Annotated in this window: 45 protein-coding genes (1 of these 45 running past the window's edge); 28 read left to right on the top strand and 17 right to left on the bottom strand. The window is 61.6% G+C overall.

Annotated elements, in window-relative coordinates; translation table 11 throughout:
• Positions 1–468, top strand: the 3' portion of a protein-coding gene (locus HWX91_RS00220; protein ID WP_025495826.1) for a hypothetical protein. The gene continues 36 nt to the left of window position 1, outside the view; 468 of the gene's 504 nt are visible here — the last part of the coding sequence; its start codon lies beyond the left edge, outside the window; its stop codon occupies positions 466–468.
• 205 nt (positions 469–673) lie between these two features.
• Entirely contained in the window at positions 674–1,336 is a 663-nt protein-coding gene (locus HWX91_RS00215; RefSeq protein ID WP_028196205.1) for a dihydrofolate reductase family protein, read from the top strand.
• Between the two features lie 52 nt (positions 1,337–1,388).
• Here the strand turns inward: HWX91_RS00215 and HWX91_RS00210 are convergent, their stop codons facing one another.
• The 5 genes from HWX91_RS00210 to HWX91_RS00190 form a co-directional block, all read right to left on the bottom strand.
• Positions 1,389–1,742 (bottom strand): cupin domain-containing protein, encoded by a 354-nt coding sequence (locus HWX91_RS00210; RefSeq protein ID WP_042274788.1) that lies wholly within the window; start codon positions 1,740–1,742, stop codon positions 1,389–1,391.
• 139 nt (positions 1,743–1,881) lie between these two features.
• Entirely contained in the window at positions 1,882–3,000 is a 1,119-nt protein-coding gene (locus HWX91_RS00205) for a polyamine ABC transporter substrate-binding protein (protein ID WP_025495823.1), read from the bottom strand.
• A 753-nt stretch (positions 3,001–3,753) separates the two neighbouring features.
• The gene (locus HWX91_RS00200) at positions 3,754–4,065 is read right to left on the bottom strand and encodes a DUF4148 domain-containing protein (protein WP_025495822.1); all 312 of its coding nucleotides are present in this window, start codon (positions 4,063–4,065) and stop codon (positions 3,754–3,756) included.
• 173 nt (positions 4,066–4,238) lie between these two features.
• Positions 4,239–5,324 carry an aldose epimerase family protein gene (locus tag HWX91_RS00195; RefSeq protein WP_025495821.1) on the bottom strand — a complete coding sequence of 362 codons (1,086 nt, stop codon included), beginning with the start codon at positions 5,322–5,324 and terminating at the stop codon, positions 4,239–4,241.
• A 33-nt stretch (positions 5,325–5,357) separates the two neighbouring features.
• Positions 5,358–6,575: a XylR family transcriptional regulator gene (locus tag HWX91_RS00190; RefSeq protein ID WP_025495820.1), complete on the bottom strand. Its 1,218-nt coding sequence runs from the start codon at positions 6,573–6,575 to the stop codon at positions 5,358–5,360.
• Positions 6,576–6,859: 284 nt separating this feature from the next.
• Here HWX91_RS00190 and xylA point away from each other — a divergent pair, with 284 nt between their 5' ends.
• From xylA to HWX91_RS00165, 5 genes are all read left to right on the top strand, one after another.
• A complete protein-coding gene (gene xylA, locus HWX91_RS00185) occupies positions 6,860–8,182 on the top strand; it encodes a xylose isomerase (RefSeq protein WP_028196207.1) in 1,323 nt (440 codons plus the stop codon).
• A gap of 170 nt (positions 8,183–8,352) precedes the next feature.
• The gene (gene xylF, locus HWX91_RS00180) at positions 8,353–9,381 is read left to right on the top strand and encodes a D-xylose ABC transporter substrate-binding protein (RefSeq protein ID WP_028196208.1); all 1,029 of its coding nucleotides are present in this window, start codon (positions 8,353–8,355) and stop codon (positions 9,379–9,381) included.
• Positions 9,382–9,469: 88 nt separating this feature from the next.
• On the top strand, positions 9,470–11,029 hold the full coding sequence (gene xylG, locus HWX91_RS00175) for a D-xylose ABC transporter ATP-binding protein (protein ID WP_028196209.1): 1,560 nt from the start codon (positions 9,470–9,472) through the stop codon (positions 11,027–11,029).
• Complete coding sequence (locus HWX91_RS00170) at positions 11,026–12,225, top strand: sugar ABC transporter permease (RefSeq protein ID WP_028196210.1); 1,200 nt, start codon at positions 11,026–11,028, stop codon at positions 12,223–12,225. Before xylG ends, HWX91_RS00170 begins: the two co-directional genes overlap by 4 nt.
• Positions 12,226–12,563: 338 nt before the next feature.
• Positions 12,564–14,336, top strand: coding sequence for a tetratricopeptide repeat protein (locus tag HWX91_RS00165; protein ID WP_081833040.1), 1,773 nt, complete (start codon positions 12,564–12,566; stop codon positions 14,334–14,336).
• A gap of 197 nt (positions 14,337–14,533) precedes the next feature.
• Here HWX91_RS00165 and HWX91_RS00160 read toward each other — a convergent pair whose 3' ends face one another.
• The 8 genes from HWX91_RS00160 to HWX91_RS00125 all read right to left on the bottom strand — a co-directional run bounded on the left by HWX91_RS00160 (position 14,534) and on the right by HWX91_RS00125 (position 24,255).
• Positions 14,534–16,066, bottom strand: coding sequence for an efflux transporter outer membrane subunit (locus HWX91_RS00160; RefSeq protein WP_028196211.1), 1,533 nt, complete (start codon positions 16,064–16,066; stop codon positions 14,534–14,536).
• Positions 16,063–17,067 carry an efflux RND transporter periplasmic adaptor subunit gene (locus HWX91_RS00155; RefSeq protein WP_028196212.1) on the bottom strand — a complete coding sequence of 335 codons (1,005 nt, stop codon included), beginning with the start codon at positions 17,065–17,067 and terminating at the stop codon, positions 16,063–16,065. Before HWX91_RS00155 ends, HWX91_RS00160 begins: the two co-directional genes overlap by 4 nt.
• Positions 17,064–17,273, bottom strand: a complete 210-nt coding sequence (locus HWX91_RS00150) for a DUF1656 domain-containing protein (RefSeq protein WP_028196213.1) — start codon at positions 17,271–17,273, stop codon at positions 17,064–17,066. Before HWX91_RS00150 ends, HWX91_RS00155 begins: the two co-directional genes overlap by 4 nt.
• A 43-nt stretch (positions 17,274–17,316) precedes the next feature.
• Positions 17,317–19,419 carry an FUSC family protein gene (locus tag HWX91_RS00145; RefSeq protein ID WP_028196214.1) on the bottom strand — a complete coding sequence of 701 codons (2,103 nt, stop codon included), beginning with the start codon at positions 19,417–19,419 and terminating at the stop codon, positions 17,317–17,319.
• A gap of 6 nt (positions 19,420–19,425) precedes the next feature.
• On the bottom strand, positions 19,426–19,887 hold the full coding sequence (locus HWX91_RS00140) for a MarR family winged helix-turn-helix transcriptional regulator (RefSeq protein ID WP_030102131.1): 462 nt from the start codon (positions 19,885–19,887) through the stop codon (positions 19,426–19,428).
• 127 nt (positions 19,888–20,014) lie between these two features.
• Positions 20,015–21,673 (bottom strand): ATP-binding protein, encoded by a 1,659-nt coding sequence (locus HWX91_RS00135; protein WP_028196215.1) that lies wholly within the window; start codon positions 21,671–21,673, stop codon positions 20,015–20,017.
• Between the two features lie 4 nt (positions 21,674–21,677).
• The gene (locus HWX91_RS00130) at positions 21,678–23,195 is read right to left on the bottom strand and encodes an ATPase domain-containing protein (protein WP_028196216.1); all 1,518 of its coding nucleotides are present in this window, start codon (positions 23,193–23,195) and stop codon (positions 21,678–21,680) included.
• Positions 23,196–23,346: 151 nt separating this feature from the next.
• On the bottom strand, positions 23,347–24,255 hold the full coding sequence (locus tag HWX91_RS00125) for a LysR family transcriptional regulator (RefSeq protein WP_028196217.1): 909 nt from the start codon (positions 24,253–24,255) through the stop codon (positions 23,347–23,349).
• 201 nt (positions 24,256–24,456) lie between these two features.
• Here HWX91_RS00125 and HWX91_RS00120 point away from each other — a divergent pair, with 201 nt between their 5' ends.
• From HWX91_RS00120 to HWX91_RS00100, 5 genes are all read left to right on the top strand, one after another.
• Positions 24,457–25,512, top strand: a complete 1,056-nt coding sequence (locus tag HWX91_RS00120) for a porin (protein WP_028196218.1) — start codon at positions 24,457–24,459, stop codon at positions 25,510–25,512.
• A gap of 84 nt (positions 25,513–25,596) precedes the next feature.
• Positions 25,597–26,673, top strand: a complete 1,077-nt coding sequence (locus HWX91_RS00115; RefSeq protein ID WP_081833041.1) for a hypothetical protein — start codon at positions 25,597–25,599, stop codon at positions 26,671–26,673.
• The gene (locus HWX91_RS00110; RefSeq protein ID WP_028196220.1) at positions 26,670–28,031 is read left to right on the top strand and encodes an MFS transporter; all 1,362 of its coding nucleotides are present in this window, start codon (positions 26,670–26,672) and stop codon (positions 28,029–28,031) included. Before HWX91_RS00115 ends, HWX91_RS00110 begins: the two co-directional genes overlap by 4 nt.
• 42 nt (positions 28,032–28,073) lie before the next feature.
• Complete coding sequence (locus HWX91_RS00105; RefSeq protein WP_028196221.1) at positions 28,074–29,090, top strand: hypothetical protein; 1,017 nt, start codon at positions 28,074–28,076, stop codon at positions 29,088–29,090.
• 104 nt (positions 29,091–29,194) lie between these two features.
• Positions 29,195–29,635, top strand: coding sequence for a hypothetical protein (locus HWX91_RS00100; protein WP_028196222.1), 441 nt, complete (start codon positions 29,195–29,197; stop codon positions 29,633–29,635).
• 61 nt (positions 29,636–29,696) lie between these two features.
• On the opposite strand, the gene HWX91_RS00095 is transcribed toward HWX91_RS00100, so the two are convergent.
• Positions 29,697–30,362, bottom strand: coding sequence for a histidine phosphatase family protein (locus HWX91_RS00095; RefSeq protein WP_028196223.1), 666 nt, complete (start codon positions 30,360–30,362; stop codon positions 29,697–29,699).
• Positions 30,363–30,599: 237 nt separating this feature from the next.
• Here HWX91_RS00095 and HWX91_RS00090 point away from each other — a divergent pair, with 237 nt between their 5' ends.
• The 6 genes from HWX91_RS00090 (at position 30,600) to HWX91_RS00065 (ending at position 37,154) form a co-directional block, all read left to right on the top strand.
• On the top strand, positions 30,600–30,821 hold the full coding sequence (locus HWX91_RS00090) for a CbtB domain-containing protein (protein ID WP_028196224.1): 222 nt from the start codon (positions 30,600–30,602) through the stop codon (positions 30,819–30,821).
• Between the two features lie 11 nt (positions 30,822–30,832).
• Positions 30,833–31,579: a CbtA family protein gene (locus tag HWX91_RS00085; RefSeq protein ID WP_028196225.1), complete on the top strand. Its 747-nt coding sequence runs from the start codon at positions 30,833–30,835 to the stop codon at positions 31,577–31,579.
• A gap of 224 nt (positions 31,580–31,803) precedes the next feature.
• A complete protein-coding gene (locus tag HWX91_RS00080) occupies positions 31,804–32,991 on the top strand; it encodes an ABC transporter substrate-binding protein (RefSeq protein WP_028196226.1) in 1,188 nt (395 codons plus the stop codon).
• A gap of 49 nt (positions 32,992–33,040) precedes the next feature.
• A complete protein-coding gene (locus HWX91_RS00075; RefSeq protein ID WP_028196227.1) occupies positions 33,041–33,856 on the top strand; it encodes a VOC family protein in 816 nt (271 codons plus the stop codon).
• A gap of 326 nt (positions 33,857–34,182) precedes the next feature.
• Positions 34,183–36,642: a DUF6531 domain-containing protein gene (locus HWX91_RS00070; RefSeq protein WP_028196228.1), complete on the top strand. Its 2,460-nt coding sequence runs from the start codon at positions 34,183–34,185 to the stop codon at positions 36,640–36,642.
• Complete coding sequence (locus tag HWX91_RS00065; protein WP_028196229.1) at positions 36,639–37,154, top strand: hypothetical protein; 516 nt, start codon at positions 36,639–36,641, stop codon at positions 37,152–37,154. Before HWX91_RS00070 ends, HWX91_RS00065 begins: the two co-directional genes overlap by 4 nt.
• Before the next feature lie 330 nt (positions 37,155–37,484).
• Here the strand turns inward: HWX91_RS00065 and HWX91_RS00060 are convergent, their stop codons facing one another.
• Positions 37,485–38,297 carry a 2OG-Fe(II) oxygenase gene (locus HWX91_RS00060; protein ID WP_028196230.1) on the bottom strand — a complete coding sequence of 271 codons (813 nt, stop codon included), beginning with the start codon at positions 38,295–38,297 and terminating at the stop codon, positions 37,485–37,487.
• Positions 38,298–38,476: 179 nt separating this feature from the next.
• On the opposite strand from HWX91_RS00060, the gene HWX91_RS00055 reads away from it, so the two are divergent.
• The 10 genes from HWX91_RS00055 to HWX91_RS00010 all read left to right on the top strand — a co-directional run bounded on the left by HWX91_RS00055 (position 38,477) and on the right by HWX91_RS00010 (position 54,968).
• Positions 38,477–39,322, top strand: coding sequence for an HTD2 family dehydratase (locus HWX91_RS00055; RefSeq protein ID WP_028196231.1), 846 nt, complete (start codon positions 38,477–38,479; stop codon positions 39,320–39,322).
• A 234-nt stretch (positions 39,323–39,556) separates the two neighbouring features.
• Positions 39,557–41,056 (top strand): L-piperidine-6-carboxylate dehydrogenase, encoded by a 1,500-nt coding sequence (gene amaB / locus HWX91_RS00050; protein WP_028196232.1) that lies wholly within the window; start codon positions 39,557–39,559, stop codon positions 41,054–41,056.
• Positions 41,057–41,087: 31 nt separating this feature from the next.
• Positions 41,088–42,260 carry an NAD(P)/FAD-dependent oxidoreductase gene (locus HWX91_RS00045; protein ID WP_028196233.1) on the top strand — a complete coding sequence of 391 codons (1,173 nt, stop codon included), beginning with the start codon at positions 41,088–41,090 and terminating at the stop codon, positions 42,258–42,260.
• A 134-nt stretch (positions 42,261–42,394) separates the two neighbouring features.
• Positions 42,395–43,591: an aminotransferase-like domain-containing protein gene (locus HWX91_RS00040; protein WP_028196234.1), complete on the top strand. Its 1,197-nt coding sequence runs from the start codon at positions 42,395–42,397 to the stop codon at positions 43,589–43,591.
• Positions 43,592–44,080: 489 nt separating this feature from the next.
• Positions 44,081–45,871 (top strand): DUF2138 domain-containing protein, encoded by a 1,791-nt coding sequence (locus HWX91_RS00035; RefSeq protein ID WP_028196235.1) that lies wholly within the window; start codon positions 44,081–44,083, stop codon positions 45,869–45,871.
• A complete protein-coding gene (locus HWX91_RS00030; RefSeq protein ID WP_221306735.1) occupies positions 45,872–46,666 on the top strand; it encodes a DUF1175 domain-containing protein in 795 nt (264 codons plus the stop codon).
• Entirely contained in the window at positions 46,663–51,447 is a 4,785-nt protein-coding gene (locus HWX91_RS00025; protein WP_028196237.1) for an alpha-2-macroglobulin family protein, read from the top strand. Before HWX91_RS00030 ends, HWX91_RS00025 begins: the two co-directional genes overlap by 4 nt.
• Before the next feature lie 11 nt (positions 51,448–51,458).
• Positions 51,459–53,261 carry a DUF2300 domain-containing protein gene (locus HWX91_RS00020; RefSeq protein ID WP_028196238.1) on the top strand — a complete coding sequence of 601 codons (1,803 nt, stop codon included), beginning with the start codon at positions 51,459–51,461 and terminating at the stop codon, positions 53,259–53,261.
• Positions 53,262–53,368: 107 nt separating this feature from the next.
• Positions 53,369–54,148, top strand: a complete 780-nt coding sequence (locus tag HWX91_RS00015; protein WP_042274795.1) for a YfaP family protein — start codon at positions 53,369–53,371, stop codon at positions 54,146–54,148.
• Between the two features lie 22 nt (positions 54,149–54,170).
• Positions 54,171–54,968 carry a YfaP family protein gene (locus tag HWX91_RS00010; RefSeq protein WP_028196240.1) on the top strand — a complete coding sequence of 266 codons (798 nt, stop codon included), beginning with the start codon at positions 54,171–54,173 and terminating at the stop codon, positions 54,966–54,968.
• Between the two features lie 68 nt (positions 54,969–55,036).
• On the opposite strand, the gene rpoD is transcribed toward HWX91_RS00010, so the two are convergent.
• Together rpoD and HWX91_RS40475 are read right to left on the bottom strand one after the other, a co-directional pair.
• Positions 55,037–57,034: an RNA polymerase sigma factor RpoD gene (gene rpoD / locus HWX91_RS00005; RefSeq protein WP_028196241.1), complete on the bottom strand. Its 1,998-nt coding sequence runs from the start codon at positions 57,032–57,034 to the stop codon at positions 55,037–55,039.
• Positions 57,035–57,371: 337 nt separating this feature from the next.
• Positions 57,372–57,671 (bottom strand): hypothetical protein (locus HWX91_RS40475; RefSeq protein WP_208459026.1); only part of this gene is annotated, 300 nt, incomplete at its 5' end.

Below are 57,671 nucleotides of genomic sequence, written 5' to 3'. Positions count from 1 at the left end.
CTGGGGTACGTCGCCTGGCTGCTTTGTTTTCGCGTATATGTCTGGCCGAAGCTCAAGTCGATGGACCCGTTCGATGCGCAACGCGCGATCGCCACTTTGCACAGCTTCCGCTTCTTCGGGCTGGTGTTCATTCTGCCGGGCGTCGTCAGTCCCGACCTGCCCGCCAGCTTTGCCGTGTTCGCCGCATACGGCGATTTCGCCACGGGCGTTCTGGCCATGCTGGCGCTACTCACGACACGAGTGCGCTCGCTTTTCTGGTTGTTCGTCGTAGCGTTCAATCTCATGGGCGTGACCGACCTCATTGTCGACTACTACAACGCCATCCAGGCAGACCTTCCGGCACATGCGGGTGAGTTCGGCGCTACGTACGCGATTCCAATCATCTATGTGCCACTGCTGATGATTACGCATCTTTCCGCGTTTTATCTGCTGCTGCGCCCGCAGCCCAAGGTGGTCCACGGCTATTGATCCGCGAGAGCAGGCGTATTGCGCATCGTCTAGCGCAGGTGTCACGGTGTTTTACCCGACCGATTTTTCAATGAACGCTGAAAAATAAGCTGGTAAAACACTGCTTCAGGATTCCTATAGCCGATGTGTACCGCAATGGCCGATACAAGCTGTGAGCCGTGCGGTTGACATTACGTCAAGCGTCAATCGAAAGGAAGGCATGAAAATGACACGCGTCCGGGTTCAGAGCTTTACCATCTCGCTTGACGGATATGGAGCGGGTCCGAATCAGGACATCAACAATCCGCTCGGCGTGGGCGGGACAGATTTGCACCAGTGGTTAGTCCCGACCCGTACGTTCCAACGGACCGTGCTTGGTGCCGACGGCGGCACGACGGGGACCGACGACGACTTCGCGGCGCGGGGCTTCAAGAATGTTGGCGCCTGGATTCTCGGAAGAAACATGTTCGGACCGATTCGCGGTTCCTGGCCCGACATGAACTGGAAAGGCTGGTGGGGCGACAACCCGCCCTATCACGTTCCAACTTTCATCCTGACTCATCACGCACGCGCGCCGATCCAGATGGAAGGCGGAACTACATTTCACTTCGTCACGGGCGGTATTCACGAGGCACTTGAGCGGGCGCGCGAAGCAGCCAACGGAATGGATGTGCGCATTGGCGGCGGCGCTAGCACTATCCAGCAATATCTTCGTGCGGGCCTGATCGATGAATTGCACTTCGCTATCTCACCGGTCCTGCTGGGCGCAGGAGAGCGACTGTTCGAGGGGGTTGACGCGCGCGCTCTGGGATACGAATGCGTTGAGTTCGTTGCGACAGAGAAAGCCACGCATGTCGTACTCCGGCGCCAAGGGCACAACGACGCCTGACAACTGCGTGCAGCGGACGGCGCTGCCGCGCCGCCGCATCCGTCAGGGCAACCTAGCGCTTAAATTCCACCGAAACGAAAATCTTCTTACACGGCTCAACAACTTCCCAAGTCCCTTTGAACCCCGCGGGAATCAGGAATCGGTCCCCGGCGCGCACGGTCTTCGCCGTGCCGTCCGCATCCCGAATCACGGACACACCCTCAAGAATCTCGCAGTATTCACTCTCGGTGAAGTTCACCGTCCATTGACCGCAAGCCCCTTCCCAAACACCCGCCGCAAGCTGCCCGCACGGACTGGCAAAATGCGTGTGAACCGATTGCGCGGGATTGCCGGCGAGTACAGCTTCCGCCTTCGGTATGTACTCAACGCTTTCCTTGGCGGGCTGTGAAAAATCTACGATGCTCATAATGTCTCTAATGCAAACAGAGTTAAAGATCGAAGCGTCAAAAAGGACGTGACGCACACACCCACTGCATGCGCCACGCTCAAAAGGCGTCACCTGAGCTCGCCCAGGATCGCTACAGCACAAGAACAGCAACCAAGCTTCAACTTCCCGACTTCAATTGCGCCCACAGCCGGTTTTCAAGCCGCATGATCGGCGCAGGCTGCGGCCGCATCAACGTCATCTTGTTCAGCACGGCCTCAGGCGGATACACGTTCGCGTCCTGCTCGATCGCCGGCGTCACAAACTGTCTTGCCGCCCGATTCGCAGTCGGATAGAAAACTTCGTTGGTAATCGCGGCACTCACTTTCGGGTCTTCGATGTAGTTCATCCACTTCATTGCCGCTTCCGGATGCGGCGCATCTTTCGGAATCACCATCACGTCCATCCATAGCAGACCCGCGTCCTTGATGTTCGAGAACCGTACCTCATACGAACGCTTCGCTTCCGACGAGCGCCGCCGCGCAATGCCCACATCGCCGGAATAGCCGAACGCGACACAGATATCGTTGTTCGCCAGATCGTTGATATAGCCGGACGAATTGAACTGCGTGATATACGGCCGCACTTTCTTCAGCACTTCGTAGGCGGCCTGGTAGTCACCGGGATTGGTGCTGTTCGGGTCCTTATGCATGTACTGAAGCACGGCCGGGAACACGTCCGCTGCCGCGTCGAGGAAAGACACCCCGCAGCTTTTGAGCTTCGAAAGATTCGCCGGGTCGAACAACAGCGACCAGTTATCAACCGGCGCGTCGGCGCCGAGTGCTTTTTTTACGGCCTGAACGTTATAGCCGATGCCGTCGGTGCCCCACGCCCACGGCACCCCATATTGATTGCCGGGGTCGGCATCCGCGATCAGCTTCATCAAACCGGGATCGAGGTTCGCCAGATTCGGCATCTTCGATTTGTCGATCTTCTGATACACGCCTGCTTCGATCTGGCGCGCCATATAACTCGATGTAGGCACAACGATGTCATACCCGGAACTGCCTGCCAGCAGCTTCGCCTGTAACGTGTCGTCGCTATCGTAACTGTCGTATTTCACGGTGATGCCCGATTCTTTTTCGAAGCCGGAGATCGTGTCTTTGGCAATGTAGTCCGACCAGTTGTAGACATTGATCGTCGTGTCCGCTGCGCGTGCAGCGTTCATGGGGGATAAAGCGGCCATCGAGCACAGCATCGTGCCGGTGAGCGAGACAAGCTTGGCATGACGGATCTTCATTCGACTATCTCCTTGATTGCGATCTTCAGTTTTCGCTGCAGCGCAGGCGCGGATGCGCGAGCGTGACAACCCGCACGTCCGTCTACGCCGCACGAATGCGGGCGAGAACGGGACGTGGCGCCGCCTGCCGCGGCGCAAGCGCACAGCAGAGCTAAGTGGGACGTAGACGGACGAGCGCTATGAACCGGCCAACGCTAGCAAGGCAACTTGCAAAGCGCGGACGGACAAACGCATTGCAGGCGTTCAACCGCTAAATAGACGGCTTGATCGCATGCAACACTTGCTCGCGAAAAGAGAAGGGGACTAAGGCAGAAGCGACGCGATTTCGTCAGTTCGCACCCCGATGGCTGCGGGGGCGGCAATGACGTTGTGCCGACGCACGGAGCGCCGCGACAACACGGTATCGATGGACAGGGGGCGGGATGGCGAAGCGCAGTTGCTCCCCTGATGAGCGATCGAGCAGCCGGACAGGAAGGTTCTTTCCCGACCAGGCTGGTATCTCACCAATGGACCACGGACTTTCACGATGGAACCCGAAGCGACGTTGAATAGAAGTCCTCGCTGATGCAGATCGACCCGTTCTGCGAGAACCACCAGACTGCCGCTCTAGGATATATGAGCCATTATTTTCGTCAAAGGATTTTCTGACACTGCGCCGTCACAGTGATGCGCAGTGGAATGCGTTCATGCGAGCGCATGCTTGAACAGGCATGGCTCGCGTCGCACGACATGGCGGCAGATAACGTTGGCGTTTTATTGACCGTCCATTGGCGCGGGCTGAGCCGCCGGCGCAGCAGGTGCGGTCGTGCCGGTTTGCGACGATCCGTTTGCCGAAGAACCATAGCCGGTCGTGTCATGTTGTGCGGCTACACGTGCTTCGGCTGCCTGAATGTCCCCGGGGTAGGTTGAATCACCCGAGGCGGCCGGATTGTAGCCGGCCTGTTCAATCTGGATCAATTGCGCTTTGACTTCCGCACGGGTCAGCGGCTGTTCCGTCTGTGCGAACGAAGCCACCGGGGCGGCGATAACAACGACCAGTGCGATTGCCTTGATCAGCGATTTCATGATGCTTCCCTCCGAGAATTGTTTTATCCGGCGCCGCAACGCGGGTTGGGCGGCCTGTGAACGATTCTAGGAAGCGGGGGTTCCAGGGCAAACCCCTAAACGGGTAATTCAGTCTTGCTGCAAATGATAAGTCGGGGTTATGTAATGCTCTTCCTAAGATACGGGGAATTACTTCAGAGTCCAGAACGTACGCCCACTCGATATGCGGTGGTCTGGCGATAGGTGTTGCCGGGCCGCACGATAACCTGCTCCTGTTCAGTCATATTGACTTCGTTCGGAAAGCCGCCGGCTTCGAGACACAGCCCGGCGTGCGGCTGGTAGGCGATGCCGCCGCGTCCTATGTCGCCGTTTAACGAATTGCCGGTATAGAACTGTAAACCGCGCTGATCGGTTGAAACGGTCAGCTCGCGTCCGCTGCCGGGGTCGTATGCGCAGGCTACCTGGCGCACTTGCGGCTCGCGCCCGGCCGTGGCGGCGTCAGATGTGCGGTGCAGGACGTAGCAGTGGTCGAACCCGCCGGCTCTGGCAAGCTGCGCATGCGGCCAATCGAGCCGTGCGCCGATCGGCGCGCTCTGCCGGAAGTCGAACGCATTGCCCGCGACTTCTGCCAGGTCGCAAGGGATCATCGATGTATCCACTTCGAAGAACCGCTCGGCGTCGATCGACAGCACGTGGCCGCGTATATCGGCCCCGCGCCGGCCCGTCAGATTGAAGTATGGATGACTCGTCAGATTGAGTGGCGTCGCCGCGTCCGTCATGGCTTCGTAGGCGATCGTCAAGGTGCCGTCGTCGTCGAGTGTGTAACGCACCTGCACCGTCACGTTGCCCGGAAAGCCGGCGTCGCCTTCGGGCGATTCAAGCCGCATGAGCAGCGCGCCGTTATCTTCGCTCACGTCCCATAGTGCGCGATGAAAACCTTGTGTGCCGCCATGCAGCAGATTCGCGCCTTCATTGCGATCGAGCGTGTACTCGATACCGTCGAGCGTGAAGCGCGCATCGGCAATGCGATTTGCCCAGCGGCCGATCAATCCGCCCATGTAGGTCGTGGCCGCAAGGTACTCAGCGGGCGTGTCGTGGCCTAGCAGAATGTCGCCGAGCCGGCCTGCGCGGTCCGGTGCATGCCACGAAACCAGGGTCGCGCCCAGGTCGCTAATCGCGACTTTCATGCCGTGCGCGTTGCGCAGCGTGAAGAGCCGCACGGGATCGCCGCCGGGCAGCGCGCCCCATGGCTCGGAAGAAAGAGGTGCAATGCTGATCATGTGGTCGGTGGAGATAAAGGATGAAAGGCATGCTCAGCCAGGCGCTGCGGTCGAATTCGCACGTTCCTGATATTCGCGCGGCGTACAGCCGAGTTCGCGGCGAAACACCGCGTACATGTATTGCAGCGACGTGAACCCGCAACGGATCGCCACCTCCGCGCTCGAGGCATCGCGCGCGGCAAGCAGCGCTTTGGCGACATCGAGCTTGTGGCGCAGGATTTCCTGATGCACGGTGCACTGCCGCTCGCGCCGGAAGTACTCTTCGAGCGACGATCGCGACACGCCCACGTAATCAGCAACCTGTTCGGTGCGAATGCCCTGGCACGCGTACTGGCGGATGAAGTGCCGCGCGCGCATCACATAGGGACTCGCGAGCGGCTGGTGCCTGGTCGACTCGAGCACGTTGATGCCGACCGGCGGTACGAGAATGCGCCGCCCCGGGAAACGCGCGCCGTGCAGCATCTGATGCAGCAAGTGAGCGGCGGTGCGGCCCATTTCCTCGGTGCCCTGAATCACGGAGGAAAGCGGAATGCGGGTCAAGGTACGCGTGAGCGGATCGTTGTCGATGCCGATAATCGCCACCTGTTCCGGCACGGGAATGCCCGCGATCAAACAGGCCTGCAGCAGATGCCGCGCGCGGGCGTCGGTGACGGCGACGATGCCGACCGGTTTCGGCAACTGATTCAGCCACGCAGTGAGCTGCTCGGTGGCCTGATTCCATGACGGCGCGCTGGTGGACAGGCCGCGATAAATTTCGGTGCCTATCTGCGCGGCGCTGTGGCCGTCCGCGCTGCGCAGGTGAGCGAACGCCAACTCGCGTTGCTGCGCCCAGCGATTTTCCTGCGCTTGCGGAAGGCTGTACAACGCGAAATGTTCGAGGCCCGCGCCGATCAGATGCGTGTAGGCGAGCGAAACGAGCTTGGCGTTATCGGTTGCGATATAGGGTAAGTCCGGAGGGTAGTGCGCCGGATCTTCAAACGATGAACCGACCGCGACCACCGGCAATGGACAGTCACGCAGCGCTTCGCCCACTGCGGGATCGTCGAAATCCGCGATGATGCCGTCGCCGTCGAATTGCTCGATACCTGTTAGCCGGCAGCGGAAATCTTCTTCGAGAAAGAGATCCCAGGCTACGCGCGTCGACAGCAGGTAATTGCCGATGCCGGTGATGATCTCGCGGTCGTAGACCTTGTTCGCGTTGAACAGCAGCGCGATCCGATGGGTCGTCTGTGGTGTTTGCGGACGGGTCATGGCATGGGCGGCGGGCGGATCGGCAGGACTCGCGGCGCCTTCGTCTCCTGTTGGGTGCGCACGGCGTGCGCGCTGAGGGCGGCACTGTTTTTAAGCGTCTGGTTATTCTAGGCCGCGAAGCGCGCGCGGGTGTGAAACAAACGCGTGGGCACTAAGAAACATTAAGCGTGCTGTGCAATTTCGCAATTGCCGATGCATCTGGCAAGCGGCAGCATGGCGTCACCTTGTCAACCGGCGCGGCGATGCCGTACGGGTTGCAGTGCAGCATAAAACAGGAGACGCTGATGTCGTATTTCGAACATATTCCCGCGATTCGCTACGAGGGTCCGCAATCGGATAACCCGCTTGCGTATCGCCATTACGACAAGAGTAAGCGCGTACTCGGCAAGACGCTCGAGGAACATCTGCGTATCGCCGTGTGCTACTGGCATACGTTCGTGTGGCCGGGCGTCGATATCTTCGGGCAAGGAACGTTTCGGCGTCCATGGCAGCAAGCCGGCGACGCGATGGAGCGGGCGCAGCAAAAAGCGGATTCCGCATTTGAGTTTTTCTCGAAGCTCGGCACGCCGTACTACACGTTTCACGATACCGACGTCGCGCCGGAAGGCGATAGCCTGAAAACCTATAGCGAGAACTTCACGCGTATCGCCGACTATCTCGCCCGCAAGCAGCAGGATACCGGCATCAAATTGCTGTGGGGCACGGCGAATCTGTTCTCGCATCCGCGTTATGCGGGGGGTGCCGCGACCAGTCCCGATCCGGAGATTTTCGCGTTTGCCGCCACGCAGGTTCGTCACGCGCTCGACGCGACGCAACGACTGGGTGGTGAAAATTATGTGCTGTGGGGTGGCCGCGAAGGCTACGACACGCTGCTCAATACCGACCTTGTTCGCGAGCGCGATCAGCTTGCCCGTTTCCTGCATATGGTGGTCGAGCATAAACACAAGATCGGCTTCAAAGGCGCTTTGCTGATCGAGCCGAAGCCGCAGGAGCCGACCAAGCATCAGTACGACTACGACGTGGCCACCGTACATGGTTTCCTGCTGCAACACGGGTTGGAGAAAGAGATTCGCGTGAACATCGAGGCCAATCATGCGACCCTTGCCGGCCACTCGTTTCATCACGAGATCGCCACGGCTTATGCGCTTGGGATTTTCGGCAGCGTCGACGCGAATCGCGGCGATCCGCAGAACGGCTGGGATACGGACCAGTTTCCGAATAGCGTCGAAGAACTGACGCTGGCCTTCTATGAAATTCTGAAGCACGGCGGCTTCACGAGTGGCGGTATGAATTTCGACGCAAAAGTACGACGGCAGAGCGTCGACCCGGAAGATCTGTTCTTCGGTCACATTGGCGCAATCGATAATCTGGCGCTCGCCGTCGAGCGGGCGGCGACGCTGCTCGAGAACGACCGGCTCGAACAGTTCAAGCGGCACCGCTATGCGGGCTGGGATTCGGAATTCGGCCGCAAAATTCTCAAGGGCGAGTATTCGCTCTCCACGCTGGCCACGGACGCATTGACGCGCGGCCTGAATCCGCAGCACACGAGCGGCCGGCAGGAGCAGTTGGAAAACGTCGTGAATCAGGCGATTTATAAGGACCGTTGAATGGCAGTCACGAAGTAACGCTTTCAGAATCACGTAGTACGACATAAACATCGCGCGGCCACGCTGACCGCGCGAGTAGAGAAGCTTTGGTTTGTCGCTTGTCCGGTTCTGTGGCTCGCAGCGCAGACCGTCCAATCCGGTATTCAGGCTATCAGAACAAGGAGTGAGACATGAAATTCGCAACGCGCCGTACCCTACTGAGTTCGCTTGTGTGTGGAGCCGTGCTTGCCAGCCTGTCGCTTGCCGCGCCGCTCGCGCACGCAAGCAAGGACCACCCCGAAATTGGTTTCTGTATCGACGATCTGCGTGTCGAGCGCTGGTCGCGCGATCGGGACTACTTCGTTGCAGCTGCAGAAAAGCTGGGCGCCAAGGTGTCGGTGCAGTCCGCCGATGCGAGCGAAGAGCGGCAGATCTCGCAGATCGAGAATCTGATCTCGCGCGGCGTCGACGTGATCGTGATCGTACCGTTCAATTCGAAGACGCTCGGCAATGTTGTCGCAGAGGCCAGAAAGGCCGGCATCAAGGTCGTTTCGTATGACCGCCTGATTCTCGACGCGAATGTAGACGCCTATATTTCCTTCGACAACGAGAAGGTCGGTGAACTGCAAGCCCAAGGTGTTTATAACGCGCAACCGAAGGGCAATTACTTCCTGCTCGGCGGCGCGCCGACCGACAACAACGCGAAGATGCTGCGTGAGGGTCAGCTCAAAGTGTTGAAACCCGCGATAGACAAGGGCGATATCAAGGTCGTCGGTCAGCAGTGGGTGCCGGAGTGGAGCGCGTCGACAGCGCTGCGTATTGTTGAAGATGCGCTCACGGCGAACAACAACAAGATCGATGCGATCGTCGCCTCGAACGACGGCACGGCGGGCGGCGCGATCCAGGCGCTCGCTGCGCAGCACATGGCCGGCAAGGTGCCGGTTTCGGGGCAGGATGCGGATCTTGCGGCCGTTAAGCGCGTGATTGCCGGCACTCAGACCATGACCGTGTACAAGCCGCTGAAACTGATCGCGAGTGAAGCGGCGAAACTCTCAGTCGCGCTGGCGAAGGGCGAAAAGCCCGCCTTCAATGCCCAGTACGACAACGGTAAGAAGAAGGTCGACACGGTGCTTTTGCAACCTACATTGCTCACCAAGAGCAACGTCGATGTGGTCGTCAAGGACGGCTTCTACACCCAGGCCCAGCTCGCGAGCCAATGAGCGTAACGTGCGCGTAGTTCAAGCCGACGTGCCTGGCATGCGCCAGGCACGTCGGCACGAGCGCGCGCCCTGTAGCGAGGCATAGCGAATGAGTGAACCATTACTGACGATGCGCGGCATCGTCAAAGCATTTTCCGGTGTGAAGGCACTCGATAGCATCGACCTGACGGTGGCGCCAGGCGAGTGCGTGGGCTTGTGCGGAGAGAACGGCGCAGGAAAATCGACGCTGATGAAAGTGCTCTCCGGCGTCTATCCCCACGGCACGTGGGACGGCGAAATAATCTGGGAAGGCCAGCCGCTGAAAGCCGCGAGCATAAGGGACACGGAACGTGCGGGCATCATCATCATCCACCAGGAATTGATGCTGGTGCCGGAGCTTTCGGTTGCGGAGAATATCTTTCTCGGCAACGAGATCACGCTGTCGGGCGGCAGAATGAATTACGCCGCCATGTATCAGCGTGCCGATGAGTTGCTGCGCGAACTCGGCATCAGCGGAATCAATTCCGCACAACCGGTGATGAACTACGGCGGTGGCCATCAGCAGCTGATCGAAATCGCGAAGGCATTGAACAAGCGCGCGAAGCTGCTGATTCTCGATGAACCTTCTTCGTCGCTGACGGCTACGGAAATACACATCTTGCTGGATATCGTGCGTGATCTGAAACGGCGCGGTGTCGCCTGCGTGTATATCTCGCACAAGCTCGACGAAGTCGCGGCCGTGTGCGACACGATCAGCGTGATTCGCGACGGCCGCCATGTCGCAACCGAACCAATGCACGCGTTGACTACCGACCGCATCATCTCGCTGATGGTGGGCCGTGAGATCAAGAATCTGTTCCCGCGTGAGCCGCATCCGATCGGCGAGGTGATCTTCGAAGCCCGCCATGTGACCTGTTTCGACGTCACCAATCCGCGCCGCAAGCGTGTGAACGATGTGTCCTTCGCGCTACGACGCGGTGAGATCCTCGGCGTTGCCGGTCTGGTTGGCGCAGGGCGCACGGAGTTGATGGAGGCGATCTTCGGTGCGTATCCGGGGGTGAGCGAGGCGAGCGTGGTGATGGACGGCAAGCCATTGAAAATTCGCGCGCCGGTCGATGCGATTCGCGCCGGCATCGGCATGGTGCCGGAAGATCGCAAGCGTCATGGCATCGTGCCGGGACTGAGCGTCGGCCACAACATTACGCTTGCGGTGTTGCAACGCTTCGCGAAGGGCGGTCGGATCGATTCCGCCGCCGAACTCGATACGATTCATACGGAGATGAAGCGGCTTTCAGTGCGCGCGGCGCATCCGATGCTTTCGATTGCGAGTCTATCGGGCGGCAATCAGCAGAAGGCCGTGCTGACGCGCATGCTGCTCACGGATCCGAAAGTGCTGATCCTCGACGAACCGACCCGCGGCGTCGACGTCGGCGCGAAATACGAAATCTACAAACTGATCTTTCAGCTGGCACAGCGAGGCATGGCGATCGTGATGGTGTCGTCCGAACTGCCCGAAGTGCTCGGTATCAGCGATCGCGTGCTGGTGATCGGCGAAGGCGAATTGCGCGGCGACTTCGTCAACGACGGCCTCACGCAAGAGGACATTCTCAGCGCCGCGATTCGTCCTGTGCAGCGATCCACGAACCCAACCGCAGCGAGTGCCGCATGACTCCCGACGTTACTTCCCAACCCGCAGAAGGCGCCGCGCCACGTGGCGCGTTCGGTGGTACGCAACGCGTTCAGCAACTGTTCGCGCGTTACAAGATTCTCGCGTTGCTGATTGCCGTGGCCGTGATCTGGATTTTCTTTTCCTTTCTGACACACGGCGCGTTCGTGACGCCGCGCAATCTGTCGAATCTGCTGCGGCAGATGTCGATTACCGGCATGCTCGCGTGCGGCATGGTGTTCGTAATCATCGCGGGCGAGATCGATCTGTCGGTCGGCTCCTTGCTGGGTCTGCTTGGCGGCGTCGCGGCCATTCTCGATGTGAACCGGCACTGGCCGATCGGCGTCACCGTGCCGCTGGTGATGCTGCTAGGTGTGCTCGTTGGCATGTTCAACGGCTGGTGGTCGACCTACCGGCGTGTGCCTTCGTTCATTGTCGGTCTGGGCGGCATGCTCGCGTATCGCGGCATTCTGCTCGGTGTCACGGGTGGCTCGACGATCGCACCCGTCTCAGACGGCTTCGTATTTATCGGCCAGGGATATCTGCCGCGTCTTGCGGGCGATACGCTGGCGGTTGTGCTGTTCGTGGTGCTGGCCTTTCTCACGGTGCGGCAACGAAGCAATCGTGAGCGGTATAAATTGCGCGTGGTGCCGATCTGGCAAGACGTAGTGAAAGTGGTGGGCGCGGGCGTGATTCTGGCCGCGTTTGTCGCCACGCTCGATCGTTACGGCGGAATTCCCGTGCCGGTTCTGCTGCTGCTCGCGTTGTTGGGTATTTTCACGTGGATCGCGACGCAGACCGTTTTCGGGCGGCGCATCTATGCGGTGGGTTCCAACCTGGAAGCAACCCGGCTCTCCGGTGTGAATACGAACCGTGTGAAGCTGGCGATCTTCGCGCTGATGGGGCTGATGTGCGCGTTCGCCGGCATCGTCAATACGGCGCGGCTCGCGGCGGGCTCGCCGTCGGCAGGATCGATGGGCGAACTCGATGCGATCGCCGCATGCTTTATCGGCGGAACGTCGATGCGCGGCGGTTCTGGAACGGTGTATGGCGCGCTGATCGGCGCGCTGGTGATGGCCAGCCTGGATAACGGCATGTCGATGCTCGACGTCGACGCTTACTGGCAGATGATCGTGAAAGGCAGCATTCTGGTGCTGGCTGTGTGGATCGATGTCGTGTCGGGGTCGAATCGGCGGTGAGGTATCCGTAGGATAGTCGCGAAAATAGCAAAGGCGTTTCGGAGGTCGAAGCCGTGGCCGATGGTCGATTCGCGGTGACAAAGCGGAGGCGCATCGGCCGTCGTAGGCGTTGGCTGAGATCTCCAATAAAAAAATAGAAACGTCTGATTGCTCATACCGGGTGCACTGTTTAGGCTTCTTGCAACCGGCGATTGATGGAACGCAATGCGCCGGCTGGTGGCGTCGGAAGGTTATGCATAACGTAAACGTCGACGGCAATCGACGAACGAACCTAACCTGCCCGAACTAGAACTTTGTCAACTCCTCGATCACGGGTCTCCCCAGACCTCGAAGCCTATATGGCACGTGGCGACGCGTACTTCGCCGGGAAGCGTCTACCGGAAGCAATCGATGCCTATAAGGAAGTGCTGGCGCTGGAGCCGCAGCACGTGAATGCGCTTCATCGTGCGGGACTTGCATCTTTCCTCGACAATCAGATGGTGCAAGCTGGCGAATTTCTGAGCCGGGCCTTGCTGGTGGCTCCGGATCGCGCAGATATTTGGGAGCAGCGTGGATTGCTTGCGGCTTTGGCGGAAGACTGGATAGCGGCCGAAGCGTTTTATCATCGCGCGCTTAGTCTGACGGGCAGCACCGCCACTCTTCACCGGAATCTCGGTGATTGTCTACGATCGTCGTTGCGGCTCGCCGAGGCAAAGGCTCACTACATCAAGGCGCTTGAACTTGAACCCGGATTGCACCACGCCGCTCGCGCGCTGGCAGAGATCTGCACGGAGCTCGGGCAGTTCGCTGACGCCGCGAACTATTGGACTCGCGCATGGGCGCTCGATTCAACCAGCTTGCCCGATGGGCTCGCCTTGATTCTGGCGCTGGCGAAGATTGGCCGTCGTAGCGATATTGAGCCGGTGGTCGAAGCAATGCGCTGCGCGTTCGCATCGAATGCCGACGCCCTTAAAGAACTGTCGTACACGTTGAACTGCGCCCGCTGTTTCGGCGAGGCGATCAGCATAGCCAAACAGGGACTCGCCGCCGATCCGAAGAATGAGCAGTTGCATCTCAATGCGATGTACGGCTTTGACGCCCTCGTGGACCTTCCCGGATTGCGGTCGCAGTGTATCGAGGCGGTAAGGAATCTTCCGGACAATGCCTTGATGCAATACGTCCTGGCGACTTTGGAACTCAAGTTCGGTGAGTTCGAGCAGGGCTGGAAGCGATGGAAATGGCACAAAAGAACGCCGTATTTCCGCGACCCGGTGCGCCCGGATTTCCCCGAATGGAATGGGGAGGCCGTTGCCGGCTGCAAGTTTCTCCTCGTCAAGGAACTGGGACTTGGAGATCAAATCCAGTTTCTTCGTATGGCGCATTGGCTGCATCGGCAAGGAGCCACCGTGGATGTGTGGGTTGACGCTCCGTTGAACGAGGTCGCTCGTAGCGCAAGCGGCGTTCATGCGGTATGGACCGAGCTGCCGCCAGGGCCTTATGACTACTTCTGCCACATGATGAGGATGCCGGAGTATATGAAGCTGGCTTTGTCGATGCTTCCTCTGGCCATGCCCTATATCGCCGCTGCGCCAGAAAAAATTCATCGGTGGCAGGCGTATCTTGACGACGGCGCGCGGGACAAGTTGTGCGCGAAGAACCGGCGCGTCGGACTGGTATGGGCGGGCGATCCCAACCATCCGTTCGATCATCGGAGATCAGTCAAACTGGACATGCTAAGGCCCTTGCTCGGGCAGCCCGGCGTAACTTGGTATTCGGTGCAAAAAGGTTATCTTGAACGCGAGAGCGAGGATCTGGCGAACGAGTTCGACTTACACACGCTGGGCCCCGACATCAACGATTTTGCCGATACGCTGGCTATTCTTCAGACGCTCGACCTGCTCATTACGGTTGATACGTCAGTCGCTCATCTTGCCGGCGCGGCGGGACTTCCTGTCTGGGTACTGCTGCCTGCCCATTCGGATTGGCGGTGGATGCTCGATAGAGCGGACAGTCCATGGTATCCGTCGATGCGGTTATTCCGGCAACGCAAACTCGGCGAGTGGGGTCCGGTCGTTGAGGAGGTACGGCAGGCGTTGGGCGCCTGGTGCGATACGTCCGCAATCCAGGCGTGAGCCAAGCCGGCTCAATTCGCCAACATCTCCACAACCGCAACCACCACCGTGAAAACGCCAATGCAGCCGCCCAACGTGGCTGCGCCTTGCATGAAGTTCGACATACGTGCCCCGTAACGAGTAGTTGAAGGCTTATATTTAACCTCAATTGAAAGGTAAAAGAAAGCTTGTCAAAAATAGCGATTTACCCGGATAGGTCAGGGTAGTGTCGGCGCGGCGGCCTTGGCCGGTACCACGGCACCCGGCGTTGCAGCGTCCGACCCGGCTCCCGGCACCGTACGCGCATCCGTTTCCCATCCGCCGCCGAGTGCGAGGAACAGGTTGACCTGATCGACCGCCACCTGACCTTCGGCTGCCGCCACCTGAGACCTCGTTGAAGTCAGTGTGCGCGTCGCATCCAGATCCGAAATGAACGACTCGCGTCCGGCGAGATACAGCCGATGCGTTTCATCCGCCGATTGGGCCGCCGACTTCAGCGCGGCACGCAACGCGTCGGCGCGGGTGGCGTCGGACGCATAGGTCGCGAGGCTGGTTTCGGTTTCGCGCAACGCGGTCAGCACGACGCCATCGAATTTCGCCAGCGCGACGTTGCTCGACGCTTCCGCTTCGCGCACGCGGCCGCGCGCGCCATTCGTCGGGAAGGTCCAACTGATCAGCGGACCGAACGCCCAGCGCGCCGTCGGCGAGGTGCCGAGGTCTTCCAGAACCCCCGTCAAACCTGCCGATGCGCCGATGCTCACACTCGGATACAACGCGCCCGTCGCGACGCCGATCCGCGCCGTCGAAGCGGCCAGTTGACGCTCGGCCTCGCGCACGTCCGGACGGCGTTTGAGCAGCGCGGCGCCGTCGCCGATCGGAATCGGCTGACGGATCTGCGGCAGCGTGTTGCAGGCGAGCACGGCCGGCGGCAGATCGGACGGTGCGCGCGCGAGCAGTGCGGCGAGCCGGTATTGGGCAATCTGGCGGCGCGCCGTGTAGCGGGGAATATCCGCTGCGAGCGTATCGACCTGGGTCTGGTTACGCGTCACATCGGGCTGATTGCCGCGGCCCGCGTCGCGCAATCGGCGCGACACGTCCGCGCGCTGCTTCTGCAGTGCCAGCGACTGCTGCGCGATCTTGAGTTCCTCGGCGGCCGAGCATTGGTCGACGTAAGAGCGCACCACATCCGCGACCACGCTGATCCGTGCGAGATCGCCGGCTGCCTGCACGGCTTCCGTGTCTGCCGACGCCGCTTCGACGCCGCGCCGCAGCTTGCCGAACAGGTCGATTTCGTACGAAATGCTGATGCCGATGTCGCCTTCATTCACGACCGGCAGCTTCTCGGTCAGCAGATACTGCTCGGCCGACTCCTGCGCGCGTTGGATGGCTGCCGAGGTCTTGCCGGAAAAGCCGCCTTGCGCTTGTGCTACGCCCAGCGCTTCACGCGACCGTGCGAGGTTCGCCGCGGCGACACGCAAGTCGGTGTTCGATTTCAGCGCTTCGTCGACGAGGCTGTTCAGCACCGGATCGTCATAGAGCTTCCACCAGATAGCGGGGACGGTCTGCCGCGTGGTCAGCCTGGCATCGGCGCCCTCGATCGGCGCATTGGCAAGCGGGGCGTTGACCAGTGCCTTCTTCGGCAACGCGTAATTGGGGCCGACGTTCATGCAGCCGCTGAGCGCGACGGCTAATGGCAGCAGCGGCAGGAGCGGCAGCAGCGGCAATAAGGGCAGCGTGCGCGACGGCTTCATTGCGATGCGCCCGACGTGACGGCTGCGGACGCCGGTTGAGTAGCAGATGCAGCAGGCGTAGCGGACGCAGCAGGCGTAGCCGAAGCATCCACCGCACCCGAAGCGCCCGTAGCCGGGCGCCGCTTGCCGCTCAGCGACAGATCGAGCACCGACACCGTTGCCGTGCGTCCGGCGATCAGGCGGAAATCGGCGGGGACTTCGTCCAGCGCAACCCGCACGGGAATCCGTTGCGCGAGCCGCACCCAACTGAACGCCGGGTTCACGTTCGGCAGCAGGTTCGAGCCTTGCGTGCGGTCGCGGTCCTCAATCCCCGCGACGATGCTTTGCACGTGACCGCGCAGCACATTCGGCTCGCCCATTACCTGAATATCGACCGGCTGGCCGATGTCGATACCGCGCAGCTTGGTCTCTTCAAAGTAACCGTCGACGCGGAACGAATGCATATCCACGACCGACAGCACCGGCCGGCCCGCGGAGACGAATTCGCCGGCGCGCGGCGCGCGGTCGTTCAGATAGCCGTCGACCGGACTCACGATCGTAGTGCGTTGCAAATTCAGTTTGGCGGTGTCGATCGCGACGTTCGCATCGGCGAGTGCGGCCTCCGCCGTTTCGACCCGCGAGCGGCTTTCTTCGGCGACTTCCGCAGCAACGAGATTGCCGAGCTTGCGGTTACGGGCGTCTTCGCGGCGCGCCTGATCGAGGGTGGCGCGGCGTTGTTCCGCGGTGGCCTGCGCCTGGCGCAGCGCGAGCGCATAGCGGGCCTGGTCGATGACGAACAGCACCTGACCTTGCTTGACCAACTGGTTGTCGGCTACCTCGACCGATGAGATCAGCCCCGAGATATCCGGCGCGACCTGGATCACGTCGGCGCGCACGTGCCCGTCGCGGGTCCACGGTGCGAACATGTAATAGGCGACCAGTTTCCACAGCACGAAGGCCGCGACCACGACGACGATCAGGGTCAGCAGAATCTGACCGACGGAGAACCAGGTTTTTTTCACGTTATTAGTCTGTGCGAAACGACGACGACAAGGCCCAGCACCAGCACATAGATGCCGAGATCGAAGATGGAACGGTGCCAGACGAAGCGGTAAAAGCCGGCGCGCGCGAGCACCGTGCGGATCGCCAGGTTGATCAGATAGGCGATGAACATCAGCACCAGCACGGCCGGCACGAACACGCCGAAGATATCGATTTCACCGATCATCGCGGGAGCTGGCCAGGGGGTGAATGGGGGCGGGACGGGCGCATCAGGCAGCGGCCTCCGGTTCGGGCGGCGTGGGTGTGATTAGCGTGGCCGGAAACAGCGAAAGACGCAAGCCGACCAGTGCGTGCAAGGCCTCGCGCAAATGGCGCGCCGAGGTTTGCGAGGTCGGGCTTGGCGCGCTGGCATTCGCGAGACCTTGTGCGGTGACGCGCGTCACCGCGGCGTCGATCAATGAGCGCAGACTCTCCGGCACCGGTTGGCGTACCCGTTGGTCCACGCACATTTCGAAGTACTGGCGCACGTCGTCGAGGACGAGATCGATCGCGCCTGGCGCTTCTCCGCCGAGCTTGCGGGTCAGGCGGCGCAGATCGAGCGCGTTGAAGGCAATCCGCAGATCGCGAAAGCTCTCGATCGACGGATGGCGATGGTCGTCCGTGGCCGCAAGGCGCGGGATCAACTGCATCAGGCGGTCGAGCATGCGCGCGGCGAGGTTGCGCGGGTCTTCGATGGGTCGGGTTGACGCCGTCAGCGCCACGTCGGCCCAGCTCGAGCGCAACAGCCGCGAGGCCGCGAGTTCGGCGCCGAACGGCCGCGTCACGCGGGTCCACAGATAGGCATACAGCAAGCCTGCGAGGCCCGCGAGATTGCTGTTCAGGAAGATCAGGAAGTTGGCCGAGTAAGCGTCCTGAATGCTGATGAAGGTGGCGGTATTGACGGCCACCAGCACCGTCACCATGTTGAACGCCGGACGCGGAATCAAGGTGCCCACCAGAATGAACGGCGCGGCGAACATAATGACCAGCATCGGGAAGTCGTGCACGTGCGGCAGCACGGCGAACAGATAGATGCCGGCGGCCACCACGCTGATCGCCGTGGCCACGAAGAACCTGAACACCATCGGCGCGGGTTCGTCGAGCGCGGCGAAGAAGCAGCAGGCGACCGCCGCCAGCGTCACGGCACTGGCGCCGTCCGCCCAGCCCGAACTGATCCACAGACTGCACGCAATGACCACTGCGGCGCCGGCTGACGCTGTCGAAAACAGCATGATGCCGCGATCGAAGAAGCGCTCGGTGCCCCCCAGCCGCCAATGCCGGAAACGTGGCCGCCATGAGCCTTCCTCGCGCGTGATGATGATGCGCAGCGAGCGGCAGTCCTGCCAGACGTCGATCACCTGTTTCATACGCCACAGCGCGTTCGACAGCAGCGCACCGTCCCAGGCCGCGAGTGCGGCAGGCGGCGGTTGCATGGCGGCAATGCGCTCGCGCAAGGCGTTGGCGGTCGCGTCGGGGTGATAGCCCCCGCTGGCGGCGGGCAGCGGTGTGTTGAACCATTTGATGACGTCGTTGAGCAGCGCTTCGAGACCCTCTGGCCAGGTTTGCCGCCCGCTGTTGTAGAGCGCGACCAGCGGATCGGCCAGCGCCGACATCATCGGCAGCAGCAACTGCATGCGCCCGCGCAACTCGTGGGCGCGGGCCAGGATATCCGGCCGCGTGTGGTCGTAAGCAAGCTGGCTCAGGAGCAGTTCGAGACCGTTGATCGTGGCGGCGATCCGTTGGCGGGCTCCTGAAATCGCCGCGCCGGCGATGCGCCCGGACAGCGTTTCGGTCGCATAGAACGCGGCGTCGCGAAACCACGCATCGGTCCGCTCGATAATAGTCGGGGCGAGCCGGCTGGGAAACAGCGAACTGCCGACAATGCTCGCGCACACAATGCCAAGCGTGATCTCTTCAGTGCGGCTGATCGCCAGATCGAACACGCCGCCGGGATCCGTCACCGAAGGCAGCGCGATGATCGGCATGGTGTAGGCCGCCAGCATGAACACGTAACTGCGCGCGGTGCGGTCGGCCACCGCCAGATACAGCAGCGTGCCGGTCCACAACGCGACGATCACGCTGAACAGATACGGCGATTCGACGAACGGCGGTACTAGCAGCACGGCGGCCGACGCGCCGAGCGCGGTGCCGAGCGCACGATAGAGCGCCTTGGAGCGGGTCGCGCCGACAAACGGATTCGATACGATGTAGACGGTGGCCATCGCCCAGTACGGCCGTGGCAACTCGAGCGCGAGACCGATGTAGAGCGCGATCATCGCTGCGGCAAACGTTTTGACGGAGAACAGCCAGTCGCGGACGGAAGGGTAGACCATGAGCCGTTACTCGGAGTCTCTGGCGTTGTGCGGCGTGGTTGTGTCGGCCGTGAAAGCGGCCAGTACCCGCAAGGTCGCTTCGAGATCGCTGCGGGAAATACCTTTCAAAGCTTGCGCCCGCAACGTATTAAGCTCTTCTTCCATTTTTGCGGTGACAGCGCGGCCCTCGTCGGTGAGCACCACGGTCTTGGCGCGGCGGTCTTCGGGATCTTCGTCGCGGCGCATCAGGCCGGCCGCGCACAGTTGATCGAGCAGCCGCACGAGCGACGGCCCTTCAATACCGATGTGATCGGCCAGCGTGACCTGCCGCACCGCTTCGCCGAGACGACTGGCGGTCAGGAGCGGCGTGGCGCACGCTTCGGAAACGTTGAAGGCCGCGAGCACGCCGTGACTCGTGCGCCGCCATTTTCTGGCAGCGACGACCAGGGTGCTGCTGACGGTGCGGCGCAGGGCATCGAGATTCGACATGGCCGGTATTGTATGGCCAAAATATTCGTTAGCAAACTATTGAATTGGGGATTTTTGCGAGGGATGGATTCGTCAGCAGTTTGCAGGCGCGCTGTGACAACTTCTCGACAGGCGCGTGCGACCTCGTTCAGGCCGCGAGGCCGAGCCGTACGGTACGTGCCAGATCGTCGAGCCGGAATGGTTTTCGCAAGATCGTGCAGCGCTTGACCGCGAGGCCCGAAATATCCACGTCCGCGTAACCGGTTGCGAGAATCACGGGCAGATCTTCGCGCATCTTGCGCGCCTCGGCGATCACGTCGATGCCGTTCATGCCGGGCATCGCGAAATCGACCATCAACAGGTCGGGATTGTCGTCCTTCAAGCGGTTCAGCCCGGCCCGGCCATCCGCCGCTTCCGTCACGGTATAGCCGAGTCCTCTCAGACAATCGACCAGCATTGCGCGCACCTCGCTGTCGTCTTCGACCACCAGCACACGTTGTACGCCCACCGCGTTCTCTTCGACAGCGGATGCCGCTTCGATTGGCGGGGTTACGCGCTTGCGCAACGGCAACCAGATCTCCACCGTGGTGCCGATGCCTTCCTCGCTGAACAGGCGCGCGGAGCCGCCGGCTTGACGCGCGATTCCGTAGACCTGGCTCAAGCCGAGCCCCGTGCCCTTGCCGATAGGCTTGGTGGTGAAGAACGGATCGAACACCCGCGAGACAATGTCAGGCGGCATGCCCGATCCGGTGTCGGTGACTTCGATCACGACATAGCGGCCGGGTTCGAGGGTTTCATCGGGAGCCGAGCGTTCCTTCACGTGGATGCTCAACTGGCCGCCGCCGGGCATCGCGTCGCGCGCGTTGATCGCCAGATTGAGAATAGCTAGCTCGAGCTGATTGGCATCGGCCTCCGTCCACATCTCTTCGTAATCGGATTCGTTGACGTAATGGATGCCCGAACCGAGCGACACAGTGACGATGTCGCGCATGCCGTGCAGCAGCGCGACCACGTCCACCGCCTTCAGATCGAGATTGCTGTTGCGTGAGAACGTCAGCAACTGGCCCGTCAGTTTCGCGCCCCGCTCGGTCGCGCGTTTGACGGTGGCGGCCATTGCGCGAATGCGCTCGTCGCTGCCGGCCCGCGCGATCAGTTCCGAGTTGACCATGATGACGTTCAGCAGATTGTTGAAGTCATGCGCGATGCCGCCGGTGAGTTGTCCGAGCGCTTCCATCTTCTGTGACTGAACCAGCACCGCCTGTACTTTGGCGCGCTCGTGAATCTCCGTCATCAGCCGGTTGTTGGCCGAAGCGAGTTCTTGCGTGCGCGCGGCAATGCGGCTCTCGAGCGAATCGTTGAGTTGCACCAGGGCTTCTTGCGCCGCGATCAGTTCGGCCAGATGACGGCGCGACTCGTACTGCCGCGCGCGCGCCCGCAGCGATGACCCGACCGCGCGCCGCAGCGTTTCCGAGTTCAGCGGCCGCTCGAGCACCACCACGTTGCCGAGCCGCTCCAGCACTTCTAGACTGCGTGCCGACCGGCGCCCGACGTGATTGGCGGCGAGCAGAATAAACGGCAGGTCGGACCACGCCGGTTGCTGTTCGAGCCAATCGAACAGGCGCGACACATGACCGTCCGAGAGCGCCTCTTCGGCGATCAGGGCGCTGCCAGCCCCGGCCTCGAGCATTTCAGTGAGCGCATCGGCATCGCGGCAGGCGACGCATTCGCGTTCGTCCTTATGCAGGACCTCGGCAATCACATCGGCGTCGCGGCCAAACGGTGCAAGGATAAGAACGCGTTGCTCCATAGCGCTACAGCCCGGACGTATCGATGACGTGGTCCGCCGTACCGAGCAGGGCGGTGCTGCCGCGATAGGAGGGCAGACCGGACAGGACGCCCTCGAAGTCGCGCAGCGCTTCACCCACTTCCACCCCGCCTCTGCGCAGCCGGAACTGGCGGATCGAGCGCTCGTGCGCGTTTGCCCGGCTCTTCACTGCGGTCACCGCCGTCAACACTTCGCCCTGATGTTCGAAATAGCGGAACAGCACGACCACGTCGCTGAGATAGCTGATGTCGATGTCGTTCTGCACCTCGCCGATAATGCCGTGCTGGCCCAGCACCAGCATGGTGATGATGCCCTGCTGGTTCAGATAGCCGAGCAGTTCGTGCATCTGCAGCAGCAGATAGCGCTCGCCGGGCATCGCCTGGAGATAGGCATTCAGACTATCGATAGCGACGTAGGTGCAGCCCTTTTCCTCGACCGATTTGCGCACGTCGCAGGCAAATTCGCCAGGCGAGATTTCTGCCGGATCGATCTGGCGCAATGTCAGCAGGCCGCTTTCCACAAAGGGATCGAGGTACATGCCGAGCGTCGAGCAACGGATCGTCAGGGTGGTGAGGGTCTCGTCAAACACGTAGTAGACGCAACGCTCGCCACGCTCGAGCGCCGCAATCAGGCAAGACACCACCGTGGTGGTTTTTCCGACGCCGGACGGGCCGATCATCAGCGCATTGGTGCCCGGGATCAACCCGCCGCCGAGCAGTGCGTCGAGGCCCGGCGTTCCGGTGCTGAGCACTTCCGGATTGAATTCCGCATGATGCTCCGCCGCAACGAGACGGGGATAAACCTGAATGCCTCCGGTGTCGAGGGAGAAGTCGTGATAGCCCTCGCGAAACTTGATGCCGCGCATCTTGGCGATGCGCATGCGCCGCCGGTTGCCGCCATAGTCGTGCACGAGGTTGTCGAGGCTGATCACGCCGTGGGCGATGCTGTGCAACTGCAGATCGCCGGGGTCTGACGTGTTGTCGTCGAGTAGAAGCACCGTGCATTCGCGGGTGGCGAAATAGCGCTTGAGTGCCAGAATCTGCCGCCGATAGCGCAGGGGGTTCTGCGACAGCAGACGCAATTCGGAAAGGCTGTCGAGCACGATGCGCACAGGCTTGAGCGCATCAACCTGTTCGATGACGTTGCGCACGGTCTCGCCGAGTTCGACCTCGGCCGGGTGCAGCACGGTTTGTTCGTAGCGCGGGTCGAGCCCCTCGTCGGACAGCAGTTCGAGGATGTCGAACCTGCTGATGTCCCAACCGTGGCTGTTGGCTACAGAGACCAGTTCGTCGCGGGTTTCGGACAGCGTGATGTATAGACCCGTCTGGCCTTCGCTGACCCCCTGGAGCAAAAATTGCAATGCGAGGGTAGTTTTTCCGGTGCCCGGGGCGCCTTCGACCAGATACATGCGGTGCGGGGTGAGGCCACCGCCTAGAACGTTGTCGATTCCCTCTATTCCGCAGGAAAGGCGGGCCGGTGCGGCGACAGCAGGTTTGTTGAGCATGGCGAGTAGGTTGGCGTCAGTTTGATGGACGGTGAACTCCTTGCCGGCACGGAGAATGCAATTTTTGTGCCCACGGTTATCGTTTGCCCGTATTGCTGGACGGCGCATGTGCTGGGGGCTTCTCGCGGCGCTCCCGCAAAGTCAAACGTGTTCACCCGTGAACGCGCGTCTTCACCAGTTCGATAAAGCGGGTCGCCGCGCTGTTACGCAGTTCCGCCGGGTAGGCAAGATGGAGCGGCGCGCTCAACTTCGCGGGATTTGCCAACGTGCAATACACCGTTCCCACTTGGTCGTAACGTTGCATCGACGCGGGCACCAGCGTGACGCCCAAGCCTGCGGCGACGAGATTGATGCCCGACACCATGCGCGGCACCTCGCGGGCAATCCGCGGCACGAACCCGGCTTGCCGGCAGGCCGCCAGAATGTCGGCATACATGCCGGGCGCCCCAGGCCGGCGGACCAGAATGAAGTCTTCATTCGCCAGCGCCTTCAATGACACTTGTGGCCGTTTCTTGCCCGCGCTCTTTAGCAATGGATGCCCAACGGGCAGCACCACCACCATCGGTTCGTCGAGCAATAACTCAAATGCCACGCCTTCGCGTGCGTCGACCGGCTTGCGGAGAAACGCAGCCTGAATCTGGCCCGCGGCCAGTCGCTCGATAATTTCTGCCGCGTTGAGTTCGGCAAGTTCCACGGCGACTTTGGGACACACCGCGCGAAAAGCCCGGATCGTTTCGGTCGTGAACGGATGGAACGCAGCCGAGCTGGTCAGTCCGATCGAAATCGTGCCGAGCTCGCCCCGCGCAATTCGTTGCGCCTTGTCCACCGACTGCTGCAGTTCCAGCAGCAAGCGTTGTGCGTCTTCCGCGAAGGCCTGCCCTGCCGGTGTCAAGCTCACGCCGCGCGGCATGCGTACAAACAGTTCGAAGCCGATCTCTTCTTCCAGTGTCCGGATCTGCTGCGAGAGCGGCGGTTGTTGCATGGCCAGCCGCTCGGCGGCACGGGTGAACTGGCCTTCCTCGGCAACCGCCAGGAAGTAGCGCAAGTGGCGAAGCTCCATGGTGTTCCGTCTCCTCGGTCGTGCTCTATGTTCTGTTCATTGCCATATTTTATAGATATGGATGGTGCATAAAACAGGTATTTTACATTTACCACACCCGCTCCTACGATCTCGTCCATCGCATCGACCGATACCCGCATTGCCCACGGCAAGCAGGCTCGAACGCATCGCGACATAAAACAACATCGACAGGAGACGGTAGTGAAAAAACAATGTGCGGTGGCCGCATTGGCCGTGGTGAGTTGCACGGGTGCGCATGCTCAGGCATCGGTCACGCTGTATGGGTTGATCGACACGAACATCGAATTCCTCAACCACGCGGGCGCCGCGGGCGGCTCGCTGGTCCGCGAAAATTCCGGTGGACTGAGCAACTCGCGCTTCGGTTTTCGTGGGACTGAAGACCTAGGCGGCGGCAACAAGGCGTTCTTCATTCTCGAAGCGGGCTTCAACGGTAACGACGGCACCAATGCAAGCGCGGGCGTCCTGTTCAACCGGACCGCGGCGGTCGGGGTGTCGAACGATGCTTTCGGCGCATTGTCGGCGGGTTTGCAGTACACGGCGATGTACGACACGCTCATCAGGTACGACCCGATGGTGTTCGGCCAGCAGTACACGTGGATGCCGACCACCGGTTCCGTGGACAGTTTTTCGTTCAAGGCGCGCGTGAACAACTCGGTCAAGTATGTGGGCCGCTTTGGCGGTCTGACGGCGACGGCGGATTACAGTTTTGGCGGCACGGCCGACTCGTTTCAAAGCAGTGCCGCCTATGGCGGCGCGCTCGATTACGACGCCGGCAGTTTCGCGGCGGCGCTCGCTTACGACTACCGGAACGGCGCGATCAATTCGACCGGCATGTGGACCAAGTCGCGTAACTGGAGCGCTTCGGCCCGCGAGCAGATCGGGGACGCAACCATCATGGGCGGCTATGAGCACTATCTGTATAACCCGACCAAAGGCAAGTCGGTGTCGTCGGCACTGTGGTTCGGCGGCGTCCGCTACCTTGTCCTGCCGTATTTTCGCGTGACGGCCGCCGCGTATTACCAGAGCAACAAGGCGGATAACGTGTCGAATTCGTTGATGGGCGTGCTCGGCGCGGACTATATTCTGTCGAAGCGAACCGATGTGTACGCAACCGTTGCCTATGCGGCCTCCACGCACTACGCGAATGACCGTTACACCCCTGTCGGTTTGACGAGCGACACCGCGTTCGGTCCGAACCAGACGGGCGTCACGCTCGGTATTCGCCACCGGTTCTGAGGTTTTGGGTCTTTGAGCCTTTCAACGACGGATTTGACGATGCACCGCGTTCAAGACAGTGCACTGTAATCAGGAGCAAGCTGTATGACATTCAATCTTTCACGACGTCTGACCATGAGGTGCATGGCAGCCGGTGCCGCCATGCTGGCCTCGCTCGCGCAACCGGCATTCTCGGCGAACCCCAACGGATCCCATCTAAAACCGGTGACGACGATCTCGGATACCCGGTTCACGATCGACACGCCGCAGGGGCAGGCTGAGTTTCCGCTGTATCTGTCGAAGGATTGGACTGTCGCGCAACCACAGGTAACGCGTGCGGTGATCGTGGTTCACGGCAAATTGCGCAACGCGGATGTTTACTTCCGCACCGCACAGAAGGCACGCGACGCCGCACAAGCGGATCCCGACAGCACGCTCCTGATCGCACCACAATTCCTCGCCACGCTCGACTTGCGCGTGCATGACGAACCGGCCGATCTGCTGCGCTGGAAGGGTGACGCGTGGATGGGCGGCGAAGCGGCCCGAGCACCGCTGCCGATCAGTTCGTACGCGGTGCTGGACGCTATTGTCACGCGCCTCGCGGATCGCAAGCTGTTTCCGAATCTGCAGCATGTGGTGATCGCAGGGCATTCGGGTGGCGGGCAAGTTGTGCAGCGCTATGCCGTGGCGGCGCGTAATATCGACGTGCTGACCCGAGAAGGCATCGACGTACGCTACGTCGTGGCGAATCCATCCACGTACGCCTATTTCGATGCGCAACGGCCGAATGCACAAGGTGTCGCCGCGCCGTTCGATGCCGCGCAATGTGCCGACTTCAATCAGTGGAAATACGGCATGGAGAATCGGCCGCCCTATCTCGACGACCGCTCGCCCGCGCAACTCGAAGCGGCTTATGCGTCGCGCCGGGTTGACTACCTGGTCGGAGGTGCGGACAACGATCCGCAGCAAAGCGCGCTCGATAAAAGCTGTGCCGCCGAAGCGCAAGGCCCGCAGCGCTTCGCGCGGGCACAAGCGTATTACCGGTACATCGAAGCGCGTCATCCGGAAGGCCTGAAACAGAGCTTGCATATCGTGCCGGGCGTGGGCCACGACGGCGCGCGTATGCTGACGTCGGTGTGCGCGTTGTCAGCGATGTTCGACACCCAAGGATGCGAGCAATGAGCGAGACGAGCCTGAATCAGCATGAGGGTGCGCGGTCCGGCACGGAAGCGTCGAACGGCTTGAGCCCGTCGATGGTGCGGCGCGCGATCTTCGCCTCGGTACTCGGCAACGGACTCGAGTGGTTCGATTTTCTGATCTACGGCTACTTCGCCAAGATCATCGCGCAAGTATTCTTCCCCGGCGGCAGTGGCTTCGTGTCGATCATGCTGACGCTCGCTACGTTCGCCGTCGGCTTTATCGTGCGGCCGATCGGCGGCATTCTGCTCGGCATCTATGCGGACCGCGCAGGGCGGCGCAAAGCGCTTTCGCTGCTGATCATCTCGATGGCGGCCAGTACGCTGTTGATGGGCCTCACGCCGGGCTATGCCAGCATCGGCATCGCGGCGCCTCTGCTGGTGGTGTTCGCGCGGCTATTGCAGGGGCTCTCGGTGGGCGGCCAGTTCGCAACGGCCTCGGCGATGCTTGTCGAGTATGCGCCGCCGCATAAGAAGATGTTCTACGGCAGCTTCAACATGTCGGCACAGGCGTTTGCACTGCTGCTCTCGTCCGGTGTCGGTTATCTACTCACCACGCAACTTACGCATGAGCAACTGGTGGCGTGGGGTTGGCGCCTGCCGTTTCTGTTCGGCGCGCTGGCGGGACCGTTCGGCTTCTATATCCGGCATCGCGTGGCGGAGTCGCCGGAATTCGAGCGCCTGCTCGACCAGCGGGACAAGCCGCCGCGTGTGACCGTGCGTCAGTTCTTCCGCGACAACGGTGACGCGGCGATCTGCGCGATGGGTGTGATCATCATCGGCGCGGCGACAAATTATGTATGGCATTCCTATCTGTCGGTCTATGTCGAGCGGCAATTGCATCTGCCGTTGTCTACGGCCCTGCTGGGCGCGTTCGTGTCGGGCGTGTTGAATCTGTTTCTCTTTCCGCTGTCGGGCAAGCTCGCCGATCGCTATGGCGCATACCGGCTGTTCTATCCGATCGTGATTGCATGGATGGTATGCGTGTATCCGCTGTATCACTTCGTTGTGACGAATCCGACGCCGGGGCATCTGTTCATCGCGCAGATGGTGGCGACGGTGTTCCTTGCCGCCATGTCCGGTTCGCACCCAGGCATGCTCGCGACGCTGTTTCCAGTGCGCAGCCGTTCGGCCGGCGTGGCGCTGTCGTACAACATTGCGGTGACGCTGTTCGGCGGTATGGCGCCGCTTACGATCACCGGTTTGACGCATCTGACCGGCAGCAGTTTGACGCCGGCCTTCTATCTGATTTTTGCCGGCTTCGTGTCGCTGGCGATGGTGTATTTCACGCGCTCGGGACGTGAACCGGGCGGTGCAAGCGCGAAGTTCGCTGCGCCACGGTAGCCGCCACTCGTTAGACTTATTGGATTAACCAGAGCTTATTGCATGACCCAGCCTTTGATCACAGATGACGAACGCGCGCCGAATGAACATCCGGTCGCCGTCGTCGGCCGCCAGTATCTGCGTGTTGAGACGCAAACGGGTAGCGGCACCGTGCCGATATTCGCGAACGGCGACTGGCTTGTGTCTGCGCGTGACGTCAAGCGCGCGGTCATTCTGATTCATGGACGCTTGCGCAATGCGGACGCGTACTTCGACCTGGCGGAGCGCGCGTGTGCGCTAGCCGGTGGCGATACTGCCGATACGCTGCTGATCGTGCCGCAGTTCCTCGCGAGTGCGGACGTCGACGCGCATCGCTTGCCGCCGTCCGCGCTGCATTGGGAGTGGACTAGCTGGATGGGCGGCGGCAATGCCGAAGGTCCCGCGCCGATCAGTTCGTTCGACGTGCTCGACGCCATCCTGCGGACGCTGGCGTCGCGCGAGCAGTTTGCGTCGCTCACCGAGGTGGTGATCGCGGGGCATTCGGGCGGTGGCCAGGTGGTGCAGCGCTATGCCGTCGTGACGCGAGGTGAGGCGCCGCTCGTCGCGCGGGGGATTGCGCTGCGCTATGTGGTCGCGAATCCTTCGTCGTATGTGTACTTCGATGCAATGCGGCCGAGCGTGTCCGGCGAATTCGCAGTGTTCGATGCGACCGCGTGTCCGTCGTTCAATCGCTGGAAGTATGGGCTCGAGGATTTGCCCGCTTATGCTTCTTCGTACAGCGGAAATCCTGATTCCGCTGGCGCGCTCGAATCGCTTTACGCGCGTCGTGATGTCACCGTGCTGCTCGGCGGCGCGGATTGTGATCCGCAGCATCCGGCTCTCGACCGCTCGTGCGCCGCGCAGGCGCAGGGTGCTCATCGGCTGGCGCGTGGACTGACTTACGCGCGCTATATGGCGTTGCGGCATCCCGAGAGCGCGGCGAAGCATCGTACGTTTGTGATCGACGGCATCGGGCATGACGCGAAGGGGATTTTTGCGTCGCCGCCCGGGCTGGCGGCGTTGTTTGGTGTCGCTTCCTGACACCTTTAGGCGCGTTTTTGGGCAGGAGGCGGGCGCTGTTCGAAGCTTCATGGGCACGAACCGTGCTATTACGGTAAGGCCACCTTTCGAAGGACTGCGCCGACATGAACAAGACCCGAATTCTCGCCACTGCAATTGCTGCTGTATCGCTGGGCGCATTGCTACCATGCAGCGCGAATGCCGACGATGCGCCTAGCCCATGTGCGTCGCTCAAACGGATCGTCGCGGCGGCGCCGGACGGCTTGGCCTCGCTGACACCGGACGACGGCAAGGGCGTCGCGCAACCCTACGGCGACGACGCGCAATGCTCGTCAGGCCACGGCAGTTACCAATGCACGTGGACGCCGCACCATGACGCCGGTTCGAGCGCGGATGCGCTGCAGTCCGTCGCGGCGGACATCGCATCGTGCCTGCCGGACGCGACACATGACCAGAACTCGCCCGGACGCCAGCACTTTTATCTAGGCACGCGGGCCAGACGGACCGATATCACGTTGACGCCAGCCGGTTCGAACAAGCTGAGGTTGGTGGTCTCGGGCAAGTGACCGGGCACGGGCGTTTCGATTCGATCGCCTGTGCACGGCAGACGTCGCATCGCCGTCGCCGTTAGTGCGATGCCGGCCACCAGGTCCAGCCACGTCGCGAGCGTCGTAACTCGATCATCGAAAGCGGCGCGATTTCGATGCGTGAGAATATCGCCGGCGACGCTCCGAGCGCATGAATGATGGCGGCCCGGATTACCGCCGCATGCGTGACGGCAACGACGTTCTGCGCGTTTTGCGCGTTTTGCATATCGCGCGGCGCCTTGTTTGTTCCATCGCCTGGTGCACTGTCCTTTGCGTGGGTCACGCTCTTGCTCACTGTCTTGCTCAATGTATCGTCTAGCGAATCGAGCCATCGTCCTACCCGCTTCACGAGTTCGCTGAACGATTCGCCGCGATGCGCGGCGGCGTCGGGATCGTGCGTCCATGCGGCAAGCTCTAGTGGTGCTTCGACGGCAAGATCGGCAAGGCGGCGGCCGTGCCACACGCCATAGTCCATATCCGCCAGTCCCTCGTGCACTATTGCATCGAGGCCCAGGGCCGATGCCGTATCACGCGCGCAAACAGCAGGGCTGACGAAGGTAGCCGCGTTGTCGGGAATCGACAACCGTGCCCGCGCGGCGCCCGCGTCGGCGAGGCCAGGGGCGTCGAGCGGATCGTCGGCGGGGAAGCGGGCCGCGCGCATTGCCGCAGTCGACGCGTGGCTGATCAATAGCAGCCGTATGTCCATTCGGTTGAGTTCCATAAAGGCCAGCTTAAGCGGGATGCGTGCGTGCATGCTCAGCGTTGCCGGACGGCAAAGTTTAACGCGTAGAATAGCGGCACTGCGAAGCACGGAAGCCGGTGAGAGCCCGGCGCGGTCGCGCCACTGTAATCGGCATTCACTATGCCGAAAGCCAGACCTGAGCTTCGTTTCATCCCTCTTCAATCGACTATCGGGGCGCGTTACCCCAAGGAGATGTTCACTATGTCCAACGCTGTTTTCGATTCCGCGACGCAACCGGTCGCCCAACCCACGCCGATTCCGCTGCGTGAACTGCTGCCCTGGATCGTGTTCGGCGGCTTGCTGCTGTTGCTCGCGATTTATTTCGTGGGCGCTGAACAGGGCGCTACGTCGCTGGTCCCTGGCATGTACGTGCATGAGTTCGTGCACGACGGCCGCCATCTGCTCGGCTTTCCTTGCCACTAACGGAGTCGAACATGGTTGGTAAATTGTTGGTACGCGGGATGCTTGCAGGCATCGCCGCAGGGTTGCTCACGTTCGGCTTTGCCAGGCTCGTGGGCGAGCCGCAGGTCGATCAGGCGATCTCCTTTGAGGAAAAAGCCGACGCCGCCAAAGGCGAAGCACCCGAACCCGAACTGGTAAGCCGCGAAACACAAGCCGGCCTCGGATTGTTGACGGGCGTCGTGACGTATGGCGCAGCGTTTGGCGGGCTGTTCTCGCTGGTGTTCGCGTTTGCGTACGGCCGCGTCGGCGTGTTGAGTGCGCGCGCCTTGTCCGCATGGCTTGCGCTTGGTGCGTTTATCGCGCTGGTGATCGTGCCGAACATCAAGTACCCGGCGAATCCACCCTCGGTGGGCGACCCTGAGACGATCGGCATGCGGACAGGCCTGTTCTTCCTGATGATCGCGATTTCGCTCGCCGCACTGGTGTTTTCGCTGAAGGTGCGCCGCCGCGCGGCGCTGAAGCTGGGCGCGTGGAATGGGTCGATCGTGGCGGGTGTGGTGTTTGTCGTGATCATTGCCGCCGTGCAACTGTCGATGCCGGTGATCAACGAAGTGCCGGCCGCCTTCCCGGCGGTGCTGCTGTGGAAATTCCGCGTCGCGGCAATCGGCATGCAGGTGATCATGTGGACGACCATCGGGCTGCTGTTCGGCGCGTTGGTTGAGCGAAGCAAACTGCTGGCTCCCGCAAACCGCGGTGTAGCGAAGTCCGCTTACCTTTGAGGTAGAAAGGCGGGGCCGCTGGAGCGGTCTCGCCGACGTGCAGCGCAAGAGAAGCCAGATACATCAAGTACTTGGCGCGCTTGCCAGAATGTTATCCACAGGCTTGCGAACATTTTCTGTGGACAAGTTCCCCGGCAGCATAACGATATGCAAATCGCTTGGTTGCCCGGAGCCGGGGCACATCCGACACTCACTCCACTCTCACGCGAACCGAGTCTGGAGTCATGTCGATTACCTCAAGCCAGCGCCCATCATGGGCCACTCATTTCACGGCACTTCTGCTGCTCGCCGCCTCGGCAATCACGCTGGCGACGACGGCCGTGGCCGCGCCGCCCTCGGGCGATCCAATTCTGATAGGCGTGAGCGGGCCGTTGACCGGCCAGAACGCTCAGTACGGCGCGCAATGGAAGGCCGGCTTCGATCTTGCCCTCGACGAAATCAATAGCCACGACGGCATCAACGGGCGCCCGCTGAACTATGTATTCGAGGACAGCCAGAGCGACCCGCGCCAATCCATCACGATTGCGCAGAAGTTCGTCAACGATCCGCGCATCCTGATCGAACTCGGCGACTTTTCCAGTCCGGCGTCGATGGCCGCTTCACCGATTTACCAGCATGCCGGTCTGGTGCAACTCGGCTTTACCAACTCGCATCCTGACTTCACCAAAGGCGGCGACTACATCTGGAGTCCGTCGGTCAGTCAGGCTGACGCGCAACCGTTGCTCGCCGATCTCGCCGTTAAGACGCTCGGCCTCAAACGTGTCGCCGTGCTCTATCTGAACACCGACTGGGGGCGCACGAGCAAAGACGTGTTCGTCAAAGCCGCCAATGAGCGCGGCGCGCAGATCGTAGCGGCCGAAGGCTATCAGCCAACCGAGAAAGATTTTCGGGCGACGCTGGTGAGGGTAAGCGCTGCGAATCCGGATGGCATCGTGCTGATCTCGTACTACTCCGACGGCGCGCAGATAGCCCGTCAGGCGCGGACGAGCGGCATCAACTTGCCGATCGCCGCGGCCAGTTCCGTGTATTCGCCGAAGTTCCTCGAACTTGGCGGCGAGGCGGTTAACGGGGTAGCGACCAACACCAGCTTTTTCCCCGGCGAATCCGGGCCCGAGGTGCAAAGTTTCGTCAAACGTTTCGAAGCGAAATACCACCGTGAGCCGGACGCGTTCAACGCCTATGCGTATGACGCCGTCATCATCGCCGCCTACGCGCTGCGCGCCGGCGGCCCCGATCGCAAGGCGGTACGCGATGCGCTGCCGAAGCTGCACGACATTCCGAGTGTCGTGTTCGGCAAGGCCAATTTCGATCCGGCGACGCGACGCGTGATCGGCGTGAAAAATATCAACGTGGTAGTGAAGAACGACAAGTGGGCGTTGCTTGAGAGCAAGGCAACGGTTGCGCAGAAGTAGGTGCTCCCCGTCTGTCTAACCAGCCGATCATTCACGAAATTTTTTTGTCATGAGCCTTTCACTCGATCACATTGTGATTCGCGTCCACGACCTGACGCGGACCATTGAAGATTTCACGGCGCTCGGTTTCACTGTGCAACAAGGCGGCACGCATGCCGATGGCGTGACCCACAACGCGTTGATCGGCTTTGCCGACGGCAGTTACATCGAGCTGATCGCGTTCTTGCAGGCGGCGCCGCAGCGTCGCTGGTGGAATGTGGGGCAGCGTCACGGCGATGGCTTTGTCGACTACGCGTTGTTGCCGTTGAGCGTGGGCGCCGTGATCGACGCGGCTCACGGACGCGGGTTGCAGTATGAGGGCCCGCAGGCGGGGGGACGTGTGCGTCCCGACGGCGCGCGGCTCGAGTGGCAGACCGGCCGGCCAGAGACCAGTGACTTGCCGTTCCTGTGTGGGGATATCACGCCGCGTGCTCTGCGCGTGGCGGAAGGCGCGGTGCGCGAACATGCAAACGGCGTGCGCGGAGTGGCGAGTTTGACGGTTGCGGTGGAGGATCTGAAGCTGAGCGTGCAGCGGTATGAGGCGTTGCTTGGTTCTGAGGCGGTGGGGGCGCGGCAGGTGGCTTTGCCGGGACTGGGGGCGGTGTCGGCGACGGTGTCGATTGGCGATACCTCGGTGGTGCTATTGAGCCCTGTGCACGCCGATGCCGCGAGCGTTACGGCCGAAGGTGCGGCCTTGCGCCGGCAACTCGCCACGCGTGGGGAAGGAGTGTTTGGGGTTGCACTGCGTGGTGACGGCAATGCGAAGGCGCGGGTGCTCGATCTCGATCGCACGCATGGCGCGTGGTTCGAGATCGTGGCGGGCTGACTGACTGGGAATCGTCGATTGGTGCGCAGCGTCCAGGAACTGAAGTGCATCAAGCACTTGGCGCTGTTGTGGGGGTGTTATCCACAGCCTTCTGAACAAAAACTGGGGATAACTTATTCAGCGTCTAACGTTCCAGGTTTTCCTCTGCAATGGGCTAATGACTGACAGGCTCTTGCGCCGCTCCCTACGCATTGCGCAGGGAGTCTGACGGCATCGATTGGATGTGAATAGCGGAGACGTGTTTTTAGGAATTGTCGGATAGCGGGGACGGGATGCTCCTTATAGGGTGCTTGGGCTTCAAACAAGTACAACTAATAAGGACGACGATGAAAAATAAAAGAATGACGGATAGCCCGTTGGGCGTGGCGGCTCGCCTGATGGGAGCCTTCATGTTGCTTATGGTCGCGTTTGGTGCCAACGCGGCTGATTGCAACGCGGTGTGGGCCGCAACCGGCGCAAAACCGGGCTCGCCCACCTGCCGGTGGGATGCATACGCCGGCGTGCCTGGCGGCATGCAGTACTACAACTGCATCAGTTTGCCGCTTATCGACGCGTGGTGCGCGACACCCACTGCCGAAGAGCCGGAAGCGAGCTGTCCCGTCGCTGACCCTGTATACCCAGGCAATGGCGCTGTCACCTTGACTGAAGCGGACTTTGTCAGTGGCGACGACATTCCGATGCTGTTCACGCGGACCTACCGATCCAGGTCACTGGGCAATTCCGCCACAGCTATGGGCCCGGTCTGGTTCCATAGCTGGCAACGCAACCTGGGACTCGCGAACGCCAACAACGGCAGCGCGTCCAAGGTGCTTGCGTATCGCGAGAACGGTGAACCCGTCACGTTCAACTGGTCAGCCGGCACGTGGCGCACAGCGGGTTTTACCGGCCTTGCGCTGGCACAGAATGGCTCCGGATGGACGCTTACTGATCTCAAGACCGACACCGTCGAATCGTACTCGGCTCAAGGCGTATTGCTTTCGGAGAGTACGAAGACAGGGTTTGTCCGAACGCTGACCTATGGCAGCTCAGGATTGCTGACCACGATCACGCAGCACGCCGCAGGCACGGACGCGAACAATGACGTCACGCTTCGCCTTGACTACGACGACAAGAACCGTCTTTCACGGCTGAACGACCCGTTGGGCCGCATGACGCAGTACGGGTACGACGCGAATGGCAATCTCGTCTCGGTCACCTGGCCTGATGGCTATGCGCACCGGTATGTCTACGACGACGCACGCTTCAAGAATTCGCTGACGGGCGAGGTTGACGAGGCGGGTAATCGCATTGCGACGTGGAGCTATGACGCGCAGGGTCGCGCCGTGGCGGTCAGCCACCCCAACGCCGCGCAAAACGCGCAGTTCGCCTATAACACGGGCTCCACCGTCATCACCGGCAGAAAAGGTGCGACCACGCTGAGCATGTCGTCGATTGGTGGGGTGCTGCGACCAACCGGAACCACATCCGCTGCGGGCAATAGCAACTCCGCATGGGATGCGTCGGGCAATCTGCTGAAGGATGTCGACGCGAATGGCGGCTCTACGGAGTACAGCTACGACGACACCGGACGGCCCGTTCGGGCGACGGTGAAGAACGCGTCGGGCACGTCGATCTCCACGATCCGCTACGCCGACACAACGAGTCTGCGTCCGTCGATGATTGCCTCGCCGAAGCTGATGCAATCCTTCGTATACGACGCGAACGGCAATACGACCGGCGTTAGTGAGACACCGACCGACGATCCGACGGGCGCCCGCGCCTTCGATGCAGGCAAAGCGGACGGCGTGACGACGGCATACGGGATGACCTACGACGCAATGAACCGGCTCGCGTTCGTTCAGCAGACGGCGAATGGGAAAGTCACAGGGCAGTGGAGAGTCACGCGCGACGCAACGGGAAATGCGTTTGCAATTATCACCTTGGGAAGTGACCAGGACGTGACGGAGATTCTCTCGCGAGATGCCGCTCATCGTGTTCTGTACGGCTATAACCCGACCGGTGACTTCTATCTTCGCTACGACCAACGCGCCCGCATTGAGCGTTTCAAATTCAATGAGTATGAGAGCCCGGCGAACGGTGGCATCCGGCGCGTGTTCAAGGTCAGGTTCGGCTATTCACCGGACGGCCGCGTCGTGTCACGAACCGGCACCGTTGCAAAGAACGGCAACGTTCTTGATCTCAATGACGGAACGGATATTCCGATCAGCAGCGATGAAATCAACCAGTGGATCGATAACTACAACTACGGCGACTCCCCGGTAGGGCCACCCGCCAATCTGCAAGGCGCGAGTCGGCTGCTGGGGGACAACTTTCTCGGAACGTCGACCGTGTGCAGTGGCTGCCATTTCTCGGCAGGGCTGATTGACGGTGGTCTACGCGTTCTTGTCTATCGGCTTCTGCAGAACCCGGTCGTTAGATATGGCATTGGTCAGGGTGCAAGGAAGGTCGCGGAAAACTGGGAACGCATCAAGGAGATGTGCAAGCCAGCTGCTGAGACGGAGGTCGATGGGATTCCGCCGGGGCGGATCACATCCGAATACACTGATATCACAACGGGGGGGAGTGTTCGAAACATCCGAACCGACGTTGGCAAAGCGGAGTTTGAGGCAAATCTAGTAGAGAGCGGCTATGTGCAGTCTCTTAGCAAGGACGGCAGAGCGGATATCTTTTCAAAGGACGGAGCGCGTTACACCGTCAGAGAAGATTCAAACGCAGGGTATCCTACCGCCGAGTATGTACCCGCTGGCGCACCACGCGGCACAATTAAGATACGGCTTCCAAAATGAGTGAAATAGATTTTATTCGTGATTCCATGACCTTCTTGCCGCTTTGGGAGCGTGTGAATGCAGGTGTGAAAGAACTGGCCAATATTCCGTCTGCGGATCTGCTTTATTTTGATTCGATTGATATATCGACTCAAAAATTCTTCGATCTCATTCGAGCCATGCTGGCGTTCAAGGGAGCAAGGGACTTTGCCTCGCTAGTTCTCAAGCCGGACCCGTTCAGTTATTTTCATTATCATTTCGGAAAGTATCCTGGGTTTGTACATCGTGCTGAACACAGCGATGACGACTTCTTTGCGTCTTGGCAAAAGGACCCGGGAGACAGTCCAGCGGACTGCCTTTGGGCTAACTCAGAACGATATGCAGTCTTGCCGATCCCAGGAGATTGGTTCGTATATGCCGACAGAAAATGGGAGATGGGAGTGTTATCGGGCCCTCCGGATATTATTTCATTTGCCTCCAGCTTCTATCCATTTTTTCTCGATCCTGGAGAAAATTTCAAGATTGTTAGCTAAATTAAGCTGGCCACTGGTGCTCTGACAGGTCCGCCTGATGTGATGACATTTGCCAGGGAGTCTTTCGCGTTCTACGAGAATCCAGACCAGCGCTCCGGACCGGCCTGAACGGGGTTCAGGTCGCTTTACAACTTCGGCTGGCGCCGGGTGCCATGCGAGCTGACAAGAGCACCTTGCAGAAAGGTATTCATATCAATACTTTGGCGCATTTGTGGAGGCGTTATCCACAGCCTTGCGAACAATTTCTGTGGACAAGTGCACAACAGCAACAGTCAATCCTCCAGCACCGCAGACAAACGCAACCCAAACCCATCGTCACGTTCAACCCAATCAAGTCGCGTCATGAAAAATCACCCCAAGCGTATGGCGATGACCTGAGCGCAAACGGCTCACGCCGTGCCGCAGATTCACGCGGTAGACGCCACGCGTGCCCTGCACCGGCCGGTGATGAACCGCAAACACCACAGCGTCGCCCTTGCCGAGCGGTACGACCTCTGTGCGCGACTGCATCCGCGGACGCTGCTCCGTCATCACGAATTCCCCACCCGTGAAATCCTTGCCTGGCTCGGACAGCAGAATCGCGACCTGAAGCGGGAAGACATGCTCGCCGTAGAGATCCTGATGCAGGCAGTTATAGTCGTCGGTAGCATATTGAAGGATCAGCGGCGTCGGACGCATCTGGCCGGCCGCGTGGCAGCGCTCGATGAATTCGTCGTGCGCGGCTGGATAGCGCACATCGATACCCATCACCTCATTCCAACGATTCGCAACTGGCGCGAGGCGCGGATAGAGTGCGGCGCGCAGCTCCGCCACCGGATGCGGCAGCGGGTAAGCAAAGTACTTGTATTCACCACGACCGAAGCCATGCCGCGCCATCACAACACGGCTGCGATACAGGTCGTCGCGTGGATAGAGCGCGGCCAGCGCGTCGCATTCCTGCGCACTGAGCAGCTTGGGCAGCATCGCGCAGCCATAACCATTTAATTCTTCTTCGAGATCGAACCAGTCGAATGCGTCGACACGCTGTGCAAGCGGGCCGGTGGCGATGCCCGACCCCGGCGCGTCCGCGTGTTTCAGTTTCGGCCCGAATCCAAGATCGAGTTCTAACGCTGGCGAGCGCGGGTTCTTCGCGACCGTATTCATGGGCATTCTCCGTAAGGCGATCCATCAGCGATAACCAAGTGTAAGCGCATGCCTAAGGCAACGCCCCCCGACTCTTGCTCTCCAATTGCCGTATCGTTATGAGCGTGCCTCACGAACTCGCCGCAAGGTTCGTAGTAAGACCCTATCTAATCCCAACCGCGTATCCGGAGACTTTGCCCATGTCTGCCTCCCCAGAGAAGCTCGACGACTGGCTCGACAAGGAGTCGGTGACTGAAGACGACATCACCGCGTTTCCGCTGACGGCAATGGCCGCGACCCTGGAGCGCGAAGAACGTGGCGATACGGTGCCACCGCTCTGGCACTGGCTGTACTTCTTGCCGATCTCGCCACTGTCCGAGGCCAGTCCTGACGGTCATCCGAAACGCGGCGGTTTTCTGCCGCCGGTGCCGCTGCCACGCCGCATGTGGGCCGGCGGACGCGTGACGTTCCACGCGCCGCTCAAAGTCGGCGAGCATGCAAAACGCACGTCGATCATCGCCAATATCGAAGACAAGACCGGCCGCTCGGGCCGTCTCGTGTTCGTGACGGCGCAGCATACGATCGAAGTCGATGGTGAACTGAGGCTCGAAGAAGAGCACGACATCGTCTTCCGCGACGCGCCGCAAGAGGGCGCCCGCCCGCCGCAAGCGGCGCTGGCGCCGGAAGGCGAGACGTGGCGCCGCACCGTCGACGCGGACGCCGTGATGCTGTTCCGCTACTCCGCGCTGACCTTCAACAGCCATCGCATCCACTACGACTATCCGTATGTAACGGAGGTGGAGGGCTATCCCGGGCTGATCGTGCACGGTCCGTTGATCGCGACACTCCTCGTCGATCTGGTGCGCCGTGAACTACCGAGCGCAACGCTGCAAAGCTTCGCGTACAAGGCGGTGCGGCCTCTCTTCGCGGGCCAGTCGTTCGCCGTATGCGGCCGACCTTCTGCCGACGGCAAGACGGTCGACCTGTGGGCCAAAGACCATGAAGGCTATTTGGCCATGCGTGCTACGGCGCCGGTGGATGTGTAGAGGATATTTCCAATAAGAAACGAATCGCTGGGCGCCGGCACACCGCCGGCCGACCAGTAACCACGCCCCATCGGGCCTGCGCCCGCCAGCCTTCATAGGCCAAGATCAGCCATTTAAAGCCCGTTCACACGCCCGGACAAGCCGCTCCGGGCAAATCCGCTTGCCGCCATAAAATCCCGCGTGTATAGTTTCCGAACTTACTCTTGTTTCGCATCGGAAATTAAAGGGATCCTCATGGACGCTTCCACCATCCTCGCCGACCTAGGCATCGCCCACGCGGCGCAAGCCGGCGACATCGCGGTTCACTCGCCGATTACCGGCGAACTCATCGGCCGTGTGGCCAGCAATACGGTGGCGGAAGTCGACGCGGCCCTCGCCCAGGCGAAAGAGGCCTACACAGCCTGGCGCAACGTCCCGGCGCCGCGCCGCGGCGAGCTGGTGCGTTTGCTCGGCAACCGTCTGCGTGAAAAGAAGCAGGCGCTCGGCAGCATCATCACGCTCGAAACCGGCAAGATCCTGCAGGAAGGCTTGGGCGAGGTGCAGGAAATGATCGACATCTGCGACTTCGCGGTCGGCCTGTCGCGCCAGTTGTACGGTCTGACGATCGCCTCGGAACGCCCGGGCCATCGCATGGCCGAGACGTGGCATCCAATGGGCACATGCGTCGTTATCTCGGCGTTCAACTTCCCGGCGGCGGTATGGTCGTGGAATGCGGCGCTGGCGCTGGTGTGCGGCAACGCAGTGATCTGGAAGCCGTCGGAAAAGACGCCGTTGACCGCGCTCGCCGTCAACCAGATTCTCAGCGAAGCACTGAAGGAATTCGGCGATGCGCCGGCCGGCCTGACCGCGCTGATCAACGGTGGCCGCGACGTGGGCGCGAAGCTGGTGGCGGACCCGCGCGCATCGATCGTCAGCGCGACGGGCAGCACGGAAATGGGCCGCACGGTCGGTGTCGAAGTGGCGAAGCGCTTTGGCCGCTCGCTGCTCGAACTCGGTGGCAACAACGCGGGTATCGTCACGCAAACGGCGGACCACGAACTCGCCATGCGTGGCATCCTGTTTTCGGCAGTCGGTACGGCGGGGCAGCGTTGCACGTCGCTGCGGCGCCTGTTCGTGCATGAGAGCGTGTACGACAAAACCATCGAGCGTCTGAAGCAGTTGTACAGCAAGGTGCCGATCGGCAACCCGCTCGAAAAGGGCACGCTGATGGGGCCGCTGATCGACAAGCAATCGTACGCTCGCATGCAGGAAGCGCTGCAGCAGGCCACGGTCGAAGGCGGCAAGGTGTTTGGCGGCGAGCGCGTCGAGGTGAAGGGCTATGAAGGCGGTTACTACGTGCGTCCGGCCATCGTCGAAATGCCCTCGCAAACGGCGGTGGTGCTCAAGGAAACCTTCGCCCCGATTCTCTACGTGCTGCGCTATTCGGATTTCGCCGATGCGGTCGAAGCGAACAATGCGGCGGTGCACGGATTGTCGTCGTGCGTGTTCACGACCGATCTGCGCGAAGCCGAACGCTTCCTGTCCGACTCGGGCAGCGACTGCGGTATCGCGAACGTGAACATCGGCCCGAGCGGCGCGGAAATCGGCGGCGCGTTCGGTGGCGAAAAGGAAACGGGCGGCGGTCGCGAGTCGGGTTCGGATGCGTGGAAGGCGTATATGCGCCGCGCGACCAACACGGTCAACTATTCGTCTGCGTTGCCGCTCGCACAGGGCATCGATTTCAATATCGGCTGATAACGCGGCTGCGCTACTCGTGGAGTAAGACATGAGTTCCAAAGTCGTGATCGTCGGCGGTGGGGTGATCGGCAGTTCGATTGCGTATTTTCTGCGGCTGGCCGATCCGTCGGTCAGTGTCACGGTGATCGAACGCGATCCGACTTACGCGCGTTCGTCGTCGGCACTATCGGCGGCGTCCATTCGCCAGCAGTTCTCCACGCCGCTTTCCATTCAGATGTCGCTGTTCGGCATCGAGTTTCTGCGCTCGATCGGCGAGCGGCTCGAGATCGACGGCGCGAAGCCGTCGATCGATCTGCATGAAGGCGGCTATCTGTTTCTCGCCACGGCCGCCGGCGAAGCGACGCTGCGAGAGAATCACGCGCTGCAAACGAGTTTAGGCGCCGATATCAGCCTGCTCGCTAAAGACGCGTTGCAAGCGCGCTTTCCCTGGCTCAACACCGAAGACCTCGTTGCCGGCTGTTACGGCGAAAGCGGTGAGGGCTGGTTCGACGGTTATGGCCTCGTCCAGGCGCTGCGCAAGAAAGCGCAGGCGCTCGGCGCACGCTATATCGCCGCCGACGTCGCCGCGCTGCATCGCGACGGCCCGCATGTCACGCAGGTTCAAACCACCGATGGCGAGGCCTACCCCTGCGACTTCGTCGTAAATGCCGCGGGCGCATGGTCGCGCAAAGTCGCGCAGATGGCGGGCATCGACCTTCCGGTGTTTGCGCGGCGCCGCAGTATTTTCAATGTCACATCGCCCGCGCGGCTCGACCATTGTCCTTTGCTGATCGATCCAAGCGGCGTGTATTTCCGGCCCGAGGGCACCTCGTTTATTTGCGGCACGTCACCGTCGGCAGATAACGATCCCGACGATTTGCCGCTCGATGAGGTCGATCACGCACTCTTCGACGACGTGATCTGGCCGACGCTCGCGCATCGCGTGCCGCAATTCGAAGCGCTGCGGGTGCAGAACTGCTGGTCCGGCTACTACGAATACAACGTACTCGATCAGAACGCGATCATCGGCTTCCATCCGGATGTCGATAACTGCATTTTTGCCAATGGTTTTAGCGGGCACGGCTTGCAGCAGGGCCCGGCAACCGGCCGCGGCATTAGCGAACTGATTCTGCATGGCCGCTACGCGACACTCGATCTGAGCTCGCTGAGCTTCGCTCGCGTGCTCGAAAACCGCCCGATCGTGGAGAAGAACGTGGTTTGAAGGGCACGGTCGAGAGTGTTCAAGGTGATGCGAAAAACGCAATAGGTAGTGCGTAGATATCGTTTGCCGCCCACCCGGACGATGCCCACAATCGACGCCGATCTTCCTTCAAACAAGATAAACGGCCCGTCACCATGTTCACCTTCAATCCCGCATTCGAAGCGCCAACCGGATCGCCTATCCGCGAGTTGTTCAAGTATCTGGCGCAACCCGGCATGATTTCGTTTGCCGGCGGTTATCCGGCGAGCGAACTGTTCGATCGCGAAGGTCTCGATGCGGCCGCGGCGCGTGCGTCGCAGCAGCCTACGCTGTGCCTGCAATACGGTCCGACGGATGGCCTCGCCATCCTCAAGGAGCAACTCGCCCATTTGATGACGCGGCGCGGTACGCCTTGCACGCCGCAGGAATTGCTGGTCACGACCGGTTCGCAGCAGGGCTTCGATTTGTTGCTGCGCGTGATGGTGGCGCCGGGCGACGTGGTGCTGGTCGAACAGCCGGCGTATCCGGCGACCTTGCAGGCGTTGAAGCTGCAAGCGGCCGACGTGGTAACCGTGCCGGTCAATCAGGACGGGCTCGATGTCGCCGCGCTCGCCGAAGTGCTCGAGGCGGGCACATTGGCGCGGCCGCCGAAGCTGCTCTACACCGTTCCGACCTTTGCGAATCCAACCGGCGCGACGTTGTCGCTCGAGCGTCGCATGGCGTTGTTGAAGCTGGCGGCGCGTCACCATTTCCTGATCGTCGAAGACGATCCCTATGGCGACCTGCGTTTCAGCGGCACGGCTTTGCCGTCGCTGCTGGCGTTGAGCGATCAGGTACCGGGTTCACGCGACTGGGTTGTGCATTTTTCGAGTCTTTCCAAAATCGTCGCACCGGGTTTGCGGGTCGGCTGGATGGTCGCGCATGCGGAAATCTTGCGCCGCTGTCTGGTCGCCAAGCAAACCGTCGATCTATGCAGCTCGCCGTGGACCCAGGCGATTGCCGCCGAATACCTGGCCAGCGGCGCGTTGGAGCGCCATTTGCCGCGGATCGTCGACGCCTACGCCGTGAAGTGCCGCACGCTGTGCGATGCGCTCGACCAGCAACTAGGCGATGCGATCGCGTTTCATCGTCCCGCTGGCGGCATGTTCGTGTGGGCGCGATTGACGGGTGGCCAGAATGCGTCCGACACGTTGCGGGCGTGTATCGAGCGCAACGTCATGTTCGTGCCGGGTGTTGCCTTCTATAAAGACAATATCGATCTGGCGGCACTGCGCCTGTCATTTGCCGCGCCCGGCATCGCCGAAATCGAAACCGGCGTGCAGAGAATGAAGCAGGCGCTCGCACTCGTTTGATGACGGCTAAGGCGACTAACGCGACTAACGCGGTATTGGTTGAAAAGCAGTAAGCACAATGCCTGAAATAACCCGGCGAGCACGCGATGCTCAGCCGGGTTTTTTATGTCGACGCTAAATATTCGCGATTTAGCATAGACCGGTCGATCCGGTAAAGCAGCCTTATGTCACGCGCGACCGGACGCCTCCCGCTGCCCCCGCTCAAGGCCGCAGGTCGATGTGCTGCGGCCGTTGTACGCCGTTAGCTTCTTTGCATGCCGTTTTAACTCAAACGATTGTTTCGATTGCGATGCGTCTTCTAATGGGTTAATCCCGCCGGCTCCGTATTTCCGTCAAACTCCTGAAACATGGCTGATTGTTAAATGGAGCGTGACACTGGTTTTTAACGATAAATATCGGTTATCATCGTTGGCCTTCGGCGAATGATTTCGATGAATTAATTCATCGGCGTCCACGTTAATACCGTCGCATCGAACCAGAAAAAATCAGATGAAGATGTCGCGTAAAAAGATTGCAATCCTGGTAGCCGGTCTTCTGGTCGTGGCCGGCGTGGTCATTCAGGCGGTGTGGCGTCCATTCGCGCATCGTAAAGTCGCCGAGAACAGCGAAATCGTGCTCGATATTCATCACCCGGATGCGGTGATCGACAGCGAAGCGCTCTCGCGTTTGCCGCGCGACATTCTGCGGGTGCCGCTGTTGCACGACGTGCTGACCCAGGACTTCGTCGACTATTACGAATCGAATGACACGCGGCTGTCCACGGAGGGCGCGCTGCGGCGGCTCGCATTCGAACATCAACTGGACTGGCGTGATGAACTGATCCGCCGCGTATTCGACGAACCGGCGCACGTGCTGCTATGGCGCTCGCCGGACGGCCGCCTCGGTTACTGGGTGATGTCGATACGCCGCAATGGTCTGGCGAAGCTGGTGCAAGGGTTCGGCAATGTTGCCGCGAGCGATTCGCAGTTGAGTCAGGTGGCCAGGCTTTCCGGTGACGTGCCGGTCTACGCGTTGAAGCTGGCGGTGGGCCGCACGATTCTCTTCGCAACGAAAGACGACCGCCTCGTGGTGATATCCGCCCCCGGCGTGCTGCTCGACCCGAAAGGCGGCTTGCTGGGCGAGCGGGCGGATGCTGTGTCAGAGATGCTTTCGTCCGGCCGCGACGATGCGGCGAGCGCCTATCGACTCGACGCCTCCGGCGACGCGCCGAAGGGGCACCGACTGGTGGTGTCGGCGAATTATTTGTCGTTTGGCTATCAGGCGTTTTTCTCCGGCATTGACGCGCTGCGTTTCGATTTCTCGACCAACGGCAATGCCGCGGCGAACTGGCAGACTTCCGCGCTGATCGAGCCGGGCAAGTTGCCCCAGGAGTGGAATAGCGCCGACTTGTGGCGCGCGTTGCCGGCTAATCCGGCGGCGTGCACGAGCTTGCCGGCCGACTGGAAAGAGGCTTCGGGCCTGTTGGGCAAGGTGGCCGACGTCGGCGCGCAGGGCGCTGCCGCGATCGGCGATCAGCTCACCGGTCCCGCGGCCATCTGCTGGTACGCGAAGTCCGCGCTGGTCTCACCGGTGTTCGTCGCGCGCGTGAAGACACAGGACGTGGCGAGCAGCGCCGCGCTGAAGGCGTCGCTCGGCAAGACCTTTGGCGACGTGATCGGCGCATACGAGGCGAAGGCTGCCCAATCCGGTGACGCCGGTTCGGGCTATCGCCGCTTGCCGGTCACGCAGCACGACCAGGGCGCGGGCGTCACGGTCTGGCAACGGCCGGTCAGTGCGCGCTCGGGTACGGCTTTGTCCAGCAAGGCGTCGTTCGCATCGCAATTGTCGGCGGAGCGTTATTTCCCGGTGACACTCGCTTTGGCGCACGGTTACCTGATCTTCTCCCCCGATTCACGTCTGGTCGACGACACGCTCGCCGTGCTCGACAAGCGCTATCCGGCGCTCGCGGACACGCTCGCGCCGCAACGTCTGCCGCGCACGATTCTGACGCTGACGCCTTCGTCCGCGGCCGCGTTGATCGAGCGCGAAACGGGCGCGGCGCTGCCGGCGGATCAGGAGGCGGTGTTCCGCAATGCATCGCGCACGCATCTCGTGCCGAAGCTGCATGCGCTCGCTCACTACCCGCCGGTTTCGTTGACGCTGCCGCAGAACCTGCCGGGTTCGACGGGCTGGGTTCCGGTTGAGTGGTGGTTCGATCGCGCGCAGGCGGGTGCGGGTGGTGCTGCTGATGCCGGTGCGGCTGATGCGCCTGCTGATCAACCCGGCACTGAGGGCGATTGAATGCGCCGCCTTCACGTCGGTGACGTGGCATCCGCGACGGATGCGTGCGTAGTGGCGCAAGCGCCTGCCGCGCATGCAATCGCGCACGTGCACGTGCACGGCTCGCGGGCCGCCGCGCGCCGTGCGTGGCTCGCACGCGTGGCGTCGGCGCTCGTCATGGCGAGCCTTTCGCCCTATGCAACCGCTCTCGCCAGCAGCACCGCGTCGCCCGACCCCGACGCGCTTTCGCCGCAGCAATCCGCCGCGTTTCGCGCCTGGTTCACGCGTATCGTCGACCAGCAAATGCGCCGCGGTCCCACGCCGCGCTGGACTCAACGCGATTGCGCGGGGCTGGTGCGGTTTGCCGTCGGCGAAACACTCAAGCCGCATGACAGTAAATGGCTGCGCGCCAACGGCATGACCAGTCTCGCGGACGCCAGCAGCATGCCGCCCGAACTGCAACTGTCCGCATCGCAACGCACAATCGCCAATCGCTGGACCCGGGTCGACGGTTCCACCGGCGCGTACGCGTCGGCAATCGCGCTGATTCAACGCAATAGCCGGTTTGTTTCGAAGGACGTGAATCAGGCGCTGCCCGGCGACCTGCTGTTCTTCGACCAGGGCGACGACCAGCATCTGATGATCTGGTTGGATCGCTACATCGCTTATCACACAGGCACCGTTACGCCGACCGATACCGGTCTGCGCGCCGTGGCCGTCTCCGACCTGATGCAATGGAAAGATTCCCGCTGGCAGCCGCTCGACGGCAATCCGAATTTCGTTGGCGTGTTTCGTTTGGACTTTCTGACACCATGACCCGAATGCAATCCGTCACTGCGTCGCGCGCCTGGCTCGGCAACTTACAACGTCGCGCGGGCGTGGCGCTGGTCGCGCTTTTTGCGGCCATGACACTTGTCATCGCACCGGCGGCCCATGCCGACGACGATGCTTCGAGCACTGCCGCCGATACCAATATCGCCGCGAATCCGACGCTGCAAACAGCGCCGCCAAGCAACTTCGCCTCGCAGAAGGTCGATGGACAACCGTTCTTCCTGCTCTCGGATGCGAGCTTCGGCAGCGATCAGTTGGCACAGGTGCGGCTTGAGGCGCCCGGCCGCGAGTTTAAGGACGCATTGCAGGCGTACGGCGGCGCGGACATCGTCGTATATCGCGTGCCGAAGCCGTTGGACTTTCTGAAGGCGCAGAAGAATCTGCATCGTCTGAACGTCGTGCCGAATTATCAGGGTGAAGGTCTGGCGAATACGCTGGCTTACCTGTGGGACCGCTGGTTCACCGAAGCACGCCGCGCCTGGCAGCGCGTGCTCTCGTTCGCGACACGCAGCAAGGCGACCCAGGCCGAGCCGCAATTCAAGCTCGGTGAGCAGACCGGCAAGCAGACACAATTCCGTCAGAACTCGCAGTTCGCGCCGCTGAAAGGCTATGACATGGTCGCGCGCTTTCGCTATCCGATCTGGGACGCGAAGGTGATCGAGCCGCCGAAGGGCGTCAATCTCGAGGGCAGCAGCAGTAACTTTATTGAAGCAAGTTCGGGCAACGTAATGATTCCGGTCGGCAAGCTGCCGCCTGGGCTTTACATCGTCGAGGCGGTGATCGGCAACTATCGCGCGCATACCTTGCTGTTCGTGTCGGACACGGTCGCGGTCGTAAAAGCGGCGTCGAGCGGCATGCTAGTTTGGACCGCACGGCGAGATAACGGCAAGCCGGTGCCGAACACCGACGTGAGCTGGACCGATGGCGTCGGCGTGCTGCAAAGCGGCGCGACCGGTAACGACGGCGCGCTAATGCTGCAACACGTGAGCCCCGAGCGCAGCTACGTGCTCGGCACTGATCCGCAAGGCGGCGTGTTCGTCTCGGAGAATTTCTATTACGACAGCGAGATCTACAACACCAAGATCTACGCAGTGACCGACCGCCCGATGTACCGGCCGGGCGACGCGGTGCATGTGAAGTTCATCGGCCGCACGTTCCAGAACGCAACGCAATCCACCGCGCCTGCCGAGGCCGATATCAAGCTCGACGTGCTCGACCCGAACGGTTCGCCGGTGGCCAGCAGCAAGACGCATTTTGCTTCCGACACGGGGGCGGACGTGTCCTTCACGCTGCCCGCCGACGCCACCGCGGGCGGCTATACGCTGCGCTTCGACTACAACGGCGATGTCTACGGCAGCGCATTTCGCGTCGCCGAATATGTGAAGCCGCATTTCGACGTCAACCTGTCGATGGAGAAAGCCGACTATGCGACGGGCGAGCAACTGAAGGGCAAGATCCAGTTGCGCTATCCGGACGGCAAACCCGTGCGCGACAGCAAGGTGTCCGTCACGCTGCGGGCGCAGAAAGTGACGATCGTCGACGGTGAACTGCGCTATGCCGGATTGTTCCCAGTCAAGCTGGAACAGCAGGAACTCACGACCGATAGCGACGGCAACGCGAGCCTCACGCTGCCCGCCGCCAAAGAACCAAGCCGTTATGCGTTGACGCTGTTTGCACAGGACGGTGCGGCCTATAAAGTGCGTGTCACGCGTGAAGTGCTGATCGCGCGCGGCGCGACGCCTTATCGCTTGTCGACGGCCAAGTCGTTCTCGCAGCCGAAGGAAGCGGTCAATTTCGATTTGCAAGCGCTGGGTACGATCGATCCGGCGTCGCATGCGCCGGCCAAATGGGAATGGAGGCGCCTCGAATCGCAGACACACGGCGAAGGCGCACTCAAGGGCGCGACGGCAGGCGGCAAGCTGTCGTTCCCGGTGCAATTCGATGAGCCGGGCTCATACACGCTGTCCGTCAAGGACGACACGGGCAATCTGCTCGCGGCCACGAGCCATTGGGTGGCGGGTGATGGTCTGAAGGCGATTCCGGGCAGCGTCGAGATCGTGTTCGATCGCGATAAGTACAGGATCGGCGATACCGCCGAAGCACTGATTACCTTCCCGATGCCGGTCAACGATGCACTCCTGACGCTCGAGCGCGACAACGTCGAACACCGTGCGTTGCTGACAGCGGGCGGCGACTGGTTGCAACTGCAACGCGTGGCGCCCTCGCAATGGAAGGCGCGTATCAAGGTCGGCGAAGAATTCGCACCGAACATGACGTTCTCGGTGCTGTACGTGTATGCCGGCGAATACGTGTTCCAGAACGCGGGCATCGTGGTCGCGCAACCGCAGATCGAACTGAACGTGAAGAGCGACAAGCCGGTGTACGGTCCGGGCGATACGGTCACGCTGAATTTCGACAGCACGCTGAACGGCAAACCGGAAGCAGCGAACCTGACGGTGAGCGTGGTCGATGAAATGGTCTACGTATTGCAGCCGGAAATCGCGCCGAATATCGTCGACTTTTTCTATCATCCGCGCCGTAACAACGTGCGGACCTCGTCGAGCCTGTCGTTCATTACGTACGACCTGGCGCGCTCGCCGTTGAAGGGCGCGCCCGGTGGCCCGCAACGCGCGAACTACAACGAGCGCGGCGTGAAGGTGCTCGAACGGCCGCGCCGTGACGATCAGGACACGGCAGCGTGGGAAGGCACGCTGAAGACCGACGCGAACGGTCACGCGACCATGACGTTCAGGATGCCGGACTCGCTGGCCCGCTGGCGCGTTACCGTGCGCGCGGCGGCGCCGGACGGCATGGTCGGCCAACGCACCGCTTACGTGCGTTCGGATAAGGCGCTGTATCTCAAGTGGAGCGGACCGTCGCATTTCCGCGTCAACGATCAGCCGGCCATCGACATGATCGCCTTCAATCAGACCGACGCGGACGTGGACGCCGAGTGGGTGGTCAACGGCGGCGGACTCTCGTTGAACCAGAAGGTCACGCTCAAGCGCGGCGCCAACTATCTGCGTCTGCCTACAGGGGCGTTGAAGGCCGGTTTGGTTGACGCGAGCTTGCGTCGTGCGGGTAAGGATGTGGATCGCTTGCAGACCACTATCGTGCTCGACGCGAGCGGCTGGCTCGATCTGCATCAGAACGCGGTGGCGCTCGACGGCTCGAACAAGCCGCTCAATTTGCCGCCGGATGCACAGGACGTCAGCGTGCGTTTCATCGGCAGTGCAGCGAGCCAGTTCGCGCGCGTCGCCGACGATCTGATCAACTATCCGTACGGTTGCGCCGAGCAGACCTCGAGCCGCCTGATTCCTTTGGCGCTTGCTCACGATGCGATTGGCCGTGGCGACAATGCAAGCTCGACGCAGGGGCTCGAAGCGCTCTTGCGCAATCAGCGTCAACGTCTAGCGATGCTGGCGGGTGTCGGCGGCACGTTCGGCTGGTGGGGCGATACGACCGGCGGCAGTGCGTTGATTACCGCCTACGCGTACTACGCGGACTGGCTCGCGAGCCGCAGCCTCGGCATTACGCTGCCTGCCGACAACTGGCAGCACGCAATGGACGTCTATCGCGACGCCGGCGCCAAAGAGCCGCTGTTGCATCGCGCGCTGGCGCTGTGGTTCATGCAGCAGATGGGCCTGCCGGTCGCCACGCCGGTTTCGGGCGTCGCGGCGGATTTGACGAGCGATGCAGCGGCTAACGGTAAAGCGCCGTCGGCCAACGTCACCTATGGTGCGTCGGACAGTATCGTGTTCGCGCAGCCTGATACGCCGCGCGGCAAGCAGATGGCGACGTTGCTGATCGCCAACCTCGCGCGCGGCTCGAATGCTCAACTGCCCGATGGCTTCGAGGCCGCGGCGAGTGCCGCGCGTACGGCTCTCGCGAACGATCCTGCGCCGCTCGTGCAGAGCCTGCTTTACATGACCGGCGGCGACGGCGGCGCGGCGATCGATGCGTCGGCCTTGCTTGCGAAAAGCAGCGCCGATTACCCGACGCTCGATCGCGCGTTGACCTTGCTGTGGGTGCGTAAAGCGCTCGGCGGCGATACGGCGCCGGCTTCGCTGCCATCGCTGCAAGGCGCGGGCTGGACACGCGCTGTGACGTCGACCGGCACGCCCCTCTGGAAGTGGAATGGCGCGGCACTGCCCACCACGCTCGATGCGGGCGGCGCGCGCACCGATGTGAACGCACTGGTTTCGTTCCGCAGCCATACGAGCGAGGACAGTCGCCTGAACATCACGGTCGAACGCCGTTTCTACAAGCTCGAACCGCTCGACGTGAAGGTCGATCCGAAGAAGGGAGACGCCGCGAGTCAAATGGGCCGCTCGGCATTTACCGCGCGTCTGGTGAAGTCAGGCGATGCGATCGACAGCAATGCACTGTACGTCGACGAAGTCACACTCACGCCGCGCTCGGGCAACGCTTACCACTACGGTTTGCTCGACGTGCCGCTGCCGCCGGGTGGCGATGTCGAGGCGACTAGCTGGGGCGTGTCGATCGACGGATTGCCGGGCGCAAAGGACGGCGCAAGCGGTCCGCAGCCGTTCGCGCGTGCTGCGTCGTATGAGATGGGTGAGCTGGCTTATCACCAGCCGGTGCCCTTGCTCGATCGTCCGGTGACGCTGCGGCAACTGGTTCGCTTCGCGTTGCCGGGCACGTTCGCGTTGCCGCCGGCTCGCTACTTCCGCATGTATCAGCCGGACGCCAAGGCGTTCGAAGGCGGCAAGAGCGATCGCGTAACAAGCCTGCGTATTCAGTAAGCGAGGCCGCCGTGTTCTCCGCTCTTCGGCATTCGCGCGATCGTCTGGCAGTTACGCTGCGGGTTGCGCTCGTGGTGGGAGCGGGGGGCATTTTTAGTGGTGCGAGTGCGGCTGTGGTCGCGGCTGCGGCGAGTACATTGCCGTCCGTGTCGCCGACCGGGTCCGCTGCGCAGATGCTGCGCTTTGCCTGGTTGCGCGACGGTCAATCGCAGCTTTGGCAATTCAACGCCGCTGCCGCCGCGACTGCCGCCGCGGACGGTCTCACGCCGCAGTCCGCACGTCCGTTGCCGGCGACGCTGGAGACGCCGCTCGGCAGCTTGTGGAAGCTGTTCGTCTATGGTTATCTGGTCGATCGCAATATCGCCACGCCGGACTACGTCTGCAACGGCGGCGATCCTGAAGAAGTGTATTGCTGCATGACAGGCGGTCACGTCGACCGTGATCATGCGCTGGTGCAATCGTGCGGACGTTTTTTCGAACCCGCGCGCCTGCAACTCGATCCGGCCGATTGGCGCAAGTACTGGACGGCCGCGCATGCACCCGTCTGGCTGCGCGACCTCCACGCGATGACACCCACCCGTCGCGTGCCGGTGACCGAGCTGCTCGCCGCATTGCAGGCGATGCCGTCACGGCCACGCGAAGCGGCGTCGAGCACGCTGGTGTCGGTGCTGACCAGCGGACGCGGTGAGGGCACCGTGTCGCTCTACGGCAGCGTGCTGCGCGCCAAAACCTGGACCATGCCGGACCCGGCGCGGCCCGGTGCTTCGATCGGTGGTGCGGCAGGCTGGCTCGCCGATGGCACGCCGGTATGGCTAGGGGGCGCCGGCGGCAGCGCACGGGTGCTGGCGGCCGCCGCGCCGCGCATCGCGCCGTTGTTCACGCAAATCACCGTGCCCGACGACAACGCGTGCGTGCTGGTCGACTTCTTCAGCCGTTATCCGATTCGTGAGGTGCTCGGCGATAAAGGGCCGGCAGCGGTGCCCGAGGGTCCGTTGCGCGGCGATTTCCGGGTCGGCTTCGTCAACGGCAACTGGGCGCGGGTGGAAAGCCAGGGCGAACTGCGGCTCGATCGCGACGCTGCCGGTGCGCCGCAGATAGTGGGCCGCTTCGGCATGAACGACTACGTCGCGCGGGTGGTCGAGCGGGAAGGCGACACGAGCCAGCCGGAAGCGGCGAAGGCTTTGGCGGTGGCGGCGCGCTCCTACGTCGTGCAACATGGCAATCACGACCACGGCTGCTTTCGTATCGACGACAGCAGCAGCACGCAGCGCGTCCTGCCGCGCGTGCCGACCGCTGCGGCGCGCCGTGCAGCCGATCTGACCGACGCGCTGGTGCTCACCGGCGTGCCGGTTCAGTATCACCACGACAAGGCCGCCCCCGGTCAGATGAGCTGGCTTGTCGCGAAGGCGTCCGCGCAAACCGGTCTCACTTTCGACGCGATTCTGTCGCGCACCTGGCCGCAAGCAACCTTGACGTCGTTCGAGAGTCCGCTGTCCGGTGATTGCATCCAGGTGGCGGGGGCCCAGCAATGGTTGCAGCGCAACGCGCCGTTGTGGGCACGGCGCATGGACGGCGCAGCCGGTTACGAGACCCCCGATCTGCCCGCGGTGTGCGAGGTGCGTGAAGGACGGCCCTATGCGGACGCGCAGCGCAATCGCGTGTACGTATATCGTCTGCAGACCGAAGAGGACCGTATCGCGCTGACGCATGAATATATTCACCTCGCGTTCCAGCATCATCCGCGCGGCCTCGATGAAGCGTTTGTCGAACGTACCGCTCGCACGCTGATCCGTACGGACAATCCCATTCAATGAATACCCTCTCGCGCTCGCTTTCCGCTAAGTTCCGCGCGCTTCCTGTGATGCGCCACGTTCGAGTTCCCGCGACTGTTGCCTTGGTCTCGGCTGTGCTGGCGGCGAGTATGGCGACCAATGTGCAAGCTGCCGGCGCCGACGGTAATGGCGGTGCGCTCGCCGATCTCACCGGCGCATTCGGCGGTTGGCGCCACAGCGGATTGACGAACGAAGGCGAGCACTTCGTCGCGGCCTATCCCCGGCCGCCGGTCGACCGTGGTGCGCAACGCTACCGCACGCTGATCGAAGGGCGCCTGAAGCACATCGACAAACACGCGCGCAAGCCGCCCACGCTGGTCGTCAACGGCAACCCGACGCCGCTCTATACCGACGAAGATGGCGCATTCGCGCGCCCGTGGGCATTCGGGGCGGGTTCGAACAGCATCGAATTGATTTCCGCGGACGGCAAACAGCACCAGCGCATGCAGTTCTACGAAGCCGATCACAGCAAGCCGCAGGCGAAATTGCGCGCGATCGTCACGTGGGACGACCCGAAAGCGCAGGTGGATTTGCACGTGATCACGCCGGGCGGCCTGCATGCGTTCTTCGCCAATCCCACGCTCGAAGACGGCAGCGGCTTCGACGTCGATTCGGTGGACGGTGCGGGGCCAGGCATATTTTCATCGGCGGCGCCCGAGCATGGTACGTGGCTGTTCTTTCTGAACTATTGGGGCAATTTCGATTCGACCGGCTACAACTTCGACGCCGCCGCGCACGAGCGCGACGTTATTACCGCGACGTTGACGCTGGTTTTCAATGAAAACACGCCGAACGAGCGGCGTGAAACAATGGTCGTGCCGCTGCGCAAGATCGGCGACCTGCAGCTCGTGAAAAGCGAGCGACTCTGAGGGCGGGATGGGAGCAGTGACGATGAAGGTCAAGACAACGGGTTGGGCGAAGGCTGGCTGGATGATGCTTGTCGTCGCCTGTTTGCAGGCTGCGACGCTAGCGCACGCGAGCGATATCGACTTCGGCGCGCCGTTGAACGGCTGGCGCAACACGAGCGGCGACACCGAGCGTTATACGCAGGACGTGCATTATCCGGCCGTGACGGTGACGACGCCGGAAGGCCAGTCGAAGTTCGCGCTGATCGAAGGGCAGATCCGTAACACGCCGAAGAAGAAGGGCGCCACGGTGGGCACGCTGGTGGTGAACGGTACGCCGTTGCCGCAGCGCATCGAGGAAGACGGCAAGTTCTCGCGGCCTTACGCATTTCCGTCCGGCAGTAACGGTGTCGAACTGCGGGCGCCGGATGGTTCACGCAAGCGCGTGCAGTTTTACGACGCATACAGCGGTAAAACCCAACCGAAATTGCGCGTGTTGCTCGCATGGGACACCGATGGCACCGATCTGGACTTGCATGTGGTTTCGCCGGACGGCGTGCACACCTGGTACGGCGACCGTGTTGCGCCGAATGGCGGCTCGCTCGACGTGGACGTGACGACCGGCTATGGGCCGGAGATCTACTCGTCGGCGGCGCCGTTGAAGGGCACCTATCTGGTGTACGTGAATTATTACGGCAATGGGAATAGCGGCAGCGATATGACCGTCGCGCAGGTGACGATCATCACGAACGAGAATACGCCCAATGAGAAGAGCGAAACGATTCGGGTGCCGATGCGTAAGCCAGGCGAGCTGACGCTCGTGAAGACGTTTGTGATGCCCTAGGCGAATGCTGGGCGATATGCACGGCATGCGCTTGCCGTGCATGGCGCACGACAAGCGCAACCGCTTGCTTAACGGTCGAGGAACGACTTCAGGCGATCTGCGCGGCTCGGATGCATCAGCTTGCGCATGGCCTTGCTTTCGATCTGGCGAATCCGCTCGCGCGTGACGTCGAACTGCTTGCCGACTTCTTCGAGCGTGTGGTCCGACTTCGTGTTGATGCCGTAGCGCATGCGTAGCACCTTCGCTTCGCGCGGCGACAGCGAGTCGAGCGCGTCGTCGATGGCGGCGCGCAAGTCGGCCTGCATCGCTGCATCAGCCGGCGAAGATGCTGCCGAATCTTCGATCATGTCGCCGAGCGTGGCGTCGCCGTCGTCACCCACCGGCGTTTCCATCGACACCGGCTGCTTGGCGATCTTCAGAATGCCGCGCACTTTCTCTTCCGACAGTTCCATGCGCTCCGCCAGCACCGAAGGATGGGCTTCCTGACCGGTCTGTTGCAGGATCTCGCGCGAAATGCGGTTGAGCTTGTTGATCGTTTCGATCATGTGCACCGGCACGCGGATCGTGCGAGCCTGATCGGCGAGTGAACGCGTCACGGCCTGACGAACCCACCAGGTGGCATACGTCGAGAACTTCCAGCCACGGCGGTATTCGAACTTGTCCACGGCCTTCATCAAACCGATGTTGCCTTCCTGGATCAGATCAAGGAACAGCATGCCGCGGTTGACGTACTTCTTTGCGATCGAGATCACGAGACGCAGATTCGCCTCGATCATCTCGCTCTTGGCCTTGCGCATCTTCGACTCGGCGGCAACCATCTGACGGTTGATCTCTTTCAGATGCTTGAGCGGCAGCGAAACGGTTGCCTCGATGTCGATCAGCTTCTGCTGTTCCGACTGGATGGCCGGCAGATGACGCTCCAGCGCCGCGCCGAACGACGACGAGCCGCGTGCGGCACGCTCGGTCCAGCCGAGATCGGCTTCGTGACCCTTGAACGATTCGATGAACTGCTCGCGCGGCATGCCGCTCTTCGTCACGACGATTTGCATGATGTTGCGTTCGATCGCGCGAACCTGGGCGACCTGGCTTTGCACGTCGCCGCACAGGCGGTCGATCGTGCGAGCCGTAAAGCGAATCTTCGCGAGGTGCTGCTGGATCTCTTCGCGGGCGCGCAGGTAAGCCTTCGAGCTGACGTCGCCGCGCGTGTGCGAGGCGTTCATCTGATCGGACAGGATGCCGACCTGGGCGAAGATCTCGAGGCAATCGCTCGTGAGTTGCTTCAGACGTGCTTCGTCTGCTGCCGAGGAGTCGGCCGGGCCGGCGTCGTCGTCTTCTTCGTCATCGCTGTCGACATCGTCGCTCGCGTCGGCGTCGACGTCCGCTGCGGCGTCCGCAGTGGTGTCTTCCGCGGCGGCGGTGTCTTCGTTCAAACCGTCGACCAGTTCGTCGATCCGCAGTTCGCCGTCCGCGACCTGTTGGGCGCTCGCCAGAATGGCGGAGATCGCGAGCGGGCAAGCGGCAATCGCCTGCACCATTTCGTGCAGACCGTCTTCAATGCGCTTCGCAATCGCGATTTCGCCTGCGCGGGTCAGCAACTCGGTTGCGCCCATTTCGCGCATATACATGCGCACGGGGTCGGTCGTACGGCCGAACTCGGAATCGACGGTCGACAACGCGACTTCGGTTTCCTCGTCAGCCTGATCGTCCGACACCACGGCGGGGGCGTTCGAGTTGAGCAGCAGGGTTTCCGCATCCGGAGCCTGCTCGTAGACCTGCACGCCCATGTCGTTGAACGCGCTGACGATGCTGTCGATCGCCGCGGTTTGCGCGAAGTTATCGGGCAGGTGGTCGTTGATCTGCGCGTGGGTCAGGTAGCCTTGCTCCTTGCCCAACTGGATCAGCGCGCGCATCTGGCGCTGACGCTCTTCAGCCTGTTGCGGCGGCAGTTCGGCCGCTACGGGGATCGCTTTGCCAGCGCCTTTGCCCTTGGCTGTACGGCCAGCGGGCGCTTTTGGGGTGTATCCGGCAGTTTCGTGTTGCGAATCTTCGCGATCAAAAGGGTTCACGTATTCTCCTCTAGAGGCTTCGCTATGAGACGCAAGACGCTACCGTCAGGCGTTTCGAGCATGGCTCAACATCACCTGAGTGACTCAACGCGGTTGTTTGGCTGTGCTCTGGGGAGCAAAAAAGATGAGCCCGCACTAAGCGGGCCGATAGAAATGTGCGAAATTCGCGCGGCTCGCATTATATACGACCTTGCGCCTTCGCGCTCATTGTGCGTACACCTTTTGTGATGCGCTCTCGCCGCGGGCCTGTTCGCGTGCCATTGGTCGCTGGGCGGATGCTCGTTATGGGCGGCGCGCCGACGGACAGCCTTCCTACTATAGATGAAGTCGCGCGCCCTCACATGGTGTCTACACATTTTGCTACCTCGCTATATATAGGGGCGCCGTGGAAGGATGCAAGTTCTGGCGTCGATTCGTACTTACCCAAAAGAAAATTCGCAGAAGGGGGTTGACGGCGGGGCAGTCGATCTTCATAATCTCGTTTCTCTGCTGCTGATGCAGCGACGCAGAACGAAGCGGTACCGGTGGTTGCGCAGGTGGGCGACACGGTGCGGATTCGGTAGTGAATGCGGACTCGATCTTTAAAAATTAACAGCCGATAAGTGTGGGCGCTTGATGCGCGACGCGCGGTGGACTC

It is taken from the genome of Paraburkholderia fungorum (assembly GCF_902833645.1).
Taxonomy (GTDB): domain Bacteria; phylum Pseudomonadota; class Gammaproteobacteria; order Burkholderiales; family Burkholderiaceae; genus Paraburkholderia; species Paraburkholderia fungorum.
Note: the sequence above shows the minus strand (reverse complement) of the source record. Positions and strands in the feature narration are given on the sequence as shown.

Excerpts from the sequence above, each read along its gene's own strand:
- HWX91_RS00215 (WP_028196205.1), top strand. The coding sequence starts at position 674 with ATGACACGCGTCCGGGTTCAGAGCTTTACCATCTCGCTTGACGGATAT.
- HWX91_RS00210 (WP_042274788.1), bottom strand. The coding sequence starts at position 1,742 with ATGAGCATCGTAGATTTTTCACAGCCCGCCAAGGAAAGCGTTGAGTAC.
- HWX91_RS00205 (WP_025495823.1), bottom strand. The coding sequence starts at position 3,000 with ATGAAGATCCGTCATGCCAAGCTTGTCTCGCTCACCGGCACGATGCTG.
- HWX91_RS00200 (WP_025495822.1), bottom strand. The coding sequence starts at position 4,065 with ATGAAATCGCTGATCAAGGCAATCGCACTGGTCGTTGTTATCGCCGCC.
- HWX91_RS00195 (WP_025495821.1), bottom strand. The coding sequence starts at position 5,324 with ATGATCAGCATTGCACCTCTTTCTTCCGAGCCATGGGGCGCGCTGCCC.
- HWX91_RS00190 (WP_025495820.1), bottom strand. The coding sequence starts at position 6,575 with ATGACCCGTCCGCAAACACCACAGACGACCCATCGGATCGCGCTGCTG.
- xylA (WP_028196207.1), top strand. The coding sequence starts at position 6,860 with ATGTCGTATTTCGAACATATTCCCGCGATTCGCTACGAGGGTCCGCAA.
- xylF (WP_028196208.1), top strand. The coding sequence starts at position 8,353 with ATGAAATTCGCAACGCGCCGTACCCTACTGAGTTCGCTTGTGTGTGGA.
- xylG (WP_028196209.1), top strand. The coding sequence starts at position 9,470 with ATGAGTGAACCATTACTGACGATGCGCGGCATCGTCAAAGCATTTTCC.
- HWX91_RS00170 (WP_028196210.1), top strand. The coding sequence starts at position 11,026 with ATGACTCCCGACGTTACTTCCCAACCCGCAGAAGGCGCCGCGCCACGT.
- HWX91_RS00165 (WP_081833040.1), top strand. The coding sequence starts at position 12,564 with ATGGCACGTGGCGACGCGTACTTCGCCGGGAAGCGTCTACCGGAAGCA.
- HWX91_RS00160 (WP_028196211.1), bottom strand. The coding sequence starts at position 16,066 with ATGAAGCCGTCGCGCACGCTGCCCTTATTGCCGCTGCTGCCGCTCCTG.
- HWX91_RS00150 (WP_028196213.1), bottom strand. The coding sequence starts at position 17,273 with ATGATCGGTGAAATCGATATCTTCGGCGTGTTCGTGCCGGCCGTGCTG.
- HWX91_RS00145 (WP_028196214.1), bottom strand. The coding sequence starts at position 19,419 with ATGGTCTACCCTTCCGTCCGCGACTGGCTGTTCTCCGTCAAAACGTTT.
- HWX91_RS00140 (WP_030102131.1), bottom strand. The coding sequence starts at position 19,887 with ATGTCGAATCTCGATGCCCTGCGCCGCACCGTCAGCAGCACCCTGGTC.
- HWX91_RS00135 (WP_028196215.1), bottom strand. The coding sequence starts at position 21,673 with ATGGAGCAACGCGTTCTTATCCTTGCACCGTTTGGCCGCGACGCCGAT.
- HWX91_RS00130 (WP_028196216.1), bottom strand. The coding sequence starts at position 23,195 with ATGCTCAACAAACCTGCTGTCGCCGCACCGGCCCGCCTTTCCTGCGGA.
- HWX91_RS00125 (WP_028196217.1), bottom strand. The coding sequence starts at position 24,255 with ATGGAGCTTCGCCACTTGCGCTACTTCCTGGCGGTTGCCGAGGAAGGC.
- HWX91_RS00115 (WP_081833041.1), top strand. The coding sequence starts at position 25,597 with ATGACATTCAATCTTTCACGACGTCTGACCATGAGGTGCATGGCAGCC.
- HWX91_RS00110 (WP_028196220.1), top strand. The coding sequence starts at position 26,670 with ATGAGCGAGACGAGCCTGAATCAGCATGAGGGTGCGCGGTCCGGCACG.
- HWX91_RS00105 (WP_028196221.1), top strand. The coding sequence starts at position 28,074 with ATGACCCAGCCTTTGATCACAGATGACGAACGCGCGCCGAATGAACAT.
- HWX91_RS00100 (WP_028196222.1), top strand. The coding sequence starts at position 29,195 with ATGAACAAGACCCGAATTCTCGCCACTGCAATTGCTGCTGTATCGCTG.
- HWX91_RS00095 (WP_028196223.1), bottom strand. The coding sequence starts at position 30,362 with ATGGACATACGGCTGCTATTGATCAGCCACGCGTCGACTGCGGCAATG.
- HWX91_RS00090 (WP_028196224.1), top strand. The coding sequence starts at position 30,600 with ATGTCCAACGCTGTTTTCGATTCCGCGACGCAACCGGTCGCCCAACCC.
- HWX91_RS00085 (WP_028196225.1), top strand. The coding sequence starts at position 30,833 with ATGGTTGGTAAATTGTTGGTACGCGGGATGCTTGCAGGCATCGCCGCA.
- HWX91_RS00080 (WP_028196226.1), top strand. The coding sequence starts at position 31,804 with ATGTCGATTACCTCAAGCCAGCGCCCATCATGGGCCACTCATTTCACG.
- HWX91_RS00075 (WP_028196227.1), top strand. The coding sequence starts at position 33,041 with ATGAGCCTTTCACTCGATCACATTGTGATTCGCGTCCACGACCTGACG.
- HWX91_RS00070 (WP_028196228.1), top strand. The coding sequence starts at position 34,183 with ATGAAAAATAAAAGAATGACGGATAGCCCGTTGGGCGTGGCGGCTCGC.
- HWX91_RS00065 (WP_028196229.1), top strand. The coding sequence starts at position 36,639 with ATGAGTGAAATAGATTTTATTCGTGATTCCATGACCTTCTTGCCGCTT.
- HWX91_RS00060 (WP_028196230.1), bottom strand. The coding sequence starts at position 38,297 with ATGAATACGGTCGCGAAGAACCCGCGCTCGCCAGCGTTAGAACTCGAT.
- HWX91_RS00055 (WP_028196231.1), top strand. The coding sequence starts at position 38,477 with ATGTCTGCCTCCCCAGAGAAGCTCGACGACTGGCTCGACAAGGAGTCG.
- amaB (WP_028196232.1), top strand. The coding sequence starts at position 39,557 with ATGGACGCTTCCACCATCCTCGCCGACCTAGGCATCGCCCACGCGGCG.
- HWX91_RS00045 (WP_028196233.1), top strand. The coding sequence starts at position 41,088 with ATGAGTTCCAAAGTCGTGATCGTCGGCGGTGGGGTGATCGGCAGTTCG.
- HWX91_RS00040 (WP_028196234.1), top strand. The coding sequence starts at position 42,395 with ATGTTCACCTTCAATCCCGCATTCGAAGCGCCAACCGGATCGCCTATC.
- HWX91_RS00035 (WP_028196235.1), top strand. The coding sequence starts at position 44,081 with ATGAAGATGTCGCGTAAAAAGATTGCAATCCTGGTAGCCGGTCTTCTG.
- HWX91_RS00030 (WP_221306735.1), top strand. The coding sequence starts at position 45,872 with ATGCGCCGCCTTCACGTCGGTGACGTGGCATCCGCGACGGATGCGTGC.
- HWX91_RS00025 (WP_028196237.1), top strand. The coding sequence starts at position 46,663 with ATGACCCGAATGCAATCCGTCACTGCGTCGCGCGCCTGGCTCGGCAAC.
- HWX91_RS00015 (WP_042274795.1), top strand. The coding sequence starts at position 53,369 with ATGGCGACCAATGTGCAAGCTGCCGGCGCCGACGGTAATGGCGGTGCG.
- HWX91_RS00010 (WP_028196240.1), top strand. The coding sequence starts at position 54,171 with ATGAAGGTCAAGACAACGGGTTGGGCGAAGGCTGGCTGGATGATGCTT.